The organism is Kribbella steppae (assembly GCF_004342025.1).
GTDB lineage: Bacteria > Actinomycetota > Actinomycetes > Propionibacteriales > Kribbellaceae > Kribbella > Kribbella steppae.
Genome location: NZ_SLWN01000007.1, coordinates 169274 through 224382, shown reverse-complemented (window position 1 = coordinate 224382; position 55109 = coordinate 169274). Strand labels below are relative to the sequence as shown.

The 55109-nt window shown below is 68.3% G+C and carries 59 protein-coding genes (2 of these 59 running past the window's edge); 37 read left to right on the top strand and 22 right to left on the bottom strand.

Features of this window, described 5'->3' with window-relative positions:
- Nucleotides 1-589, top strand: partial view of a PIG-L deacetylase family protein gene (locus EV652_RS21535; protein WP_132210983.1) — the 3' portion only. The gene continues 131 nt to the left of window position 1, outside the view; the window shows 589 of its 720 coding nt (coding positions 132-720); its start codon lies beyond the left edge, outside the window; its stop codon occupies nucleotides 587-589.
- A gap of 253 nt (nucleotides 590-842) precedes the next feature.
- Here the strand turns inward: EV652_RS21535 and EV652_RS21530 are convergent, their stop codons facing one another.
- The 4 genes from EV652_RS21530 to gnd form a co-directional block, all read right to left on the bottom strand.
- Complete coding sequence (locus EV652_RS21530) at nucleotides 843-1253, bottom strand: hypothetical protein (protein WP_132210982.1); 411 nt, start codon at nucleotides 1251-1253, stop codon at nucleotides 843-845.
- A 307-nt stretch (nucleotides 1254-1560) separates the two neighbouring features.
- Nucleotides 1561-2097: a DUF6817 domain-containing protein gene (locus EV652_RS21525; RefSeq protein ID WP_132210981.1), complete on the bottom strand. Its 537-nt coding sequence runs from the start codon at nucleotides 2095-2097 to the stop codon at nucleotides 1561-1563.
- Between the two features lie 430 nt (nucleotides 2098-2527).
- Complete coding sequence (locus EV652_RS21520; RefSeq protein ID WP_132210980.1) at nucleotides 2528-2977, bottom strand: DUF6319 family protein; 450 nt, start codon at nucleotides 2975-2977, stop codon at nucleotides 2528-2530.
- 255 nt (nucleotides 2978-3232) lie between these two features.
- Complete coding sequence (gnd, locus tag EV652_RS21515; RefSeq protein WP_132210979.1) at nucleotides 3233-4672, bottom strand: NADP-dependent phosphogluconate dehydrogenase; 1440 nt, start codon at nucleotides 4670-4672, stop codon at nucleotides 3233-3235.
- Between the two features lie 240 nt (nucleotides 4673-4912).
- Between gnd and EV652_RS21510 the strand changes: the two genes are divergently transcribed.
- The 5 genes from EV652_RS21510 (at nucleotide 4913) to EV652_RS21490 (ending at nucleotide 12180) form a co-directional block, all read left to right on the top strand.
- The gene (locus tag EV652_RS21510; RefSeq protein ID WP_132210978.1) at nucleotides 4913-8149 is read left to right on the top strand and encodes a DUF2961 domain-containing protein; all 3237 of its coding nucleotides are present in this window, start codon (nucleotides 4913-4915) and stop codon (nucleotides 8147-8149) included.
- Complete coding sequence (locus tag EV652_RS21505) at nucleotides 8146-9792, top strand: glycoside hydrolase family protein (protein WP_132210977.1); 1647 nt, start codon at nucleotides 8146-8148, stop codon at nucleotides 9790-9792. The genes EV652_RS21510 and EV652_RS21505 overlap by 4 nt, the downstream gene beginning before the upstream one ends.
- Before the next feature lie 9 nt (nucleotides 9793-9801).
- Nucleotides 9802-10338, top strand: a complete 537-nt coding sequence (locus EV652_RS21500; RefSeq protein ID WP_242001902.1) for an isochorismatase family protein — start codon at nucleotides 9802-9804, stop codon at nucleotides 10336-10338.
- Nucleotides 10339-10486: 148 nt separating this feature from the next.
- Complete coding sequence (locus EV652_RS21495; protein ID WP_132210976.1) at nucleotides 10487-11794, top strand: cytochrome P450; 1308 nt, start codon at nucleotides 10487-10489, stop codon at nucleotides 11792-11794.
- Nucleotides 11794-12180 carry a VOC family protein gene (locus EV652_RS21490; RefSeq protein WP_132210975.1) on the top strand — a complete coding sequence of 129 codons (387 nt, stop codon included), beginning with the start codon at nucleotides 11794-11796 and terminating at the stop codon, nucleotides 12178-12180. Before EV652_RS21495 ends, EV652_RS21490 begins: the two co-directional genes overlap by 1 nt.
- A 49-nt stretch (nucleotides 12181-12229) precedes the next feature.
- On the opposite strand, the gene EV652_RS21485 is transcribed toward EV652_RS21490, so the two are convergent.
- The 4 genes from EV652_RS21485 to tyrS form a co-directional block, all read right to left on the bottom strand.
- Entirely contained in the window at nucleotides 12230-13054 is an 825-nt protein-coding gene (locus EV652_RS21485) for an NAD(P)H-binding protein (RefSeq protein WP_132210974.1), read from the bottom strand.
- On the bottom strand, nucleotides 13051-14352 hold the full coding sequence (locus EV652_RS21480) for a phosphotransferase (RefSeq protein WP_132210973.1): 1302 nt from the start codon (nucleotides 14350-14352) through the stop codon (nucleotides 13051-13053). Before EV652_RS21480 ends, EV652_RS21485 begins: the two co-directional genes overlap by 4 nt.
- 69 nt (nucleotides 14353-14421) lie before the next feature.
- Nucleotides 14422-15423, bottom strand: coding sequence for a type IV toxin-antitoxin system AbiEi family antitoxin domain-containing protein (locus tag EV652_RS21475; RefSeq protein ID WP_132210972.1), 1002 nt, complete (start codon nucleotides 15421-15423; stop codon nucleotides 14422-14424).
- Nucleotides 15424-15556: 133 nt separating this feature from the next.
- Complete coding sequence (gene tyrS / locus EV652_RS21470) at nucleotides 15557-16759, bottom strand: tyrosine--tRNA ligase (protein ID WP_132210971.1); 1203 nt, start codon at nucleotides 16757-16759, stop codon at nucleotides 15557-15559.
- Between the two features lie 222 nt (nucleotides 16760-16981).
- Here tyrS and idi point away from each other — a divergent pair, with 222 nt between their 5' ends.
- Nucleotides 16982-17542, top strand: coding sequence for an isopentenyl-diphosphate Delta-isomerase (gene idi / locus EV652_RS21465; RefSeq protein ID WP_132210970.1), 561 nt, complete (start codon nucleotides 16982-16984; stop codon nucleotides 17540-17542).
- On the opposite strand, the gene EV652_RS21460 is transcribed toward idi, so the two are convergent.
- Nucleotides 17537-17863, bottom strand: a complete 327-nt coding sequence (locus EV652_RS21460; protein ID WP_132210969.1) for a hypothetical protein — start codon at nucleotides 17861-17863, stop codon at nucleotides 17537-17539. The genes idi and EV652_RS21460 overlap by 6 nt on opposite strands.
- Before the next feature lie 190 nt (nucleotides 17864-18053).
- On the opposite strand from EV652_RS21460, the gene EV652_RS21455 reads away from it, so the two are divergent.
- A complete protein-coding gene (locus EV652_RS21455; RefSeq protein WP_242001901.1) occupies nucleotides 18054-18968 on the top strand; it encodes a GNAT family N-acetyltransferase in 915 nt (304 codons plus the stop codon).
- On the opposite strand, the gene EV652_RS21450 is transcribed toward EV652_RS21455, so the two are convergent.
- Entirely contained in the window at nucleotides 18933-19925 is a 993-nt protein-coding gene (locus tag EV652_RS21450; RefSeq protein ID WP_132210968.1) for a 2-dehydropantoate 2-reductase, read from the bottom strand. The two genes, EV652_RS21455 and EV652_RS21450, sit on opposite strands and share 36 nt — an antisense overlap.
- Nucleotides 19922-20404, bottom strand: a complete 483-nt coding sequence (locus EV652_RS21445; RefSeq protein WP_132210967.1) for a MarR family winged helix-turn-helix transcriptional regulator — start codon at nucleotides 20402-20404, stop codon at nucleotides 19922-19924. The genes EV652_RS21450 and EV652_RS21445 overlap by 4 nt, the downstream gene beginning before the upstream one ends.
- A gap of 90 nt (nucleotides 20405-20494) precedes the next feature.
- Here EV652_RS21445 and EV652_RS45830 point away from each other — a divergent pair, with 90 nt between their 5' ends.
- The gene (locus EV652_RS45830) at nucleotides 20495-20623 is read left to right on the top strand and encodes a hypothetical protein (RefSeq protein ID WP_255512615.1); all 129 of its coding nucleotides are present in this window, start codon (nucleotides 20495-20497) and stop codon (nucleotides 20621-20623) included.
- A 15-nt stretch (nucleotides 20624-20638) separates the two neighbouring features.
- Here EV652_RS45830 and EV652_RS21440 read toward each other — a convergent pair whose 3' ends face one another.
- Both EV652_RS21440 and EV652_RS21435 read right to left on the bottom strand, forming a co-directional pair.
- Nucleotides 20639-22048 carry a sensor histidine kinase gene (locus tag EV652_RS21440; RefSeq protein ID WP_132210966.1) on the bottom strand — a complete coding sequence of 470 codons (1410 nt, stop codon included), beginning with the start codon at nucleotides 22046-22048 and terminating at the stop codon, nucleotides 20639-20641.
- Nucleotides 22049-22051: 3 nt separating this feature from the next.
- The gene (locus EV652_RS21435; protein ID WP_132210965.1) at nucleotides 22052-22735 is read right to left on the bottom strand and encodes a response regulator; all 684 of its coding nucleotides are present in this window, start codon (nucleotides 22733-22735) and stop codon (nucleotides 22052-22054) included.
- A gap of 166 nt (nucleotides 22736-22901) precedes the next feature.
- Here EV652_RS21435 and EV652_RS21430 point away from each other — a divergent pair, with 166 nt between their 5' ends.
- Together EV652_RS21430 and EV652_RS21425 are read left to right on the top strand one after the other, a co-directional pair.
- Complete coding sequence (locus EV652_RS21430; RefSeq protein WP_132210964.1) at nucleotides 22902-24695, top strand: ABC transporter substrate-binding protein; 1794 nt, start codon at nucleotides 22902-22904, stop codon at nucleotides 24693-24695.
- A 22-nt stretch (nucleotides 24696-24717) separates the two neighbouring features.
- Complete coding sequence (locus EV652_RS21425; RefSeq protein WP_242001900.1) at nucleotides 24718-25683, top strand: ABC transporter ATP-binding protein; 966 nt, start codon at nucleotides 24718-24720, stop codon at nucleotides 25681-25683.
- A gap of 38 nt (nucleotides 25684-25721) precedes the next feature.
- On the opposite strand, the gene EV652_RS21420 is transcribed toward EV652_RS21425, so the two are convergent.
- Nucleotides 25722-26915 (bottom strand): RNA-guided endonuclease InsQ/TnpB family protein, encoded by a 1194-nt coding sequence (locus EV652_RS21420; protein WP_132210962.1) that lies wholly within the window; start codon nucleotides 26913-26915, stop codon nucleotides 25722-25724.
- A 107-nt stretch (nucleotides 26916-27022) separates the two neighbouring features.
- On the opposite strand from EV652_RS21420, the gene EV652_RS21415 reads away from it, so the two are divergent.
- The 7 genes from EV652_RS21415 (at nucleotide 27023) to EV652_RS21385 (ending at nucleotide 34345) form a co-directional block, all read left to right on the top strand.
- Nucleotides 27023-28036: an ABC transporter ATP-binding protein gene (locus EV652_RS21415; RefSeq protein ID WP_132210961.1), complete on the top strand. Its 1014-nt coding sequence runs from the start codon at nucleotides 27023-27025 to the stop codon at nucleotides 28034-28036.
- Nucleotides 28037-28136: 100 nt separating this feature from the next.
- Nucleotides 28137-29063 carry an ABC transporter permease gene (locus EV652_RS21410; protein WP_132210960.1) on the top strand — a complete coding sequence of 309 codons (927 nt, stop codon included), beginning with the start codon at nucleotides 28137-28139 and terminating at the stop codon, nucleotides 29061-29063.
- A gap of 67 nt (nucleotides 29064-29130) precedes the next feature.
- Complete coding sequence (locus EV652_RS21405; protein WP_132210959.1) at nucleotides 29131-30090, top strand: ABC transporter permease; 960 nt, start codon at nucleotides 29131-29133, stop codon at nucleotides 30088-30090.
- Between the two features lie 196 nt (nucleotides 30091-30286).
- Nucleotides 30287-31885 (top strand): ABC-F family ATP-binding cassette domain-containing protein, encoded by a 1599-nt coding sequence (locus tag EV652_RS21400; protein WP_132210958.1) that lies wholly within the window; start codon nucleotides 30287-30289, stop codon nucleotides 31883-31885.
- A 177-nt stretch (nucleotides 31886-32062) separates the two neighbouring features.
- Nucleotides 32063-32551 carry a hypothetical protein gene (locus EV652_RS21395; RefSeq protein ID WP_132210957.1) on the top strand — a complete coding sequence of 163 codons (489 nt, stop codon included), beginning with the start codon at nucleotides 32063-32065 and terminating at the stop codon, nucleotides 32549-32551.
- 7 nt (nucleotides 32552-32558) lie between these two features.
- Nucleotides 32559-33716: a sensor histidine kinase gene (locus EV652_RS21390; RefSeq protein ID WP_199238322.1), complete on the top strand. Its 1158-nt coding sequence runs from the start codon at nucleotides 32559-32561 to the stop codon at nucleotides 33714-33716.
- Nucleotides 33713-34345, top strand: coding sequence for a response regulator (locus tag EV652_RS21385; RefSeq protein ID WP_132210956.1), 633 nt, complete (start codon nucleotides 33713-33715; stop codon nucleotides 34343-34345). Before EV652_RS21390 ends, EV652_RS21385 begins: the two co-directional genes overlap by 4 nt.
- Here EV652_RS21385 and EV652_RS21380 read toward each other — a convergent pair.
- Nucleotides 34324-34839, bottom strand: a complete 516-nt coding sequence (locus EV652_RS21380; RefSeq protein ID WP_132210955.1) for a DinB family protein — start codon at nucleotides 34837-34839, stop codon at nucleotides 34324-34326. The two genes, EV652_RS21385 and EV652_RS21380, sit on opposite strands and share 22 nt — an antisense overlap.
- Before the next feature lie 175 nt (nucleotides 34840-35014).
- On the opposite strand from EV652_RS21380, the gene EV652_RS21375 reads away from it, so the two are divergent.
- Nucleotides 35015-35428: an ArsR/SmtB family transcription factor gene (locus tag EV652_RS21375; protein WP_132210954.1), complete on the top strand. Its 414-nt coding sequence runs from the start codon at nucleotides 35015-35017 to the stop codon at nucleotides 35426-35428.
- On the top strand, nucleotides 35425-36411 hold the full coding sequence (locus EV652_RS21370; protein WP_132210953.1) for a cation diffusion facilitator family transporter: 987 nt from the start codon (nucleotides 35425-35427) through the stop codon (nucleotides 36409-36411). The genes EV652_RS21375 and EV652_RS21370 overlap by 4 nt, the downstream gene beginning before the upstream one ends.
- Here the strand turns inward: EV652_RS21370 and EV652_RS21365 are convergent.
- Nucleotides 36365-36877 carry a GNAT family N-acetyltransferase gene (locus tag EV652_RS21365; protein WP_242001899.1) on the bottom strand — a complete coding sequence of 171 codons (513 nt, stop codon included), beginning with the start codon at nucleotides 36875-36877 and terminating at the stop codon, nucleotides 36365-36367. The two genes, EV652_RS21370 and EV652_RS21365, sit on opposite strands and share 47 nt — an antisense overlap.
- Before the next feature lie 77 nt (nucleotides 36878-36954).
- Between EV652_RS21365 and EV652_RS21360 the strand changes: the two genes are divergently transcribed.
- The 4 genes from EV652_RS21360 to EV652_RS21345 all read left to right on the top strand — a co-directional run bounded on the left by EV652_RS21360 (nucleotide 36955) and on the right by EV652_RS21345 (nucleotide 39807).
- Nucleotides 36955-37242: a DUF1905 domain-containing protein gene (locus tag EV652_RS21360; RefSeq protein ID WP_132210952.1), complete on the top strand. Its 288-nt coding sequence runs from the start codon at nucleotides 36955-36957 to the stop codon at nucleotides 37240-37242.
- A 256-nt stretch (nucleotides 37243-37498) separates the two neighbouring features.
- Nucleotides 37499-37789: a hypothetical protein gene (locus EV652_RS21355; protein WP_132210951.1), complete on the top strand. Its 291-nt coding sequence runs from the start codon at nucleotides 37499-37501 to the stop codon at nucleotides 37787-37789.
- 41 nt (nucleotides 37790-37830) lie between these two features.
- Complete coding sequence (locus tag EV652_RS21350; RefSeq protein WP_132210950.1) at nucleotides 37831-38988, top strand: epoxide hydrolase family protein; 1158 nt, start codon at nucleotides 37831-37833, stop codon at nucleotides 38986-38988.
- Between the two features lie 192 nt (nucleotides 38989-39180).
- A complete protein-coding gene (locus EV652_RS21345; RefSeq protein WP_132210949.1) occupies nucleotides 39181-39807 on the top strand; it encodes a DUF2461 domain-containing protein in 627 nt (208 codons plus the stop codon).
- 2 nt (nucleotides 39808-39809) lie between these two features.
- Here EV652_RS21345 and EV652_RS21340 read toward each other — a convergent pair whose 3' ends face one another.
- Entirely contained in the window at nucleotides 39810-40682 is an 873-nt protein-coding gene (locus EV652_RS21340; RefSeq protein ID WP_132210948.1) for a Sco1979 family transcriptional regulator, read from the bottom strand.
- Nucleotides 40683-41132: 450 nt separating this feature from the next.
- Between EV652_RS21340 and EV652_RS21335 the strand changes: the two genes are divergently transcribed.
- Nucleotides 41133-41324, top strand: a complete 192-nt coding sequence (locus tag EV652_RS21335; RefSeq protein WP_132210947.1) for a hypothetical protein — start codon at nucleotides 41133-41135, stop codon at nucleotides 41322-41324.
- Nucleotides 41325-41353: 29 nt separating this feature from the next.
- Entirely contained in the window at nucleotides 41354-41539 is a 186-nt protein-coding gene (locus tag EV652_RS21330) for a hypothetical protein (RefSeq protein WP_132210946.1), read from the top strand.
- Nucleotides 41540-41765: 226 nt separating this feature from the next.
- Here the strand turns inward: EV652_RS21330 and EV652_RS21325 are convergent, their stop codons facing one another.
- A complete protein-coding gene (locus tag EV652_RS21325; RefSeq protein ID WP_132210945.1) occupies nucleotides 41766-41999 on the bottom strand; it encodes a DUF397 domain-containing protein in 234 nt (77 codons plus the stop codon).
- Between the two features lie 539 nt (nucleotides 42000-42538).
- Here EV652_RS21325 and EV652_RS21320 point away from each other — a divergent pair.
- Complete coding sequence (locus EV652_RS21320; RefSeq protein WP_132210944.1) at nucleotides 42539-43366, top strand: SAM-dependent methyltransferase; 828 nt, start codon at nucleotides 42539-42541, stop codon at nucleotides 43364-43366.
- Nucleotides 43367-43417: 51 nt separating this feature from the next.
- Here the strand turns inward: EV652_RS21320 and EV652_RS21315 are convergent, their stop codons facing one another.
- Entirely contained in the window at nucleotides 43418-44905 is a 1488-nt protein-coding gene (locus EV652_RS21315; RefSeq protein WP_132210943.1) for an FAD-dependent oxidoreductase, read from the bottom strand.
- Between the two features lie 48 nt (nucleotides 44906-44953).
- Complete coding sequence (locus EV652_RS21310; RefSeq protein ID WP_132210942.1) at nucleotides 44954-45388, bottom strand: SRPBCC family protein; 435 nt, start codon at nucleotides 45386-45388, stop codon at nucleotides 44954-44956.
- A 129-nt stretch (nucleotides 45389-45517) separates the two neighbouring features.
- Here EV652_RS21310 and EV652_RS21305 point away from each other — a divergent pair, with 129 nt between their 5' ends.
- From EV652_RS21305 to EV652_RS21285, 5 genes are all read left to right on the top strand, one after another.
- Nucleotides 45518-45994, top strand: a complete 477-nt coding sequence (locus EV652_RS21305) for an Hsp20/alpha crystallin family protein (protein WP_132210941.1) — start codon at nucleotides 45518-45520, stop codon at nucleotides 45992-45994.
- A gap of 14 nt (nucleotides 45995-46008) precedes the next feature.
- Nucleotides 46009-46668 carry a hypothetical protein gene (locus EV652_RS21300; RefSeq protein WP_199238321.1) on the top strand — a complete coding sequence of 220 codons (660 nt, stop codon included), beginning with the start codon at nucleotides 46009-46011 and terminating at the stop codon, nucleotides 46666-46668.
- Nucleotides 46669-46684: 16 nt separating this feature from the next.
- Nucleotides 46685-47071, top strand: coding sequence for a VOC family protein (locus tag EV652_RS21295; protein WP_132210940.1), 387 nt, complete (start codon nucleotides 46685-46687; stop codon nucleotides 47069-47071).
- A gap of 96 nt (nucleotides 47072-47167) precedes the next feature.
- The gene (locus EV652_RS21290; protein WP_132210939.1) at nucleotides 47168-47989 is read left to right on the top strand and encodes a sigma-70 family RNA polymerase sigma factor; all 822 of its coding nucleotides are present in this window, start codon (nucleotides 47168-47170) and stop codon (nucleotides 47987-47989) included.
- Between the two features lie 133 nt (nucleotides 47990-48122).
- The gene (locus EV652_RS21285) at nucleotides 48123-48899 is read left to right on the top strand and encodes a hypothetical protein (protein ID WP_132210938.1); all 777 of its coding nucleotides are present in this window, start codon (nucleotides 48123-48125) and stop codon (nucleotides 48897-48899) included.
- Here EV652_RS21285 and EV652_RS21280 read toward each other — a convergent pair.
- A complete protein-coding gene (locus EV652_RS21280; protein WP_132210937.1) occupies nucleotides 48896-50350 on the bottom strand; it encodes an alpha/beta hydrolase in 1455 nt (484 codons plus the stop codon). The genes EV652_RS21285 and EV652_RS21280 overlap by 4 nt on opposite strands.
- A 116-nt stretch (nucleotides 50351-50466) precedes the next feature.
- Here EV652_RS21280 and EV652_RS21275 point away from each other — a divergent pair, with 116 nt between their 5' ends.
- The 5 genes from EV652_RS21275 (at nucleotide 50467) to EV652_RS21255 (ending at nucleotide 54700) form a co-directional block, all read left to right on the top strand.
- A complete protein-coding gene (locus EV652_RS21275; RefSeq protein WP_242001898.1) occupies nucleotides 50467-51576 on the top strand; it encodes an NAD(P)/FAD-dependent oxidoreductase in 1110 nt (369 codons plus the stop codon).
- 90 nt (nucleotides 51577-51666) lie between these two features.
- The gene (locus tag EV652_RS21270; protein ID WP_132210936.1) at nucleotides 51667-52080 is read left to right on the top strand and encodes a hypothetical protein; all 414 of its coding nucleotides are present in this window, start codon (nucleotides 51667-51669) and stop codon (nucleotides 52078-52080) included.
- Nucleotides 52077-52445 (top strand): YciI family protein, encoded by a 369-nt coding sequence (locus EV652_RS21265; protein WP_132210935.1) that lies wholly within the window; start codon nucleotides 52077-52079, stop codon nucleotides 52443-52445. The genes EV652_RS21270 and EV652_RS21265 overlap by 4 nt, the downstream gene beginning before the upstream one ends.
- Entirely contained in the window at nucleotides 52442-53626 is a 1185-nt protein-coding gene (locus EV652_RS21260; protein WP_132210934.1) for an RNA polymerase sigma factor, read from the top strand. The genes EV652_RS21265 and EV652_RS21260 overlap by 4 nt, the downstream gene beginning before the upstream one ends.
- A 12-nt stretch (nucleotides 53627-53638) precedes the next feature.
- Nucleotides 53639-54700 (top strand): NAD(P)-dependent oxidoreductase, encoded by a 1062-nt coding sequence (locus EV652_RS21255; RefSeq protein WP_132210933.1) that lies wholly within the window; start codon nucleotides 53639-53641, stop codon nucleotides 54698-54700.
- Here EV652_RS21255 and EV652_RS21250 read toward each other — a convergent pair.
- Nucleotides 54693-55109, bottom strand: the final stretch of a protein-coding gene (locus EV652_RS21250; RefSeq protein WP_132210932.1) for a GbsR/MarR family transcriptional regulator. 492 nt of this gene lie beyond the right edge of the window; the window shows 417 of its 909 coding nt (coding positions 493-909); its start codon lies off the right edge, out of view; it ends in the stop codon at nucleotides 54693-54695. The genes EV652_RS21255 and EV652_RS21250 overlap by 8 nt on opposite strands.

The following is a 55109-nucleotide window of genomic DNA, read 5'->3' as shown; positions in this document are numbered from 1 at the left end:
CGTCTACTGCCTGCTCACCTCGGGCGAGGCGGGGATCGACGGAGTCGCGCCGGACGAGTGTGGACCGCTGCGTGAGGCCGAGCAGATCGAGTCCTCGCGGATCGTGGGTGTGTCGGCCGTCGAGTTCCTCGGGCAGCCGGACGGCACCATCGAGTACGGCGTCGCGCTCCGCCGCGTGCTCACCGCGGTGATCCGTCGTCATCAGCCCGAGATCGTGATCACCAACAACTTCCGCGACACCTGGGACGGCGACGTACTGCTCAACCAGGCCGATCACATGAACACCGGCCGCGCCACCCTCGATGCGGTCCGCGACGCGGCCAACCGCTGGATCTTCCCCGACGCCGGCGAGCGCTGGAGCGGCGTACGCCAGGTCTGGGCCTCCGGCTCACCCAACTCCCGCCACGCCGTCGACACCACTGAAACGTTCGACGTCGGCGTCGAGTCCCTCCGCGCCCACAAGGCCTACATCGAAGGCCTCAACTGGCCGGACTTCGACCCCGCCGAGTTCCTCGAAGGCATCTCCCGCACCTCCGGCACCCGCCTAGGCACCAAATACGCCGCCCCCTTCGAAGTCTTCACCCCCTGACACCCGTCCACCCACAACCATCAAGCCCGGGTCTCAACCCCAACCCAACAACCCGCCGAGCCCCGGCTGACGGCCGTCCCGCCAACGCACCCGCCGAGCACGCCTCACGACCGCCCCAACAACCAACAACCGCCGAGCCTCGGGGACGGCTGGCGGCCGATCACGCCGAGTCGTGGATTTCTCTGCAGAAATCGCTGAGGTGCAGCCGAAATCCACGACTGAGCGGTGGCTCACTTGGCAACTTGTGGGGCGTCTAGTCCTTGGGGAGGTCGAGGGCGGCGTTGAGGTGGGGCGGGTTGGGGGTTGGGCGGCGTGGTTCGCGGTCGCCGGAGGGGTCACCTGGCGGCGGCTGCGGGGTCTGCCAGGAACGCACCAACGTCCTGCCCTTGCGGGAGAGGCGGTGGAGGTCGATCTGCTGGACCTGGCTCGCCGGAATGCCGAGTTGCGCAAGACTGCGGTTCGCCATCGTGCAGGCGTCATCGTGCTTGCGCGGCGAGAGCTTGTGCTGCAGGACGACGGCGATCGTGCCGTCGGGAAGGTCTTCGACCCGCTGGAAGCGCATCCCCTTGTCGAGGGAATGAGACTTGAGCGCGAGCGTGATGTAGTCGGTGTCGGACAGTCGTCGGTCAGTCTTAGCGCGAGCAACCACTTCGTACCGGGCCATGTACCGATCATGCGTCGCCACTCGATCGTTTTCCAGGAAACCGGATTCGATGACGTCCTTCGAGTACGGCGACATCGCAGTCGCACGGCTATCGCTTGGAGTCGCGCGCCTATCGGCTGCAGTCGCACGGCTATCCGTTGGAGTCGCGCACCTGTCAGATGCAACGGCGCGGCTGTCGGTTGGAACGGTGCGGCTGTCGGTTGGAACGGTGCGGCCACCGGCTATCGGCCCTCGGCCTCAGCCGTCGCCTGCTGGTCGAGCGGGTGCGGCTGCTGGTGGAGGTCACCTACCGATCGCGCGGCAGCGGCTAGAGCTGGAGGGCTCGGTTGGCGTCGGCGAGGACAGCAGGGGAGGCGAGGGACTGCCAGCGGGGGACCTGGTCCTGGAGGAACGGGCGGAGCTTGGGGGTCAGGGCGGGTGCGTGGTCCAGGACGTCGAGTTCGTTGACGATGGTGAGGTCGACGAAGTCGCGGAGGTCGGCGCCGGACAGCTCCTCGGACGTGCCGGTGAAGCGGTCGGTGACGGTGTGGTGCTCGGCGAGGTCGCGCCAGGTGGTTTCGCGTTCGCAGGAGCCGTACCGGTAGACGAGCAGTTCGGCCTCGGGACCGATCACGGCTTCCAGGACGGGGCGTTCCTGCTGCCAGTCGAACAGGTGGGTGGGGAACCCGTCGGTTCCGTACGCCGCGTGCGCGAGGCCGGCCAGGACCACGGTGTCGGAGGCGCCGAGAGTGGTCAGGCGCTTGGCGACGCGGTGGAGGTGGACGTACAGGCTCCCGCCCGCGTGCTCGAGCTCGTCGGCGCCCCGCACCAGCAGCAGCGATCCCATGTCCTGAAAAGCGCTCATCTGACCCCTTCATCCGGAGTGGCCAGGGCCCAGCAGGAACGGCCCAGGCAATCACGGTAAGGCTTCACTGACCCCCTCGCCCAGACATCCGGCGCGGCGGGTTCGTCACATTTCTCTGCGCTCGGGACATGTGCGGCTGCGAGTCCTGTGTGGGGGTAGCAGTCGATCAGTCGGCGCAGGGCGGCTGATCGCGGTCTGGGGTGGGTGCTGCCGCGGCCGCCACTGTCTCTGTGGGTAGCTGCCGTTTGGTGCTTCCCACCCTCGTGCGGGAGGAGCGCACGGAATCCGTCGCAGCGAACGGGTGGAAAGCACCAAACGCCAGCAGTTGTGAAGCAGGCCGGCACCCCAGGACGGGCCGGCGAGCAGATCCGGGTCGGCGGTGGGCAGCGCGGTCGTGAGGTGGCGACCGTCGAGCCCGCCGGGCGCGGGGTCAGTCGGCGAGGTCTGCCAGGGCCTTGCGGGCGGCTTCGAGCTCGGCTTCCAGGGCGGCTACCTTGGCGGCCTGCTGTTCGCGGGCGGCTTCGATGACCTCGTCGATCGGGGTGGAGAGGTCTTCGTGGAGTTCCTTGGCGGCGCGGGAGACGGCGGCCGCCGCGACGGCGAGGTTGCGGGCCAGGTAGGTGCTGCCCTGCTTCAGCTCGGCGTGCCACTCGCCGTCCGCGGTGCCGGTGACGGTCAGCGTCAGCTCGAGGGTCTTGGTTTTCTTGCCGGCCGCCTTCTTGGCCGGGGCCTTCTTCGGCTTCTCGGTCTCGGCGGCGGGCGCGTCCGTGACCGGCGCGGCGTCGGGTGCCGCGGTCGGGGCGGCGTCCGTCGGGGTCTTGGTGTCGGGAGTGTCGGCGACGTCCGACGGCGCTTCTACTGCCAGAGTGTCTACAGTCATCGTTGCGGCGATCTCCTTCTGAACATCGCCCGCCGTGAGCGGGCTGGCGCTGAGAGTCTATTAGAACATATGTTCGACACTCAGGCCAATTCAGCCCCACCTGCAACAATCTTCACCCCAGAACCCGCATCCCCGCCGAGCCCTCCCCGCGCGAGGGCAGGCGTGCTGTGTGTCGGGTGATGCGGCCAGCACGCGCCGTGGGTCGGAGTGTCACGGGCCGGACCCGGGTGGGGTCCGGCCCGGCTGGGGTCTAGCTCAGGACTGGGTTTCGGAGCGGTCGCCGGACCACTCGAGGTGGAAGGTGCCTTCGCGGTCGGTCCGGCGGTAGGTGTGTGCGCCGAACAGATCGCGCAGACCCTGGATCAGAGCGGCCGGCAGCCGCTCAGCCCGCAGGCCGTCGTAGTACGAGAGCGATGCCGAGAACCCAGGCGCCGGTACGCCGACCGAAGCCGCAGTAGCGACCACCCGCCGCCAAGCCTCCTGCCCACCCGCAATGGCTTCCTTGAAGTACTCGTCCACGAGCAGCGAAGGCAGATCCGCGTCCCGGTCGTACGCCTCCTTGATGCGGTCGAGGAAGCGCGCCCGGATGATGCACCCGCCACGCCAGATCGTCGCCATCGCGCCGAGGTCGATGTTCCAGTCGTACTGCTCGCTCGCCGCCCGGATCGCGTCGAACCCCTGTGCGTACGCGACCAGCTTCGACGCGTACAGCGCGTGCCGCACGTCCTCGATGAACGCGTCCCGGTCCACATCCGCCTTCGCCTCGGCCGGCCCGGGCAACACGCCGGCCGCAGCGGACCGCCGTACGACGTCACCCGAGAGGGACCGGGCGAACACGGCCTCGGCCATGCCGCTCACCGGGATGCCAAGGTCGAGGGCGGACTGTACGGTCCACCGGCCGGTGCCCTTCTGCTCGGCTTGGTCCAGTACGACGTCCACGAACGGACCGCCGGTGGTCGGGTCGACCTGGCTGAGCACCTCCGCGGTGATCTCGATCAGGAACGACTCGAGGTCGCCGGTGTTCCACTCCCGGAACACGTCGGCCAGCTCGGCCGGCGACAGACCGAGCACGTGCCGGAGCAGGTCGTACGCCTCGGCGATCAGCTGCATGTCGGCGTACTCGATGCCGTTGTGCAGCATCTTCACGAAGTGGCCGGCGCCGTCCGGGCCGACGTGCACGCAGCAGGGTTCGCCGTTCACCTGGGCGGCGATCTTGGTCAGCATCGGCTCGAGTGCGGCGTACGACTCCGGCGAGCCGCCCGGCATGATGCTCGGACCGTTCAGCGCGCCCTCCTCGCCGCCGGACACGCCGCTGCCGACGAAGTGCAGGCCCTTCTCGCGCAGCGCGGTCTCCCGGCGCCGGGTGTCGGCGAAGTGTGCGTTGCCGGCGTCGACGACGATGTCGCCCTCGTCCAGCAGCGGCACCAGTTCGTCGATCACCGCGTCGGTCGGCTCGCCGGCCTTGACCATGATGATGATCTTCCGCGGCTGTTCCAGCGCCTCGACCAGCGCGGGCAGATCGGCAGCGGGGGTGAACTCGCCCTCGTGGCCGAACTCCTTGATCAGGGCGTCCGTCCGGGCCTGCGACCGGTTGTGGACGGCGACACGGAACCCGTTGCGCGCCAGGTTCCGGGCCAGGTTGCGGCCCATCACCGCGAGGCCGGTGACGGCGATCTGGGCTGGAGCAGAACTCATCGAATCTCCCGCTGGTCAGTGTGGTGTCGGGTCCCAGTCTGTCGCGCGCAGCAACTGTGCGGACCAGCGGGGCCAATCGGCGGACGCACTGTGCGCACGCTCGCGCGAATTAACAGATCGTGCGCACGAAGTAAACGGTTCCGAGCTCTTCTCAAGCACAGTGCAACGATGGTAAACATCTGAGAAATCGATTTCCCACACCGTGAAAGTTCCCCGTACTGCGAAGTCGGAAGGCCGCCCATGTTCCGTCGTGTCGCCGCGCTGGCTGTCAGCGCCTTGCTCGTCCTCCCCGTTGCGAACGCCGCCCCAGCCTCCGGTACGACGTCCGCCTCCGGTACGACGTCCGCCTCCGGTACGCCGTCCGCCTCCGGTACGACGTCAACCGCAGGGACCAACGCCAACGGTCCGGTCGGCTGGGACGTGTACCGGGACCTCGACCGGTTGCCCGAGCTGCAGACCGGCGTACGGACCAAGCAGTTCTCCAGCTTCGGCCGGGACGGCACGAACAACGACGGCTTCGACGGCAAGTACTCCTGCCTGCGGACGAGCGCCGCCGGTTGTGTCATCGCCGAGGACGAGGGCGCCGGCGAGGTCGGCACGATCTGGTTCACCCGGGACGAAGGCAACGTCACCAAGACGGGCACGATCACGATCGAGCTCGACGGCAAGCAGGTGATCCACACGTCCCTGCAGGACCTGGTCGACGGCAAGCTCGGCGCGCCGTTCGTCTTCCCGCTGGTCGCGAATGCCAAGGAGACCAGCGGCGGCGTCTACATCCGGGTGCCGATGCCGTACCAGCGCTCGATGCGCATCACCACCCAGAGCAACCCGTACTTCTACCACGTCGGCTACCGCGAGTTCCCGGACGCGAACGGCATCAGCACGTTCGATCCGGCCGACAAGGCCGAGGACGTCGTCGCCCTGCTCAAGGCGTCCGGCACCAAGGACCCCAAGCCGGCCCAGCCCGGTGCGCAGACCAAGGCCACCGACCTGAACGTTGCCCCCGGCAAGCGCATCACCCTGGCCGACGCCCAGGGGCCGGGTGAGGTCAGCGCGCTCAGGCTCAAACTGCCCGAGATCGTCGGCCTGGATCTCCAGTCCGTCGCCGACGACGGCCGGGCGTTCACCGGCAGCAGCAAGTTCACGATGACAATCGACCCGGCCAATACCGGGGTGAAGCTGATCCGCCGGATGGACCTGCGGATCGGCAACCAGCGGGCGAAGGTGCTGGTCGATGGCGCCGAGGCCGGCGAGTGGGCTCCGCTGAAGGCGGAAGGCGCGCAGTGGCACGACCAGGTGGTCGATCTACCGGCCGAACTTACTGCCGGTAAGTCGCAGATCACCGTCACCAACGAGTTCATCTCCTCCGACCTCGACTTCAACGAGTTCACCTACTGGGCCGACTCGATCGTCGGCGGTACGGCGAAGCGCACCGACACCCTCGATCTCGGACCGAACCACCTCGCCGACGAGCAGGCCCACGGCTACGTCATCACCCAGCAGGTCTGGAGCGGCACGCACGCGATGGCCTACGCCGCGACCGAGGAGGACGCCGCCCGGGTCAAGCCGTCCGACTCGTTGCTGGCCGGCGTCCGCGTCCAGGTGACGATCGACGGCCAGAAGCGGGTCGACGCCCCGATCGGTGAGTTCTTCGGCTCCGGCCTCGGCGAGAACCCGGTCCGCTCGCTCTTCTTCGCAATAGACCCCGACGGCTGGTACTCCGCCTGGTGGCCGATGCCGTACGTCGGTCGCGCCACGGTCACCCTGGTGAACGAATCGTCGTACCGGCTGACCGGTAAGGCCGAGGTCACCACGGCCCGCGATGCGCGCAACGGCGCCGACCTGCTGACCGGGAAGACCGGGTACTTCAGCGCGATCTCGGCGCGCGGCGAGACCACGCAGGGCAGTGACTGGACGTTCGCGGACGTCACCGGGCGTGGGAAGTTCGTCGGCGTCTCCCAGACGATGGAAGGTTTGCTTGCCGACGGCAACACTCGCGGCTACCTCGAGGGTGACGAGCGGGTGTCCGTCGACGGCGAGCGCACCCCGGCCATCCACGGCACCGGTACGGAGGACTACTACGAGTCGGGCTGGTACTTCAATGCCGGCACCTACTCGACCCCGTTCCACGGCAACTCGGCGCACGAGGTCAAGGCCGGGTTCTGCACGTACGAGTGCGACGGCGCGTGGCGGTTGCACATCACCGACTCGATCGGGTTCCAGAACCACCTCGACTTCAGCATCGAGCACGGCCAGCAGGACGACCACCCGGCGATCTACGGCTCGACCGCGTTCCTCTACACCGCAGCGAAGTTCGGTGCCCGCGAGACCGACCGGATCGACACCGGCTCGGCCACGAGCCTCCAGCAGCACGGGTACGTCGACAGCGGCGCGCAGACCTACGACGTGACGTCGGTGTACGAAGGTGAACACGACGACACGATCCTGACCGACCAGGTTCGGGCGACCGCACAACCGATCCGCTTCAGCGCAACCATCGACCCGGTCAACCGCGGTGTGACGTTGCGCCGGACGAGCGATCAGAACACGGCCGGTCAATCGGTCAAGGTGATTGTCAACGGCAAGGACGCCGGCACCTGGTTGCAGCCACTCGGCAACGATCAGCAGCGCTGGCTGGACGACAACTACCAGTTGCCCCCAGCACTCACTCTCGGCCGCACCAAGCTCGACATCGAACTCCGGCCGACCGGACCCAGTTGGACAGCAGCGGCGTACGTCGTGCAGTCCCTCGTCCTCCCGTACGACGACAAGCGGGCGCCCGGTGTGGTCACCGGAGTGAAGGCCACCGAGCGGGCCGACAATGCGATCAACCTGTCGTGGTCGGACGCCGGTGACGACAGCGGGATCGCGAAGTACAACGTCTACGGCGCGAAGGCCGGCGGCACCGAGAAACTGGTCGGCAGCAGCCCGTTGCCCGGCTTCGTGCACCGTGGTCTCGGGCTGAACGAGACCTGGTCCTACCGCGTCGCCGCCGTCGACCTGGCCGGTCACGTCGGCGGCAAGTCGGCGGCCGTGCAGGCGTCGACTGGCAACACGATGCGGATCGAGGGTGAGGCGATGTTGCCGCCCGTCTCGTCGACGGTGGCGGTCGACCCGCAGGGCAACTGCTGTGGCGTCAGTTGGTCCAACGGTGCCCAGGCCTGGATCCACGGCACCAAGGCCGGGGACAAGGTTGTGCTCGGGTTCACCGTGCCGTCGACCGGCTCCTACGACGTGTCGACCGTGCTGACGAAGGCTGCCGACTATGGGATTGTCGACATTCAGATCGACGACCAAGCGCCGGTCAGCTTCGACGGCTACGTGGCATCCGGGGTCAGCACGCAGGAGCTCGACCTCGGCACGGCGCAACTCACGGCGGGCACTCACCAGCTCACCATCACTCTCACCGGCAAGAATCCAGCTGCGACCGGCTATCTCGTCGGAATCGACCTCCTCGACCTGGTGCTCAACTCATGATCCGCAAACTCCTCGCCGCACTGGCCGGCCTTGCTGTCCTCGCCACCCCTCTGCAGGCCGTCGCGTCGCCCGGGCAGGTCCGGATCACGCCGTACGTCCAGGTCGACAAGGTGGTTGCCGCCGGCACGTTCGCCAAGGTCTACGACCCGGGTGTGGGGGAGACCGAGCCGTGGTACTACAACGACCACACACTGGTGCAGGACCGGGCCACCGGCACCTGGCACGTGTACGCGATCACGCACGCGGAGCCGGCCAACCCGCTCGACGAGAAGAGCTTCGGCCACGCGACCGCGCCGACGCCGAACGGTCCGTGGACGAAGCAGCCGCCGGCGCTGATCGCCGATCCGGCCGCGGGTGAGAGCCACATCTGGGCGCCGTACGTGCTGTACGACGCCGGCACCTACTACATGTACTACGCCGGCGGCACCTCCGACCACACGGCGTACCGGATGCATCTGGCGACGTCGACCGATCTCGTGCACTGGACCCGGGATGCGGCGGCCAATCCGCTGTTCACCGACGGCTTCGACGGGCGTGACCCGACGGTGCAAAAGGTCGGCGACCAGTGGGTGATGTACTACACGGCCAACTCGACGCCTGCCGGCGGCAACCACATCGTTGCCTACCGCACCAGTACCGACCTGAGGCACTGGAGCGACCGTCGGACGGCGTTCCAGCATCCGGCGACCGGCACATTCGGCGGTCCGACCGAGTCGCCGTTCGTCGTCCAGCGCGGCACCGACTGGTACCTGTTCGTCTGCTGCGACGGTGGTTACGAGTCGACCAGGGTGTACAAGAGCAAGGATCCGCTGAACTTCACCATTGATCAGCTGGTCGGGACGATCCCAGCGCATGCGGCCGAGGTCGTGCAGGACGGTCAGGACTGGTACGTCACCGGAGCCGGGTGGGGCAAGGGTGGTCTGTTCATCGCACCGCTCGACTTCGCCAAGGTGCAGGTGACGAAGGGGCGCGTCGTCAGTACCGCGCACTACCGGGCGACGATCGAGACCAGCCCGCGGGCGGTTCTCACCGGTCTGGAGATCGACCCGGCCGGCGGGCGTGCCTATCGGCCGGCCTTGGACTCGACCGGACGCTCCACGGCGCCGTACCTGGCGGTCGGGAACTTCGGCGCCACCGACCTCAGCGGCCCTGCCGCCCGGGTGGATGCCGGCCGATCGTCGTTGACCTTGCGCGGTATCTCCTTCGGCGACGAGCCGGTCACGGCGGACTGGTCGTTCGACTTCGGCCCGACCACGTTCGACACCCGCCTCGACTGGACCGTGCACGGTGCGACGAACGCACCGGTCTGGGAGGTCGCCCTGAACGTCGACTCGGCGTTGGCCGACCAAGGCGATCCGGGCGGTTTCGGGCGGAACGGCGATGTCGCGGGCTTGCCACGGTGGTCGATGGCGACAGGCCAGGGCCTCAGTGTCGTGACGGCGTACCGGGAGGGCTCGGCCTGGTCCGCGGACAACCACTGGTACGACCCGTCGACCGGCGCGGTCGCCTGGCAACCTCTCTGGCAACCGGGCGGGCGGCCGCTCCCACCAGGGTCGTACGACGGTGGCAGTTGGCGGCTCGGTTTCTCCGGGACCGAGCGGGACGTCACCTTCGCCGAAAGCCTGGCGGCCGGCCTGAACTAGGCTCGGCGTGTGACCACGCTCAATCTGGAACCCCGTCATACCGCACTGGTCCTGATCGACCTGATGCCGCGGATCGTGGCGCTCGAGACAGCGCCACTGACCGGGCCCGAGGTGCTCGAGCGGTGTGTGGCCCTGGCGAAGGCGACCCGGTCCGTCGGCGGGTTGGTCGTGAATGTGCGGGTGGAACGGCCCGGGGTCGAGGTGCAGCCGGACGGCAGTGGGTTCGCGCCCGGTATCGGGTCCGAGCCGGGCGACCTGGAGATCGTCAAGCGGACGATCGGCGCCTTCGGCCGGACCGGGCTGGACCACGAGTTGCAGACCCGCGGGATCGAGACCGTCGCGCTGGCCGGGATCGCGACCAACTTCGGCGTCGAGTCGACCGGGCGGGCCGCGGACGACCTCGGCTACGACACCGTCTACATCGCGGATGCGATGACCGGGCTCGACGGTCGCGCGCACGAGTTCGCCGTGTCGGCCATCTTCCCCAGGCTCGGCACAGTCTGCTCCGGCACCGAGTACGTCGCCGCCCTGAGCCCCGCCACCTGAGTACCTCCACCTGAATCTCTCCACCTGAGCCCATCCAGCTGAACCGAGCTCGTGGCGGCGTACCCACGTGAGCCAGTCCACCTGAGCGGACGTGCACCTGCCTTCCAGCCGCCGGTTTGTCGCCTGACCCGTCGGGCACCGGGCGACCATGCTCCCCACCGCGACGTTCCCTGACGCCGCCCGGGCGACCCGCGACGTGTTGCTACCAGTGGTTGCGCAAGGCGCGATCCTGCGCCGGCCGGCCGCATCCAGAGCAGCCGAGTTGCTGCACGCCGACGACCGCGCGCTCCGGCGGGTGCGAGCCCTGCGCCGGAGGTACGGCGAGGGGCCGCTGCTGATCCGGCTCCCGGGCCGGACCATCGCATTGGTCCTGGACCCCGACCACGTCCATCGCATCCTCCGCGAAACACCTGAACCGTTCTCGGCAGCGACCAGCGACAAGGTCGGCGCCTTGGAACATTTCCAGCCGCACGCAGTCCTCGCCACCGACCCGCCGCTGCGCGCACCACGCCGCGAGGTCAACGAGGAAGCCCTCGACTCCCATCGCCCCGTCCACCGCCACGCCGAGTCGATGATCGAGGCCGTCATCGCGGAGCTTCACCTCGAAGGCACTTTCGGCTGGACCGACTTCCGCGAGGTCTGGTCCCGGATCGTCCGCCGCATCGTGCTCGGCGACAAGGCCCGCGACGACACCGAGCTCACCGCGTTGCTCGACGTACTGCGCTCGAACGCCAACTGGGCCGCAGTGCATCCACGCAACCGGAACGCCCAGGAACGTCTCGACCTGAAGCTCGGCGAGTACGTCGAGAACGCCGCACCTGGGAGCCTCGCCGAATCGCTCATGCACAGCACCATCAAGCGGGACAGCCGCATCGTCGAACCCGGTGGTGGACTCGATCCGGCCGGTCAGGTGCCGCACTGGCTGTTCGCCTTCGACGGTGCCGGGATCGCGCTCTGGCGTCTCCTCGCCGTCCTCGCAACCCGACCGGACGCCGCCGACCGGATCGCCACGGAAGAATCGGCGCTGCGCGCGTACGCCGGTGCTGCCGCGCAGGAGTCGGTCCGGTTGTGGCCGACGACTCTCGTCGTACTGCGGGAAGGCCGGACCGAGACCCGATGGGCAGACGGTGCCGCGCCGGCCGGGACCGAGTTCGCGATCGTGAGTTCGGTGTTCCACCGCGACGACGAAGTACTGGATTTCGCGAACGACTTCGTTCCGGAGATCTGGCTGGACGGCCGCTCGGACGGCCCGTGGCCGCTGATCCCGTTCAGCGAAGGCCCAGCGGTCTGCCCCGGTAGGAATGTCGTATTGCTGACAATCAGCACGGCAGCCCATCACCTCGTCACCCACTACGACCTCGACCTGGATCCCCACACCCGGGCCAAGCTCACCGACGGCCCGCTCCCCACCACCTTCGACCACACCGCCCCGCGCATGGGCTTCTGGAGGAAGTGATGAAGGCCAGACCACCTGAGATCGGCGACCTGCGTCTGGCGACCATCGTCGTCAACGCGCTCGACATGGATCGGGCCGCGGACTTCTGGTCCCGCGCGCTCGGCTACGACCGGCCGGACCGGATCGGACCGACCGACCAGTTCGCACACCTGACCGATCCGGCCGGCACCGCGCCGACGGTCCTCATCCAGCGCGCGGAGCAGATCCCGTCCGACCCGGCGCCGGTGCACATCGACCTCTACACCAGCAAGCGGGACGAGCACATCGACCGGATCCTCGCCCTCGGCGCGACCCGCGTCGACGACTGGTCCTACCCCGAGGAACACTCCTTCATCGTCCTCCGCGACCCCGAGGGCAACGAGTTCTGCATGATCCAGGTCGACTGAACGTCAAGAGGATGCTGTGGCAGCCCCGGCCGGCTGCGCACCCTGACGACTAGGCGAACAGCGCGGCGTTCTCACGGGTCCAGTCCTGCAGGGTGCGTGGTGGCCGGCTCGTGATCGTCTCGACGCTGTCCTTGACCGACGTCTCGTCGATGATGCCGTCGCCGTAGAAGCTCTCGATCGCGGCGGCGTACTGCGGTGGCATCGTCGCGGCCAGTTCCTCATGCGTCTCCGTCCGGCTCATCGGGTACGCCGTCAGCGACCGGCCGATCGCTTGGCCGAGGATCTCCACCTGTTGCGGGGGAGTGAGGGCGACCGGGCCGGTGAGGCGGTGGATCGTGCCGGCGTGGTCGTCGGTGAAGGCGCGAACCGCGACATCGGCGATGTCGAGCGGATGGATCGTCGAGATCGGCACCTCAGGGAACTGCACCCGAACCACATCGCCCGCACGCAGTTGATCCAGCCAGCGCAGCGTGTTCGACATGAAGGAGTTCGGCCGGAGGAACGTCCACTCGAGACCGGATACCTTCACGGCTTCCTCGGCGGCGTGGTGGTACGCGGCGATCGCGTTCGACGTGTCCGCGCTGTCCAGCGAACTGCTCGACAACAGCACGACCTTGCGAACCCCCGCCCGTACGGCGTTGTCCAGCAACTCCTCGACCCGGTCGTATCCACTCAGCAGGAAGATCCCTGACACACCTGACAGTGCGTCGACGAAGGACTCCGGTCGATTCAGATCGCCGTACACCGCCTCGATCCCAGCCGGTAGCGGGATCTCCTTGCGCACCAGCGCTCGCGCGGCGATTCCCGAAGCAGCCAACGCCTGCACGACCGCGCCGCCCGCGTTCCCACTCGCACCCGTCACCAGAACCGTCATCCAGCCACACCCCTCTCGCGTAGACCATAAGCCTCGACGGCTGCTTGGAGCTCCGACGCTGGATCATCCTCGTGGTAGATGCGTTCGGCCGGCTCGATGTTGTCGAGGAAACGCTGGTACATGACCGCGTAGAGCAGGCGAACCAGGATGGCAGTCGGAGGCAGGGCGCGCTCGGGGTCGGCGGCCGGCACGTGGTTCTTCCAGGCAGTGGTCCAGACGTCCAGAGCGTGGGCGCGCTTGGCGGCCGGCAGCCAGCCGATCAGGCGCTGGATGTCCGTCGCCGGGTGGCCGATGAAGGTGTCGGCCCAGTCGACGATTGCCCGCGCGGTCCCGTCCGAGCGCCAGTTGCCCGGGTGGAAGTCGCCGTGAACCAAGGTGATCGGCAACCCGGCGGTGTCCAACTCGGCGACGATCGACGGGAGCTTGCTGAGCAGGTGCTCGACGTCCGATCGAAGCTGTGAGGACAGTGGCACGACCGACAGCAGCCGTTCGACCTCGGCCGTCAGTTCACCTGGCAGCAGCCGCGGCGCGGTCAGTCCGTCGACCTCGGCCGCGAGTTCACCTCGTAGCAGCCGCGGCGCGGTCAGCCCGTTGGCCTCGGCCGTCAGTTCACCTGGCAGCAGGCTCGGGGTGCTCAGTTCGTCGACCTCGGTTGCGAGTTGAGCTTGCACCGCGACCCACCGGCTCACGACGTTCTCGACCGTTGCCCGGTCCGGCTCCCAGCAGTCGTTCCCCGGTGCGTGGGCGAGTAGCGACCACCGGTTCTCCACCGACTTACCGAGTACGGTCGGCGCGAGCGTTTCGTCGTACCGCTGGACGTGCTCGATGATGTCCGCGTCCACACTGGCGAACCGGCTCGTCGCCTTGGCCCACGCACCCGGGACTCGCAGCAGGCAGGAGAGATTCCACGTCTTCACCTGCACCGGTTCGACCGGGCCGAGGAACGATCGCGCCCACTCGACGATCCGCTCAGGCCCGTCCACCTCGGCCCAGGTCGACCGGAGCGGATGCGGTGCGACGATCGCGTCCCACCCGTCGTACGGCGTCTCGTCGAGCACTCCGGATCGCGGTTCGCCCATCGCCTGCACGTGGTACACGGTCCGCCCACCGCGACCGATCTCGGCCTCGTCCGCATGCACCAGCCGCAGTACGACGGTCCGCACCCCAAGCAACTCGTCCAGCCGCCGGTTCACCTCCTCGACCTCCGACCACCAAGGCGGGCCTACCTCAAACGCCGGCGCCCGCCCCACATACCGAGCCCCCACACTCACCAGCGCCTCAACCCTCTTCGTCTCCACCCGCCAAGTCTGACCACCCACCCACCACCCGTCTCCCCGTTTTCGCCCCCTGGCCCCCGCAGCCGACAATCACCTGAATCCAGCGCCACTGGGTGGCACCGATCTTCCGGAAACCTCAACGCACCGGGCAGGACGGGCGGCAGGGCTTGGCGACCAGGGTCGGCTGCGTGCGGCGCAGTACCTGAAGAACCTGTACGGCGGCCTTGCACGGCCGCTCGTGACGTCGAACCAGCCGTACCGCAGCGTTGCCTCCGCGCGGAGCGTGGCGCGGTTGTCGCGGTCGAGATCACGCCACCGCCGCTGCGGGACGAGATGCAACCGACCGTCGAGCTCGACCACCAACTCGAAGTCGCGGTAGAAGACATCGGTGAACTCGTGGTCGATCGCACGTTGCCGGACGCCGGTCGGCAGCGCGTGCCGGCGTTCGACGTCCCGCAGATACCGGAGTTCGAGGAGCGAGTGTGACCCGGCGGCGACGTCGGCGAGGATCGGGCGCAGTGATCCGCGATGACGTAGTCGCGGACGATCGGCCAGCGCCCGCACAATGTCCGCCGCGCTGACCCGCCCGCTCTGGCACGCCTCGGCGATGACCGCCGCTGCCTGATCCACCGATGGGGCGATGCCGACGATGTCCAGTACGGCGTCCGCGGCGGTCCGCCGAGGTGGGACGACCGGAGCGAGGCGGTCTGCCCAATGTGGGTCGCGGTGGATGACGACATTCGGTCGCGGCACCACCCGTCGGCGTTCCGGAATCGTCACGTACACCGGGCGATTGCTGTCCGGCTTGAGCAGGCCGAGTTGCTCCGCGGCGGTGTAGTGGCTCCAGGCGGATTCGGGGCCGGCGTAGAGGAGGGCCGCCAGTAGTTGCTCGTCGTACCCGATGGGACCGGTGTGTGTCGCGTAGACGCCTGGGTGAACGGTTTGCCACCGCCTGCTCCGTAGCGGACGCCTGATCTGGGCCCTGGTCCAGCCGGCGGCCGGGAGTTGTGCGCGCGACACGATCTGTCCCTGGTCGTGGATCAGCGCCTGAATGCCTTCGTCCGCGAGTTGCCGCGCCCACCACCAGTCCATCCGCCCCAGCCTGACGCATCCCGCCCCCGCCCGCAGAAGCCCCTGTGGATAACGCCTTTTCGGAAGAAAGTCGCCGCTCAGCGACGACCTTCTTCCGAAAAGCCGGCTGTCCGAAGAGCGGGCGTGAGCCGGGTCAGGACAGGCGGAGGCGGTGCCAGGTGCGGGGGCCGGACTTGAGTACGACGTCAGTGGTCAGCTCCACGGTTTTGGTCGGGTCGTCGACCCGGATGCCGTTGACGGTCACCGCGCCCTGGCGGATCAGTCGGCGGAGGCTGGACTTGGTGTCGGTGGGGCGGGCGGCCTGGAGGAGGTCGAGGACGGTGGCGCCCGGCGTTCCGACCAGGACTTCCGGGATGTCGGTCGGCTGGTTGCGGTCGGTGAAGGTTCGAGTGAAGGCGTCGAGTTCGGTGCGGGCGGTGCCGGCGCCGTGGTAGCGGGTGACGACTGCTGCGGCCAGGCGGAGCTTGGCGTCGCGTGCGGGCGGACCGCCCCCTGCCGCGGCCGATCCGAGGGCGGCGACGGTGTCGAGGGGGAGTTCGGTGTAGACGCGCGCGTAGCTCTCCACCAGCGAGTCGGGGATGCTCATCAGCTTGCCGAACTTGTCCCGCGGGGTGTCCGTCAACGCGACGTAGTTCTTCAGCGACTTCGACTGTTTCGCCCGGCCATCAGTACCCGGTGTGATCGTCGTCGTGATCACCGCCTGCGGCGGCGCGCCGAGGCGTTGCTGGAAGTGCCGGCCGAGCTGCTCGTTGAACAGTTGGTCCGACCCGACGATGGTGAGATCGCTGCGCATCGCGAAGCTGTCGTACCCCTGCAGCACCGGGTACACCAGTTCGTGCACCGCGATCTCCCGCCCGGCCGCGACCCGCTCGCGGAACATGTCCCGCGCCATCAACTGGGCCTGCGTGACCTGGCCGAACAGACCCAACAGCTCCGCCACCCGCATCCCGTCGTACCACTCGGAATTGCGTCGTACCTCGAACACTGAAGGGTCGGTGCGCAGGACGATCGACACCTGCTCGACGAACGACTGCGCGTTCGCCTCGATCTCCTCCGGCGTCAACAACGGCCTGGTCTCGGAGCGCCCGGTGGGGTCGCCGACACGGGTGGTGAGGTCGCCGAGCAGGAACACGACCTGATGGCCGAGGTCCTGCAGTTGCCGCATCATCCACAGGTTGACCGCGTGCCCGAGGTGGAGATCGGGTGCGGTGCAGTCGACGCCGTACTTGATCCGCAGCGGCCGACCGGACGCGAGCCGTTCGAGGAGTTCGGCCTCGCCGACGATCGTGTCGGTGGTACGACGTAACCGGTCGACCACCGTACTCGGTTCGATCATGGGTTCCCTCTCAGGACGGGAGGCACCCCGCAGACGCCTCCGGAAAAGCAAGAAAGGCAAGAACCGGATGGTTCCTGCCTCGGAGGCTCTGGGTGGAGCGAGTTGTGGGGACTACCGAATACCGGCCCCTCCCAGAGCCGGTCGATACGCCACGAATCGCTTGATCACGGGGACAGGTTAACAGGCCGGAGCCGCTGCGGACATCGGGTTAGGCTCCAGGGTGTGACGGACGAGCGGGTAGTGCTGCTGGACCAGGCCGGTCGGGCGATCGGGACGGAGGCCAAGGCAACGGTCCACCACGCGGCGACCCCGCTGCATCTGGCGTTCTCCAGCTATGTGGTCGACGACGCCGGCCGGGTGCTGATCACGCAACGGGCGTTCGGCAAGCCGACCTGGCCCGGCGCCTGGACGAACAGTTGCTGCGGGCATCCACTTCCCGGCGAGCCGGTCGAGGCTGCGGTACGACGCCGCCTCGTCGACGAGCTCGGGATCGTCGCGGACCGGATCGACCTGGTGCTGCCCGAGTTCCGCTACCGCGCCGAGATGCCGACCGGCGTGGTCGAGAACGAGCTGTGTCCCGTCTACCGAGTCAACTGGACCGGCGAACCCACACTCAACCCCGAGGAAGTCGCGTCGTACCGCTGGATCTCCTGGCCGCTGGACTTCCCGGACTTGTCCCCGTGGTGCGTCCTCCAACTCGACGAACTCGCGAAGCTCGGTCCAAGTCCTCGCGACTGGCCGATCGCCGAGGCGGCCGACCTACCACCGGCCGCGCGGCTATGAACTGACGTCGCGCTCCAGCAGATCCGCGTGCAGGGCGACGGCGGTGGTGCTCGCGTGCCCCGCCGCGCCGATCGCGAACAGGCTGGGCACGGCTGTCGTTCCGACGGCAACGAAGCCGTCGTCAACCAAGCCGCCGTCAACGGAGCCGTTGTCCACGGTGGTGTCGCCGACTCGAGCGTTCGTCACCTCGACGCCGTACGTCGTGGCTTGCCGGCGCCCGACCGCTAGCAACTCAGCCGGTGACGGGTCGTCCACGCCGAGGTAGTTGTGTACATGCGAAGCCGTGCGATTGCGTGCGCGGTCGTCGTCGAAGAGCACCACGCGGAGCCGCGCCCGAGCAAGTGTCCGCGGCCTGCAGGCTTGCCACACTTCCTCCGCCGACCACTGCTACGTCGTATCTGTTCATGATTTGAGAGTACTTGTCTCACCAATCGAGACAAACGGGTTGCCCGGACAGCGGACCAGCCGAAAGGTCGCGCGCAGGTCGCCGCGCTTGAGGCAAGCTGAGTGAATGGGGATGATCGAGCTTCGGCAGGCCCGGACCGACGCGGATTACGGAGCCTGGCGTGACGTGCGAATCGCCGTACAACCGGACGAGCGCAGCCTGAGCGTGGCCGAGCTCCGCGAGCTGGACAAGCCCGAGCGCCTTCTACTACTGGCCGAAATCAACGGCGGGGTCGTCGGCAGTGGTTTGTCCGACCGCTCCAACGAGGCCGGCCGCGCATTCGTCGTACCCCGGGTGCGGCCGGAGGCGCGGAGGCAGGGCGTCGGCACGCGCTTGCTCATCGAGCTGGCCGAGCATGCCGTTGCCCAAGGCTACGAAGTTGCCGGCTCGATCGTGGAGGACGAAGGGTCGCTGGCGTTCGCGCAGCGGTTCGGCTTCACCGAGACCCGGCGGCAGGTCGAGCAGGTACGCCGTATCGCCGCCGAACCCTGGCCGCCCGAGCCGACGTCGTACCAAGTGGTGAGCGTTGCGGACCGGCCTGAGCTGTGGGCGAAGGCGTATGAGCAGGTCGCGCTGCCGACGCTCCCTGACATGGACGTGCCGAACCCGCTGGACGTCTCGGCTGAGGAATGGGCGACCGAGTGGATCAACGACCCGGCTGCGATGTTCCTGGCCGTCGTCGGCGATGACGTGATCGGAGTCGCCGGCCTGATGCTCGACACCGACCGGCCGGAGCGCGCCGAGGTGGCCTACACCGCCGTGCGGCGGGAATGGCGCGGCCAGGCGGTCGCGTCGACGCTCAAGAGGACGAGCATGGCCTGGGCGGCCGAGCACGGCATCACCCAGGTCTACACCTGGACCCAGCAAGGCAACGAGAACATGCGCCGCCTGAACGAACACCTCGGCTTCACGTACGGTGCCGTCGCCATCAACGTCCGCGCCAACCTACCCCTGCAGCTCCCGGAGGAGGTCCGGGCCTGACCAGGGCCGGCGATTGACCTCGGCGTCGCGGATCAACGCGACGAGCTTGGCGTTGACCGGGGCGGAGCGGTTGAGGGACTCGGCCAGGCGGACGACCTCGCCGTTGAGGTAGTCGATCTCGGTGGTACGACCGGCCTCGAGGTCTTCCCACATCGAGGTGCGGGCGAGCGGATCGATCGCGAGCATCTTGGCGGCAAGTCGTCGGAAGAGGAAGTCGGGCAGGCGCAGGATCGCCGGGAAGCGGTGCATCGGGACCGGCAGGAGTTTGGCCGGCGTGATGCCACCGGCGTCGAGAAGTTCGAGGGTCTCGGCCTGAGCAGCGGCCAGACATCGGCGATACGAACGCTGCGACAACTCGTCCCGCAAGGGCAGATCGGACAGTGCATTGATCGGATTGTTCAAGTTCAGCAGGAGTTTCGCCCACTGCACCGGCAGGATGTCGTCGTGCTGCGTCAGCGGCAGCCCGGCCTTGGCGAATGCATCGACGTACGGCGCCAGCCCAGGGTGATGCTGGATGTCGAGCGCGCCCTCCGTGCCCTGATGGAACACACCGCCACCCCGGTTCAGCACGTTGAACGGAACCATCCCCGTCACCACGACCTGCTCCGTCAGCCGCTCCCGCAGAAGTTCCCCGTTGCGTACGCCGTTCTGGAAGCTGACAACAATCGCACCAGGCTTCAGTACCTCGGCCAGCTCGTCCGCCGCACTCGCCGTAGCGGCCGACTTCACCGTCACCAGAACCAGATCCGCCTCCGCGGCCGCCCCCGGCGAGGTCTCGTACCGGACGTCGGCAACCCGAAGGTCCGCCCCGAGATAGTCCGTCAGCCGCAGCCCGTGCTCAGCCAACTCGTCCGCCATCCGCTGCCGCCCGACGAAGGTCACCGGAGACCCCGTCGCCGCCAGCCGCCCGCCGACATAGCACCCGATCCCACCCGCGCCGTACACCACGATCGTCATCGCAGGCCTCCTCGAGAATCCACCGGCTCATCCAACCGGATCCGCCCACGGTCGGGCAGTGCACCCGTCTGGCCGGTCAGTTCCTGGAGCATGGTCCACAGCTCCTCGAACCGCTCGTGACCGAGCTTCGCCTCCCACTCGTCGAGCAGGTCGGCGATGGCGTCGTGGATCTGCCGCTCCAGCTTCCGGCCGGCCGGGGTCAGTCGCACCCGCTTGGCCCGCGGATCGGCCGGATCGGCCTCGCGCACCAGGTACTCGTGCCGCTCGAGGTGGGTGACCAACTCGTGCATCGACTGCTTCGTCATCCCCGCGTGTGCGGCCAGCTCGGCCGTGTGTGACCCGTCGATCCCTCCGAACCGGAACAGCTGCAAATGGGCCCGCCGCAGCTCCGGATGCCGCGGCCCGACCTGAGCCAGTACGGCGGCCAGCGCCTGATCGAAGGCGAGACGGAGCAGACCGAAATAGCGCGGCGTTGACATGAGGGTCAGGCTACCTTACCGTCAGGGTCAGGCAACCTGACCAAGGGGAGACGATGATGACAGCCCGGCTCGAAGTTCGACGACATCGAGATGATGGCGATCGCGGGCGGGGCCGACCGAACGGAGCGGGAGTGGGCCGCGCTGGCCGAGGCGGCCGGACTCACGCCGCGGGCCGTGGTCCAGTGCGACGACCGCTTCTCGTTGCTCGAAGCAACCTAGGTCGTCCGAAGCAACCTAAGTCGTCTTGGCCGGGAGCTCGACGATGAAGCGGGCACCGCCGCCGGGGCGTTCGGTGACCTGGATGGTGCCGTGGTGCCACTGGACGTGACGGGCGACGATGGCCAGGCCGAGGCCTACGCCGCGGCTGCGGTTGCTGGTTTCACCGCGACCGAAGCGTTCGAAGATCCGGTCGCGGTCGTCCGCGGGGATACCCGGGCCCGAGTCGTCGACGGTGATGACGACGCCCAGGCCGCCGGCTTCGACGCCGACGCCTTTGCAACCGCCGGCGTGGTCCTCGGCGTTCTCGACCAGGTTCGCGATGACTCGTTCAAGCCGCCGCTTGTCCGCCTGCAAGGTCAGGCCCTCGGCCTCCGGCGCGACCGTGGTCACGTCTCGTCCGGCGGTCGCGTCCGCGGCGGCACGGACGAGATCGGCGATCCGGACGATCTCCCGGCTGCCCTGGTCACCGCCGTCGTCCCGGGAGATCTCCAGCAGGTCGATCACCAGCCGGCGGAATCGATCGAGATCGTCGCCGAGCAGTTCGACTGGTTCGCGCACCGGTCCGGGGAGCTCGGCGCGATGGTTCTGGATCAGCTGCATCGAGTTCAGCATCGTCATCAACGGCGTACGCAGCTCATGGCTCACGTCCCCCGCGAATCGCGCGTCTGCCGCCACCCGTCGTTCGAGGTTCGCCGCGGTCTGGTTGAAGGACCGCGCCAACCCACCCAGGTCCCGGTCGTTCTCCACCTGCAGTCGTGCATCCAACTGTCCGCGCGCCACCGCATCTGCCACCCGCGTCAGCGCGGCGAGCGGTCGCAGCGCCAGGGTGCTCGCGAGCCGTCCGACGGCCAGACCGATCAACGCGGCCACGAGCGCCGCCGCGACCAGCGTGAACTTCAACGTCCGCAGCGTGTTGTCCAGGCTTTCCAGCGGATGCCACTCGAAGAACGCCTCGCCGCGACGACTCATCGGTACGCCGACCGCCAGCACCTGCTGACCACCGACGGTGATGCGGCGATGCGATGTACTGCCACTGCGAACCCCGTCGATCAGGTCGGCGGGTAGGTCGGAGGGCTTCCCGGTCAGGGAGTACCACTGGTCGTCGTAGTACACCATCGAGGCGGCCGAGTCCGTGGACGGCAGGCTGTTCAGCAGCTCGATGATGCTGACGTTCGGGTTGGGGGTCGGGCTGCCGCACTCGGCCCGTTCGCGAGCCGGCCGACAGGGCTGTGGTGCGCCGAACAGGCCGTAGTGGAAGGCCGCCGCGTTGTCGGCCGTCTCCACCATCGCGGAGGACTGGCGCTGCTCGGTGAGGTACTCCGAGACCACGGTCCAGGTGACGAGCGCCAGCACCGACGACAGTCCGAGCGCGAGCAGGCCGTAGGCCATCATGACCCGCCCGCGCAGGCTGAACCGTCCTCGCACGGCTCAGCTCACCAGTCGGTAGCCCAGGCCGCGGGCCGTGACCAGATGCTTCGGGCTGGCCGGGTCGTGCTCGATCTTCAGCCGCAGCCGGCGGATGTGGACGTCGACGATCCGGCTGTCACCGAAGTACCCGTAGCCCCACACCTTGGACAGCAACTGCTCCCGGCTCAGCACCTTGCCCTCGGCGCCGGCCAGTTCGGCCAGCAGCTTGAACTCGGTCCGGGTCAACGGCAGCACCGTGTCGCCGCGCGAAACCTCGGCGCCGGCCACGTCGATCCGAAGGTCACCGACCACCAGCAGGTCCAGCTGGCGGGCGTTGGCCGGCTCGACCCGCCGCAGCAGCGCCCGGATCCGGGCCGACAACTCCTTGGCCACCAGCGGCTTGGTGACGTAGTCGTCCGCGCCTGCCTCCAGCCCGGCGACCACATCGTGACTGTCGGTCCGCGCGGTCACCATGATGACCGGTACGTCACTGGTACGGCGGATCTCGCGGCAGACCGTGAAGCCGTCGCGATCCGGCAGCATCAGGTCCAGCAGCACCACGTCCGGCGGCTCCCGGCGCAGCGCGGCGAGAGCGTCGTACCCGTTGGCAGCCTCGGCGACCTGGTACCCCTCGTCCTCCAGGGCGAGCCGCAGCACCCGCCGGATGCGCGGTTCGTCATCGACCAACAGCAGGCTGTGTGCCACCGGTCCAGTGTGGACTACCGGAGGCCCAAACGACGGTGACTTCTGTCATGACTTCGTCATCTTGGCGCGGGTGCCGGGTGACAAGGCCTTGACGGTTCTGTGACCGCGCTTCCAGGCGGCGCCGCGAGTCCTAACTTCGGCGCTATCGAGTCCTGGAGGAGGACCAATGGCCAGAAGAAGGCTGGCGGCAGTATCCCTTGCCGCCGTGGCGACGCTCATGCTCGCCGCCTGCAACAGTGGCAGCGGATCACCGTCCGGATCCGGCAGTACCGAGGCCACGCCGGTCACCGGCGGCACCCTGAACATGCTCGGGGCCGGCGATGTCGACTACATGGATCCGAACATCAGCTACTACTCGGTCGGCTACCTCAACCTGCGGATGTGGAGCAGGCAGCTGTTCACGTACCCGGCCGATCCCGGTGGCAAGAACACCAGCCCGGTCGCGGACCTCGCCACCGAGATCCCGACCGCCGCGAACGGCGGGATCAGTGCGGACGGCAAGACCTACACGATCAAGATCCGGCCCGGGGCGAAGTGGAACACCAGTCCGGCCCGCCAGGTGACGGCCGCCGACATGGTCCGCGGTGTCAAGCGGACCGCGAACCCGGTGCAGCCCTTCGGTGGCATCCCGGACTTCGCCGACCTGATCGTCGGGTACAAGGCGTTCGCGGACGGCTTCACCAAGGTGGCCAAGACCCCGGCTGCGATCCAGGCCTATATCGACACAACACCGCTGCCCGGAGTGGTCGCCAAGGACGACACCACCGTCGTCTTCACGCTGAACCAGCCGGCGTCGTACTTCGTCGACATGCTGACCCTGCCGGCGTTCTCCCCGGCCCCGGTCGAGGCGCTCAAGTACCTCCCCGGCAGCACCGAGCTGGGCAACAACTACCCGTCCGACGGCCCGTACAAGGTCGACTCGTGGGTGCCGACCAAGTCGATCACCTACTCCCGCAACGCCGACTGGGACCCGGCCACCGATCCGGTCCGCAAGGCGTACGTCGACAAGGTCGTGGTGAACGAGACGGTCACCCAGGACTCCGTCCAGCAGCAGCTGCAAACCGGCACACCGAGCGCCGACATGGAGTTCGACGTCGCGCCACCGCCGTCCCAGCTGCCCGCGCTGCAGGCCAAGAAGGACCCGAACCTGACGATCGGTGACACCGCGGGCTCCAACCCGTACGTCATCTACAACACCGTCTCGCCGAACAACAACAAGGCGCTGGAGAACCCGACGGTGCGGCAGGCGATCAGCTACGCGATCAACCGCGACCACATCCTGCAGGTGCTCGGCGGCAAGACCCTGAATCCGCCGCTGACCCACGTCCTGCCGGACGTGATCGTCGGCTCCAAGCCCAACGATCCGTACCCGTACAACCCGGACAAGGCCAAGCAGTTGCTCGCCGAGGCCGGCTTTCCCAACCTGACGCTGAAGTTCCTCTACCGGAACGCGACCGAGGGCAGCAGCAAGACCTTCCAGACGATCCAGCAGGACCTGTCCAAGGCCGGCATCACCGTCACCGGCGTACCCTCGCCGAACGCGGACTTCTACGTGAAGTACCTGCAGGTGCCGAGTGTCGCCAAGCGTGGTGTCTGGGACCTGTCACTGGCCGGCTGGGGTGCGGACTGGTACGGCAACGCGGCGCTGTCGTTCTTCAACCCACTGTTCTCCGGTGAGCCGTCGTTCCCGCCGATCGGCAGCAACTTCGGTCTCTACAACGACCCGGAGACCAACACGCTGATCAAGCAGGCGGCCGCCGCGCCGACGCAGGACGCGGCCGCCGCGCTCTGGGCAAAGGCCGACGCCAGGGTGATGGACCAAGCCGCCTTCTACCCGCTGACCAACAACAAGCAGGCGAACTACCACGCCGCACATGTCCACAACGCCGTCTACGTCCCGTCGCTGCAGAACTACGACCCGACCAATGTCTGGCTCGCCAAGGACAAGCAGGGCGGCTGAGAGGCACATGACACTGCTTGAAGTGAGGGACCTCCGGGTCTCCTTCGACACCCCGGACGGCATCGTCCGCGCTGTCCGGGGGCTGTCGTTCGACGTCGAGGCCGGGCAGACCCTGGCGGTGGTGGGCGAGTCCGGCTCGGGCAAGAGCGTCGCCACCCAGACCATCACCGGTCTGACCCGCGGCGCCCAGGTCTCCGGTACGGCGTTCTTCGACGGAACCGACCTGATCAGTGCCGATCAGGCGACACTGCGACGGTTGCGCGGGGACCAGATCGGGATGATCTTCCAGGACCCGCTGTCCAGCCTGCATCCGCACTACCGGATCGGCTGGCAGATTGTGGAGATGATCCGTGCGCATGACCGGATCATCAGCAAGTCGGCGGCCCGGCAACGGGCCGCCGACCTGCTCACCCTGGTCGGTATCCCGCGGGCGGTCGAGCGGATCGACGACTACCCGCACCAGTTCTCCGGTGGGATGCGGCAACGGGTGATGATCGCGATGGCGATGGCCCTCGACCCGGCGCTGCTGATCGCCGACGAGCCGACCACCGCGCTGGACGTGACCGTGCAGGCCCAGGTGCTGAACGTGATGCGCCGGCTGCAGGAGCAGTTCGGTACGGCGATCATCCTGATCACCCACGACCTCGGCGTGGTGGCCGAGATGGCCGACGAGGTGGTGGTGATGTACGCCGGCTCGGTGATGGAACGGGCGCCGCGTCGCGACATCTTCTACCGCAACCATCACCCTTATACCCAAGGGTTGCTGGCCTCCCTGCCGGCGCGTAGCGGTGACCGGCTGACCCCGATCCCGGGCAGTCCGCCGAGCCTGATCAGCCTGCCGGCCGGGTGCCCGTTCGCGGCCCGCTGCCCGCACGTGTTCGACAAGTGCCGCACCGAGGCGCCGCCGTTGACCGACGTCGGCGGCGACCCGCGACACCAGTCGGCCTGCTGGCTACCCCACGACGTAAGCGAGGCGATTGCGTCTTGACGTCCTCCTCGCCGTGAACGGCGAGGATTCCAGCCCAGCTACGTGGAGGTAGTGAGTTGAGGTTCACGCTTCACAGACATCCGTACAGGCTTGTCTCGGCGCGCGCTGACCGCCCGTCCGGCGGCGATGTTGATAGCGGCGTTCAGGTCGGCGTGGTCGCTGTGGCCGCAGGACTGACACCGGAACGCTTGGTTCTCGCGGTTCCCGGGTGCACAGTGCCCGCAGCGCGAACACGTCTGGCTCGTGTACGCCGCCGTGATCTTCTCGACTCGTCCGGCGGCTTTGTGTTCGAGCCGCTGGACCAGCAGTCCCCAGCCGTTGTTGAGGATGCCCCGGTTCAGGCCGGCCTTGGCGCGTCGCCGGTTCGGCAGGTAGCTGCCTGCCTTGGCGGGATCGGGCTTGGGTTTCGGCCGCCTGGTCATCTGCGGTACCCGGAGGTCTTCGACGCGGATCACGTCGAAGCGGCGCGCGAAATCGGTCGAGGTCTTCTCGACCCAGTCCTTACGTCGATCCGCGGCCCGGGCGTGCAGTTTCGCGATCGCGGCCTTGACGCGTTTCCTGCGGTTCGAGCCGCGCTGGGCTCGGGCGAGTCGCCGTTGAAGGTGCACCAGTCGCCGCCGCTCGGACTCGGACAGCCTTGGGCAGTTGAGCAGTTCCCCGGTGGACAGGGCGGCGGATACGGTCACGCCGCGGTCAACGCCGACGACCGCGCCGTTGCCGGGTGCCGGGATCGGGTCCGGTACGGCGGCGAACGCGATGTGCCAGCGCCCGACGCGGTCACGGGTGATCCGGTACGACCTGGACTCCGGCAGCGCCCGGCTCACCCGGAACCGTACCCAGCCGACCTTCGGAACCAGCACCCTCGCCCACTTGCGGCTGACCTGCTCAACCCGGCCGGCCTGAGGACCGACGATACGGAACCCTTCACGCCGTCCGGCTTTGCGCCAGGTGGGGCGGTGATGGCTGCCGGCGAAGAAGTTCCTGCGGGCTTGGTCGAAGTCCCGCAGCGCTTGCTGCTGGACGGTTTGCGACCCATCACGCAACCAGCCGAACACGGCACGCGCCTCGGTCAGTTGCCGCGCCTGCTCAACGAATCCCGGCGTCGGGCCTTTGTCGCGTGTCCACATCGACCATCGCTCAACGGCCAGGTTCCACACATATCGCGCTTGCCCACACTGAGCCAGCAGCCCAGCAGTCTGCGCCGGCGTGGGACACAGGCGGTAGCGAGACATGCCCCCGATCCAACCAGCCACCGCCGACACTTCTCCGAGCACACCGAGAGGAGGGAGTCGCGGCTCCACCCCGCCATCAATGACGGGGCCTCCCCGCGACCTATCTGATGAACGACGTGTTGCTGAAGGTGGAGGACGTCCGCAAGGTGTTCCCCACTCATTCCCGGGAGGTGGTCCGGGCGGTCGACGGCGTCTCTCTCGAGGTCCGCAAGGGCGAGACACTCGGGCTGGTCGGCGAGACCGGCTGCGGCAAATCGACCCTGGCCCGCTGCATGGCCCACCTGTACGACGTGACGTCCGGCTCGGTGTGGTTCGACGGTACCGAGATCAGCACGTTGTCCCGGAAGGCGATGCGGCCGATCCGCCGTGAGGTCCAGGTGATCTTCCAGGACCCGTACGGCTCGCTGAACCCGCGCCGGCGGGTCGGCTCGATCATCGGCGACCCGTTCAGCATCCACGGCATCGCGTCGGGCGCGGAGCGGAAGAAGAAGGTCCAGGAGCTGATGGAGCTGGTCGGGCTGAATCCCGAGCACTACAACAGGTTCCCGGCCGAGTTCTCCGGCGGGCAGCGGCAGCGGATCGGGGTCGCCCGGGCGCTGGCGCTGCGGCCGAAGCTGGTGATCTGCGACGAACCGGTGTCGGCGCTGGACGTATCGATCCAGGCGCAGATCATCAACCTGCTGGCGGATCTGCAGCGCGAGTTCGATCTGACCTACGTGTTCATCTCGCACGACCTGTCCGTGGTCCGGCACGTCAGCGACCGGATCGCGGTGATGTACCTGGGCAAGATCGCCGAGCTCGCACCGACCAGCGAGTTGTTCGGCCAGACCCGGCATCCGTACACCCGGGCGTTGCTGTCCGCGCTGCCGGTGGCGGATCCGGACACGGCCGACAGTCGCGAGCAGATCATCCTCGGTGGCGACATCCCAGCCGCGACGAACCCGCCGGAGGGGTGCAGGTTCCACACGCGGTGCCCGAAATCCCGGGCCGACTGTGCCGCGACCGAGCCGCCGCTGGCCGCCGTACTGGATGACGGCGGCGAACATCGGACGGCGTGCATCCATCCGTTGACCATCGGCGAGGACCTGTCCACCGCCGTACCCGATCTGAAGGCATCATGACTGTGCTTTTGGCCGGGCCTTCGGCGCCGGGATGGTCATGGGGCTGTGGCTCCCGACCTTCCCTCGTCGCTCCGCTCCTCAGTCCAGGTCGGGAGGCCCCATGACCGCAGCAATCGAGATGGTCGACGTCGTCGATGAGCCGAAGGCGATCGAGGGGCGTAGTCCGTTCGTGCTGGCGTTGCGGCGGTTGCGCCGCGACAAGGTGGCGATGATCTCGCTCGTCGTGATCGTGCTGATCGTGCTGATGGCGATCTTCGCGCCGGTGTTCGCCTCCATCACCGGGCATCCGCCGAACGAGCAGTACCGCGACATCGGGCTGACGCCGGACGGGTTGCCGCGCGGGCCGAACGGGACGTTCTGGCTGGGGACCGACGACCTGGGCCGCGACATCCTGGTGCGGATCGCGTACGGCGCTCGCGTGTCACTGCTGGTCGGGGTGGCCGCGACCGCGATCACGGTGGTGGTCGGCGTAGTCCTCGGTCTGGCGGCGGGGTTCCTCGGTGGACTCGTCGACACCGTGCTCGCGCGGCTGATCGACGTCGTGCTGTCGGTGCCGTTCCTGCTGGTGGCGATCGCGTTGGTGTCGGTCACCGGCCCGAGCCTGACGGTGACGGTGATGGTGATTGGGTTCTTCAGTTGGGCGTCGGTGGCCCGGATCGTGCGCGGTCAGGTGCTGTCGCTGCGGGAGCGGGAGTTCGTCGAGGCGGCCCGATCGCTGGGGGCGGGGGACTCCCGGATCATGTTCGTCGACATCCTGCCGAACGTGCTGGCACCGGTGATCGTCTACACCACGCTGCTGATCCCGGTGGTGATCGTGACCCAGGCGACGCTGTCGTTCCTCGGGCTCGGGCTGCCGCCGCCGACCGCGGACTGGGGCGGGATGATCAGCGCGTCGCAGAACTACTACACGACCGCGTGGTGGTTCATCCTCTTCCCCGGTCTGGCGCTGCTGATCACCACGCTGGCCTTCAACCTGTTCGGCGACGGGGTCCGGGACGCCTTCGACCCGCGCGCGGATCGGAGCTAGTGATGGCGCTGTTCGGCTGGGGCAACTACTGGATCGACACCTCCAACGGTGCTGCGAGGAGGCGGCGATGGTTCTTTTTCTGATCCGCCGGATCGGCCACGGGATCCTGGTTCTCTGGCTCATCACGGTGGCCGTGTTCGGGCTGTTCTTCGTTGCTCCGAGCAACGTTGCACAGACCCTGGCCGGCCGACAGGCGACGCCGGAGACGATCGCACTGGTCAAACACCGGCTCGGCCTGGACCTGCCGGTCTGGAAGCAGTACCTGCATTTCATCGAGAACGCGCTGCAGGGCAATCTCGGGTACGACTACTACCACCAGGTGCCGGTGACCACGATCATCGGGCAGGCGTTGCCGATCACGGTGTCGCTCGCGCTCGGCGCCGCCGTACTGTGGTTGCTGCTCGGGGTCTTCAACGGGGTGATCTCGGCGGTGCATCCGCGGTCGCTGGCCGATCGCGGGCTGACGCTGTTCTCGTTGTTCTTCTACTCGTTCCCGTCGTTCCTGCTCGGGTTGCTGCTGCTGTACTTCCTGTACTTCCGGCTCACGCTGGCAGGGTTCCACTGGTTCCCGGCCGGCGGGTACTCGGCGCTGAGTGCGGGGATCGGGCCGTGGGTCCAGCACCTGTTCCTGCCGTGGATCGCGCTGGCTTTGTTGCTGGCGGCCACTTACACCCGGTTGACCCGCGGTTCGATGCTCGACGTACTGAGTGAGGACTACATCCGGACGGCGCGATCGAAGGGTATCCGCGAGCGCCGCGTGATCGTCCGCCACGGTCTGCGCAGCGCGATGACGCCGGTCGTCACCCAGTTCGGTATCGACCTCGGCCAGCTGGTCGGTGGTGTCGTGGTGATCGAGACGGTCTTCAGCCTCCCCGGCTTGGGGCAGACCGCCATCACCGCCATCAACCAGCAAGACCTCCCGGTCATCATCGGCATCGTCCTGTTCGCCTCAGCTGCCGTAGTAGTCGCCAACATCCTGGTGGACATCGCCTACGCCGCCCTCGACCCCAGAGTCCGTCTGCACTGATCGCCACCTTGATTCCCGGGGGGAGGGACGCCCCGGAGCAGCACCTCCGGGGGTGGTGCTGCTCCGGGGACGGTTAATCAGTTGGCGGCTCTCCGGGGTCGTCCTACTCTGGGCGTATGGCTACTTGCCTCTGTGTCTAGCTGCGGACCCGCTTCCACACCAGAAGTGCGTCCATCTGCTATCACGGAGAGTAACCATGATCACCGTTCGCGGTGTAGATATTCGCGTCGGCGCCCACCTGCTGCTGTCCGACCTCTCGTTCCACCTCAGCCCCGGCGACCGCGTCGGGCTCGTCGGCCGTAACGGCGCCGGCAAGACCACCTTGATGAAGACCCTGGCAGGCGAGGACCGTCCGGCTTCGGGTTCCGTCACCGTGTCCGGCTCCGTCGGCTACCTGCCGCAGGACCCGCGTGCCGCCGACCCGAACCTCACCGTCACCACCCGGATCCTGTCGGCCCGCGGGCTGGACGTCGCCGTCCGCAGCCTCCGCAAGGCCGAGGCCGCGATGAGCAGTGCGGTCGGCGACGCCCAGGAGCGCGCGATGGCGGCGTACGCCCGGGCCGAGGCGCAGTTCCAGGCCGGCGGCGGTTATGCCGCCGAGGCGGAAGCGGCCCGGCTCGCGGCCGGCGTCGGTCTGCCCACCCGCGCGCTCGAGCAGCCGGTCGGCGAACTGTCCGGTGGTCAGCGGCGCCGGGTCGAGCTGGCCCGGATCCTGTTCGCGCAGCACGACACCTTGCTGCTCGACGAGCCGACCAACCACCTGGACGCCGACTCGGTGCTGTGGCTGCGTCAGTTCCTGCTCGGCTACCCGGGCGGCCTGGTGGTCATCAGCCACGACCGTGAGTTGCTCGCGGCAACGGTCAACCGGGTGTTCCACCTGGATCCGCAGCGGACCACGATCGACGTCCACAACACCGGCTGGGCGAAGTACCTCGAACAGCTGGAGCTCGACGAGCGCCGCCGTACCCGCGAACGCAACACGGCGGAGCGCAAGGCGGCGGTTCTGCATGCCCAGGCGGCGAAGATGCAAGCCGGAGCGAACACGGCCGTTGCCGCGCGCAACATGGCGCGGCGGGCGAACAAGCTGCTCGACGATCTCGAGCCCGTACGACGTGCCGCCCGGGTGGCCCGGATCCGGCTGCCCGAACCGGCGCCGTCCGGGAAGACACCGCTCAGCGCGACCGGTCTGAAGAAGGCGTACGGCGGCCTCCAGGTGCTGGACGGGGTCGACCTGGCCGTGGACCGGGGCAGTCGGGTCGTCATCCTCGGGCTGAACGGCGCCGGTAAGACCACGCTGCTCCGGCTGCTCGCCGGTCGTGAGGAGCCGGACGCCGGCAAGGTCGTGCACGGTCACGGGTTGCGGCTCGGGTACTTCGCCCAGGAGCACGACACCCTGGATCTCGCCGGCACCGTCCGGCAGAACCTGGCGTCGGTCGCGCCCGGTCTGACCGACGGCGAGGTCCGGAACGTGCTCGGCTCGTTCCTGTTCAGCGGCGACGACGCCGAGAAACCGGCCCACGTCCTGTCCGGCGGCGAGAAGACCCGCCTGGCACTCGCCGGGCTGGTCCACTCCGGCGCGAACGTCCTGCTGCTGGACGAGCCGACCAACAACCTGGACCCGGCCTCCCGCGACGAGGTTCTCGGCGCGGTCGGCAGCTACCCTGGCGCGATCGTCATGGTCACTCACGACGAGGGCGCCATCGAGGCCCTGCGCCCCGACCGGGTGCTGATCCTCCCGGACGCCACCGAGGACCTCTGGACCGACGACTACCTGGACCTCGTCTCCCTGGCCTGACCGCCCGTCCCCCTCTGGTTGGCCCACCTCCGCGCTGGTGGGTCGGCCCACCAGAGGGGTGAGGTCAACCCGCGGGTTGAGGAGCGGTTCCACCTGGGGCCGAACTGGGGGCCGACGTACCCGGGTCCGATTCCGAGGAGCGTTGAGGGCAACGAACCTCATCGGGAAGGAATCGGAATGTCGAGCGAGTTGGTCCTGGGGATCTTGGTCGGGCTGTTTGTGCTGGTGCGGGTGGTCGGGCGGCAGGTGACCGGGTCGCTGGTGACGCAGAAGTCGCTGCTGGTGATGCCGGTGATCCTGCTGATGGTCGGGCTGTTGCCGTTGCCGTCCGCGCTGCAGACCGCGTCGAACGGCGAGATCGCCTTCCTCGTGCTGGACTGCGTCGTACTGATCGGGATCGGGCTCGCCCGCGGTGCCAGCCTCCGGCTCACCCAGCGCGAGGACGGTCTGTTCCAGAAGGGCACTTCGGCGACGCTCTCGCTCTGGCTGCTCACGCTCGCGATCCGGGTCGGTGCCGCGTTCGCCGCGCCCGCGATCTGGCCGAACGGCAACCTGACCCACTCGACCGTGGCGCTGACCATCGGCCTCACCATCGCAGCGCAGAACGTGATGGTCTACCACCGGGCGGTCAGCCTGCGGATCCCGTTCGCCGTCGAGCGGGCATGATGACGGTATGACGCGTGCGCCCTGGGAACCGGTGATGCGATCGCCGGTCCCAGGTATGGCCCTCCGGCTGGTCCCCGGCCTCATCGCGGTCATCGTCTTGCTGACGGCCGGCCGGATGCCGGAGCAGCGGCGCTTCCCGTTCCCCGTCCTCGCGGCCCTCGTCGCACTCGTTGTCCTGAGCAACCTGTTCCTGTTGCGCCGGCGGCCGGCGGAGTCGATGCGCCGGGCCGCCACCATCGCGCTGCTGGTCTTCGTGGTGGCCGGCGGGCTGGCGTGGTTCGGGTTGCCGGGCAGCGCGCTGATCGTGCTCCCGTTCTGGGCCGCGCGGGTCGCGGTCCGGTACAACTTGCCCGGACGGGCCGAGTTGGCCGTTGTAGTCATGGGGATCGTCGGGGCGAGTGTGCCGATCTACCTCAACACCGACTCGATCACGGCGGCGATCGGTACGGCGTTCGGCGTGACAGCGCTCGTCCTGGCCTCGATCAACCGCCGCAACCGCGAAGAACAGCTCGAGGAGTTGGAGGTCTCGCTGGCCCGCAAGCAGGCCGCGATCGAGGAACACAGTCGCGCCGCCGCCCTGGCCGAACGCGCCCGGATCGCTCGTGACGTTCACGACGTACTCGCGCATTCCCTGGCCGGACTGTCGTTGAGTCTGCAGGGTGCGCGGCTGATGCTGGTGCGGGACGGCGCGTCGCCGGAGGCGATCGAGCAGGTGAACCGGGCGCGAGGGTTGGCGGCGGAGGGGTTGGCCGAGGCCCGGCGGGCGGTGGCCGCGTTGCGCGATGACGCGGTGCCCGACGTACGGGCGCTGGGTGATCTGGTCACGGCGTACCGGCTGGAGAGTGGTGCGCTGGCGGACTTCGAGGTGACAGGGACGGCACGGGAGTTGCCGTCGGAGGTGATGAACACGCTGTATCGCACCGTGCAGGAGGCGTTGGCGAACACCCGGAAGCACGCGCCGGGCGCACCTGTCTCGGTGTCCCTCGCCTATCGGACGGACGACGTCACGCTGACGGTCGAGGACCGGCCGGGGAGGCCGCCGGCTCGGGCCGCGGCGGGTGGTTATGGTCTTCTCGGGATGCGCGAACGGGCGGATCTCGTCGGTGGTGTGGTGGAGGCCGGGCCGACGGCTGAGGGCTGGAAGGTGCGGTTGGTGGTCGCATGAACGACGTACGCGTGGTCGTCGCGGACGATCAGACGGTCGTGCGCGACGGGCTGGTGACGCTGCTGCGGTTGCTGCCCGGGATCGACGTGGTCGCGGCGGCCTCCGACGGCGAGGAAGCCGTCCGATTGGTTGCCGAGCACAACCCGGATGTCCTGCTGGTGGATCTTCGGATGCCGCACTGCGATGGGGTGGAGGCGACTCGCCGGGTCCGCGCGGATCACCCTGACACCGAGGTCGTCGTACTCACGACGTACAGCGATGACGACTCTGTCTTGTCCGCCCTGCGCGCCGGTGCACGCGGTTATCTCACGAAGGATGCCGACGCGGAGTCGATCGGGCGGGCTCTGCAGGCGGCCGCCGCCGGGCAGTCGATCATGGACGCCGAGGTCCAACGCCGGCTCGTCGAAGCCTCCGCCAAACCTGTCGACGCCGCCCCGGCCGGTCTGACGCCGCGCGAGATCGAGGTCCTCCGCCTGATCGCCGACGGCCTCTCCAACACCGAGATCGCCCGCCGCCTGGTGGTCAGTGAAGCGACGGTCAAGACCCACATCAACCACCTCTTCGCCAAGGCCGACCTGCGCGACCGGGCCCAGGCCGTCGCCTACGCCTACCGCCTCGGCCTGGCCTGACGAATCCCGTCCAGCAACAGATCCAGGTGCCCGCGATGCTGCGCGGTCTCCTCGATCATGTGCAGGTAGATCCACCGCAGACTCACCAGCTTCGCTCCGAACGAAGCCCGAGCAGCTAGTACGTCGAGCGACTCGAGCCGCGCCACGATTGCTCGGCTGGCCGCGCACGAGCTGAGATAGAGCTCCCGCAGTTCGTCCACCGAGTTCTTCGCCGCCGAGTGGAACTCCCAGTCCGGATCCTCGGCGAACGGCGCCGACCGCCACGGCTCCGCACTCGGCGCGTCGAGCAACTTGTGGCTGAACCACAAGTCCTCCATCGCCGCCAGGTGTTTCACGATGCCGCCGATCGTCAGGTCCGTTGCCGGGAGCACACGCTCAGCCGCCTCGGTGTCCGTGAGTCCGTCGAGTGTGCGCACCACACCGGCACGGTGGAAGTCCAGGAACTGCTCGAGCATCTGTCGCTCATCGACCGCGACTTCGGGATAGCCGTCCACTCGCACAGTCTGCCGTAGACCCTGCCGAGATCGACGTGTGGAAGTACAACGGCTATGACCCTGGTGGTCAGGTCCAGCGGATGAACCGGCTCCGCTGGCTCGCCACGATCCTCTAGACACGCCCGGCTGCGACCCGTCGTTGCCAGTCGGTGAGGCGATGGCCTACCGTGGACGTATGAACAGTTCTGCAGATGTGCAGAGTGCGGCGGCGGTCGACGCTTGCAACGTGCGCCTGGTGGATCCGGAGCGCGTGGCGAGCGTCAACGCCAGGATGCCCGTCGAGGACGACATCGTCGACACCGCTGACGTGTTCAGCCTGCTCGGCGATCCGCGCCGGCTGAAGCTGCTGGTCGCGCTGCTCGACGGGGAGCTCTGCGTCTGCGATCTCGCGGCCGTCACCGGGATGAGCGAGTCGGCGACGTCACATGCACTGCGGCTGCTGCGCGCGCACCGGGTGGTCGCCGTACGGCGTGATGGCCGGATGGCGTACTACCGTCTGGACGACGCGCACGTCCGGATGCTCGTCGACCTCGCCGTGGCACACACGGAGCACACCGACGCCATTCACCCCGAGCGGGCGGACGCGTGACAGCCGAAGCGGGCCACGGACATGGCCATGGGCACGGGGTCAGCGCCGAGGCGGACCGCAAGCTGCTGAGCGGAGCGCTCGCGCTGATCGTCGGCTTCATGGCGGCCGAGGTTGTCGTCGGTATCGCGGCCGGCTCGCTGGCGTTGATCACCGATGCGGCGCACATGCTCACCGACGCGATCGCGATCGTGCTCGCCCTGATCGCGATCCGGCTGGCGGCCCGTCCGCCGGCCGGCGGGTTCACCTACGGCCTCAAGCGGGTCGAGATCCTCTCCGCGCAGGCCAACGGCATCACGTTGCTGCTGCTCGCGGTGTACTTCGTCTACGAGGCGATCGCCCGGATGATCGACCCGCCCGAGGTGAAGGGCGCGCTGGTGCTGATCACCGGTGTGGTCGGCATTGTGGTGAACCTGCTCGCCACCTGGATGATCAGCAAGGCGAACCGCAGCAGCCTGAACGTCGAGGGCGCGTACCAGCACATCCTGAACGACCTGTTCGCGTTCATCGCCACCGCGATCGCGGGTCTCGTCGTCCTGGTCACCGGCTTCGCCCGCGCCGACGCGATCGCCGCGCTCATCGTCGCCGCGCTGATGCTCAAGGCCGGCGTCTCCCTGGTCCGCGACTCCGGCCGGATCTTCCTCGAGGCCGCACCGGTCAACCTCGACCCGCAGGCCCTCGGTGCCGAGCTGTGCGCTGTCGAAGGTGTGGTCGAGGTCCACGACCTGCACGTCTGGGAGATCACCTCCGGCGAGCCGGCCGCCTCCGCCCACATCCTGGTCGCGGAAGGACTCGACTGCCACCAGATCCGGATCGAGATCGAGGCGCTACTGGCCGACCGGCACCAGCTGACCCACTCGACCCTGCAGGTCGATCACGCCACCGGTGACGAGGTCGACGCCCACTGCAGCGATGCCCACGGCACCGTGCACCGTTCCGTCACAGCCGCTGGACGAGAATCTGACCCGGCCATTCCGAATCATTGACCGGTACGGCGAACTCCGCCTCCCGGGTGAAGCCCTGCTTCTCGTAGTACCGGACCAGCGCACCGTCACCACCCGCGAAGCAGTCCACTCGCAGCAGCCCGACACCGCCGGCGCGTGCCAGCTCCCGGGCATGATCCAGCAACAGCCCGCCGATGCCCTGACCGGCCGACGCCCGATCCGTCACCAGCAGACGCACGTACAACTCCGGCTCGTCCGCGGCCGGCACGTACGGCAACGCCGTACCCACGGCGAGGGCACCCACCACTCGCCCGTCGGCCTCGGCCAGCCACAACCCGCCGTCGTCGGCGAAGCCGGTGATCTGTGCGATCCGCCGCGGATTCGTCGAATGCGGCTCGGTACCCCACTGATCGGTCCGCCCCTGAGCCACCAGCCACTCGGTCGCCCCGTCCAGCAGAGCCAGGACGTCGGGTACGGCGGAGTGGCCTGCCTGGCGGATCGTGATCACCGGTCAACAATAGATGTCGAAAACCGGTGATCGGTCTCTACCTAGTTGGTGAAGGCACCATCCGAGAGGAGCTCACCATGACCAAGAAGACCGGAAAGCTGGACAAGACGTTCACCGCACCGCTGCTCAAGAGCGACGCGAAGGGCGGCTGGACCTACCTGCAGATGCCGGGCTCGGCCGAGTACTTCGGCACCCGCGGCCTGGTCAAGGTCCGCGGCACCATGGACGGCCACCCGTTCGAGAGCTCGTTCATGGCCCTCGGCGACGGCACCCACAAGCTGCCGGTGAAGGGCGACCTCCGCACCCGGATCGGCAAGGAACCGGGTGAGGAGATCACCGTCCACCTGCAGGAGCGCCTCAGCTGAAATCAAGCCTGGCCCGCAGGTACGGGTCGGCGCCGGGCACCGGGGCTGCGCAGGGGGTGCGTGATCGGGGCCACATCGCGCTTTGAGACGATCGTCACGATCGGTCATGTCCTGAGTAAGGACTCTGTGAAGAATCAGTGCTGACGACCCGCTCGGGTGTGGAGGACTCGGCGCCGGAACGTAAGTTCGATCAGGGTGCTCAGTCGAGGTCAGGAGTGAACGAAGTGCAACGGGGCTCACGGGGCGTGCCGTCGGCATGCCCACGATCAGCGGCACCGGGATCGCCGTGACGACGCTGAACAAGATTCTCGCCATCGCCGGAGTGGTTCTGCTGCTCGGCGGGGTGCTGCTCGGCTTCCGGTCGGTCACGGCCGGCGGCACTGTCTGCGGTTCCGCTTTCCGGCCGGCCGCGGGCATCACACCGATGGCGTGCGACAGCGCGCTGAACGGGGCCGTCACGCTGGTGACCATCGTGATCAGTGCGGGCGTGCTCTGCCTGATCGCCGCGGCGGCCGTGAAGGTGGTCCGCGACAAGGTCAGCGCCTGAATTCGGGTGCGGTACGCCGGCTGCCACGTCACGCTGCTGAAGTGAGTATCGAACCGTTCCGGCTGGACGTGCCGGAGAGCGACCTGGCGGACCTGCATGCACGACTGGACCTCACCCGATGGCCGGACGAGTTGCCCGGCGTCGGCTGGGCGTACGGCGTACCGAAGGACCATCTCCAGGAACTCGTCGCGTACTGGCGTCACGACTACGACTGGCGCAAGGCCGAACAGCGGTTGAACGAGTGGCCGCAGTACACGACCACCATCGACGGCGCGAACGTGCACTTCGCCCACGTCCGTTCGCCCGAGCCGGACGCGACACCGCTGATCCTCACCCACGGCTGGCCGGGGTCGATCGTCGAGTTCACCGACGTCGCCGGACCGCTGTCCGACCCGCGCGCGTACGGCGGCGACCCGTCAGACGCCTTCCACCTGGTGATCCCGAGCATCCCGGGTTTCGCCCTGTCCGGGCCGACCCGCGAGACCGGCTGGGAGTTCATGCGCGTCGCCCGGGCCTGGTCTGAGCTGATGACCCGCTTGGGCTACGACCGGTACGGCGTACAGGGTGGCGACTGGGGTGCCGGGATCTCTCGGGAAGTCGGGCGGATCGACCCCACGCGGGTGATCGGCGCACACCTCAATCTCTTCCCCGGTGGTGGTGCAACCTCCGAGCCGACGCCGGAAGAGTTGGAGCCCCTCGACCCGGCCGAGCGGGAACGCACCTGGGCGTCGTGGCGGCGGCAGTCGGAGTGGTTGAAGGAGCGGCAGGGGTACGCCGACCTGCAGTCGACGCGACCGCAGACCGTGGCCTACGCACTCACCGATTCACCGGTCGGCCAGTTGGCGTGGATCGCCGAGAAGTTCAAGGAATGGACGGATCCCGCGAGCACCGTCGACCGCGACCTGCTGCTCACCAACGTGATGCTCTACTGGCTGACCCGAACGGCGGGATCCGCGGGACGCATCTACTACGAACGAGCGCACGCGCCGTACTGGGGCCAACCGCCCGAGCCGTCGAGCACCCCGACCGCGCTCCTGGATCTGGCTCACGACAACTTCATCCCACTGCGCCACCGCGTCGCCGAAACCGACAACATCGTCCGCTGGACCAGCCACCCGCACGGCGGCCACTTCGCCGCCCTCGAACAACCTCAGCTCCTGATCGAGGACGTCCAAGCGTTCTTCCGCAGCTTGCAGTAGGGCGGTGCGCCGGCATGCGCCAGGTTGTTGCCGGCGCACCTGCTCTGTCGGCAGACCTCAACCGGTACCCCAACGAGCCGTGACGCAATCAGGCCGAACTATCGTGGGTGGCGTGAAGGAGCGAAGCGAGTTCACCATCAAGCACAGCGTGATTCGTGCCTCATCCGCGCCCGGAGCAGAGCGAGGACGTGGATGAGCTTCACCGGCTTTCCGGCCGCGGCGCTGGATTTCTACGACGACCTCGAGATGGACAACACCAAGTCGTTCTGGACGGCCAACAAGCACATCTACGAGGAGTCGGTCCGCACCCCGATGGCCGCGTTGCTGGCGGAGCTCGAGCAGGAGTTCGGTACGGCGAAGCTGTTCCGGCCGTACCGCGATGTCCGGTTCGCCCGGGACAAGACGCCGTACAAGACGCACCAGGGTGCGTTCATCGACGTCGCGCCGTCGACCGGGTGGTACGTCCAGGTCTCCGCGCCGGGCGTCCGGGTCGCGGCCGGCTTCTACGAGGCGAGCTCGGAGCGGCTCGGCCGGGTGCGGACGGCGATCGACGACGACCGTCGCGGCAAACAGCTCGAGCGACTGCTGGCCGACCTCACCGCGGCCGGCTGGGAAGTCGGCGGCGACCGGCTGAAGACGAGCCCGCGCGGCTACGACCCTGACCATCCGCGAATCGAGCTGCTCCGGCACAAGTCCCTGACAGTCGCCAAGTCCTACGGCTTCGAGCCCGTGATCCACACCCCGGAGCTCGCCAACCTGGTCCGCGCCGACTGGCAGGCGACCAAGCCCCTAATCATCTGGCTCACCGACAACAGTTGACGTCAGTCGTCGTAGTCGCGCAGGATCCGGGAGAGGATGTCGCGCGTCTTGTTCGGCGGCGGGGCCGCGACGCACAGGGCTTCCATGGTGGCCGTGTACCGGTCGAGGTCCTCGAGCTTGTCCAGGTACAGCGCACTGGTCAGGTGCTCGATGTAGACGATGTCCGGCAGGTCCTGCTCCGGGAAACGCAGAATGCTGTACGCACCGCCGGTCGCGGCGTGACCGCCGCCGTCGAACTCCATCACCTGAAGCGTCAGGTTCGGCAGGTGGGTGGCCTCGAGCAGGTGCTCCAACTGGAGGCGCATCGCCTTCACCCCGCCAATAGGCCGGCGCAGCACCGACTCGTCGACGACGGCCCACAGCCGCACCGGGTCGGGTCGGCGGAGGATCTCCTGCCGGTTCACCCGCAGCGCGACGCGACGCTCGACCTCTTCGGCCGGGATCAGGCCACGACCAAGCTGTACGACGGCGCGCACGTACTCCGGCGTCTGCAGCAGACCCGGGACGAACTGCAGCTCATAGGTACGGATCAGCTGGGCGGCGGACTCGAGGTCCAGATAAGAGTGGAACCAGCTGGGCAGTACGTCGCCGAAGCGGTGCCACCAGCCGGGGTTGTTCGCGTCGCGGGCCAGCGCCAGCAGCCGGTCGCGCTCCTCGCCGTCGTCGAGACCGTAGAGAGTGAGGAGGTCGCTGACGTCGCGCTCCTTGAAGCCGACACGGCCGAGTTCCATCCGGCTGACCTTGGACTCCGACGAACGGATCTCCCAGCCTGCGTCGGAGCGGCTGATCCCCGCCGCGTCCCGCATCCTCCGCAGGTGCGCTCCGAGGATGATCCGAAGCGCAGTCGGCCCGCTCTGCGCGCCCGACTCAGTCACACCCACCTCCCACGGCCCCCAGCAGCTCAGATCAGCGGAGACATCGCCCGCAGGGAGACATCATCGCATGAACGAGCGGCAATCTGCCGAAGTTCTTACATTAGGCGCGCACAGCCAGATCGCCGGTGACGGAGTGTAGTGCCGAACGCGTCACGGACAGTGGTTTTGTCAAGACAAAGTTGCCGCCAAGATCGCCGCCGAACACCGTTCGACAGGCCGCGAGGAGGCCGTCCGCAGGCGGAAAACGAGGTTTTCGGGTCACGAACTGAAAAACGTGCGGATGCACGTGCATCGGGCGCTTGCATTCGCAGCGTGCCGACGCCATGATTGATTCATGCACAGAAGGTGAGCTGAATCTCGCGAATCGTGACATCGCGTGATCCGGCAGGCCGGTCCTACAGACCGCTGGTGGCGCAACCGCCGGCATGACTGGTTGGGGAACCCGAGTCGATGAAAGACCACGACAGTGAGGCAGCCGAGCACCCCGCCTACGTGAGCGGACGCGCGCCCGACGAGCTGACCGAGCGGGAGATCCAGGAACTGGTTGCGCGTTGCCCTGAGCAACAGCGCTGGGCCTTCGAGGGCTGGTTGCGTGGCGTCCGTCACCTCGACGGCGACCCGATCGTGAGCTTGGCCCCATGACCACCGACAGAGCAGCAGGAGGCCGAAAAATGGTGCGGATCTGGCTGGGAGACCACCTGATCGCCGAGTATGTTGCCGAGCCCGACCGTGCCTCGCGGTACCAGCGGGTGATGACCCCGAAGTTCACCGGATTGCGAATCACCGTTGACAATTCGGCCGGCGGCACGGCGTCGGAGCTGCCGAGTGAACAGCTCTGGCCGCTCACCGTCCAGTAGTCCGCGCCCGCCCCGAGTAACACCAAGGCCGACCCTCGCCGGAGGGTCGGCCTTCGTCGTTCTCGTGCACCCGGTACGGCGCTCGATCGGTCGCGTCGGCGACCGCGGCTGAGCCCGCGGCGTATCGCAGTACAAAGCGGCGTAGCGCCGTACCGAAGCGCCGCAGACAGGAAGAGGCCCCTTCGTCACTCGCCTGGCGAAGGGGCCTCTTGCTTTCCGGTTTTGGTCAGACGAGGTACTCGAACTCCCCGTCGTGAACGCCGCCGAGGAACGCCTCGATCTCGGCCTTGGTGAACACCAGGGCTGGGCCGTCGGTGTGACGCGAGTTCCGCATCGCCACGCCGCCGCCCGGAAGCTTCGCTACCTCTACGCAGTTGCCGTTCGGCCCACTCCGCTGACTCTTCCGCCAGATCAGCCCGCTCATCGCGTCGCCGGGCATGCCGTTGTAGACAGCAGTCATCAGCTGCACCTTCCGTACGTCTTTGGCATATGCACGTGCATTTGGCCTTGCATTTGCATCGTACACGGTTGGCGCCGATGTGTCCGCCCCGTTACGCCGCGTGGCCGAACACGCCGTGTAGGCCCCTCCGTGGTCGCCGCTCGTGACCGTTTTCGGCCGGTACGGCGGCCAAAGCCGCCGATCGGCCGTCGGGAGGCAGCACGCGGTGGCAGGAGGGAGGCGGCGGCCAGGTAGTAGAGAGGCAGGGTGAGGCGGTAGAGAGGCAAGGGAGAGGCAGCGCCGAGGCTGTACTACTAGGGCGCCGGCAGGACTGGTGGTGATTGGGCGGCCGGCCGCTAGGGAAGGGTGTCGGTGGAGTTCCTGCAAGCGACTGATTTGTCAGAACCTTCGGGTGATCCGAAAAGGCTTCTCTGCTTGACGAATCAGGCAATCCGGCCGAGTTTGGGACCAACACACGCGCCGGTGCGAACCAGTGCTCCAACAGGTCCACAACTGCCCTAGTCTTACTTCCAAGATTCCCCGACACGAAGGCTGCGCCGATGGCGACTTCCGACGCTCCGGATCCCAATCCGGAGTTCGACACTTCCCAACCGACCATCGCTCGCGTCTACGACGCCCTGCTTGGTGGCAAGGACAACTTCGCCGCCGATCGGGAAGGCGCGGCGCTCTACCTGAAGTACGTCCCGGATGCCGGTCGCTGCGCGATCGAGAACCGGGAGGCCCTGGTCAAGGGTGTGCACTACCTGGCCCGCAGGGCCGGGATCGACCAGTTCCTCGACATCGGCAGCGGTCTGCCGACGCAGAAGAACACCCACGAGGCGGCGCAGGAGATCAACCCGAACGCCAAGGTCGCGTACGTCGACAACGACCCGATCGTGCTGGCGCACGGCCGGGCGCTGCTGGCGACCAACAACAGCACCATCGTGGTGACGTCGGACCTGCGCCGGCCGCAGGAGATCCTCGACAACGAGGAGATCAAGAACCACCTGGACTTCAGCCGTCCGATCGCGTTGATGATCGTCGGGATCCACATGCACTTCCACGACGACGAGAAGCCGGACGAGTGGGTCCGGACGCTGATGGACGCGCTCGTCCCCGGCAGCTACCTGTTCATCACCGACTTCGTCGACACCGGTGAGCCGCTGCAGAAGGGGATGGAGCGGGCCGGTCTGGAGAGCCTCGGCAACGGGTGGATCCGGACCCCGGAGCGGATCGAGCAGCACTTCCTCGGCATGCCGCTCGTCCCGCCCGGCCTGGACTTCCTGGCCCGCTGGTTCCCGGAGGACCCCGACGCCGACATCCCGGCGGTCGAGGACCTGCAGCCGTACCAGCGGATCCTGATGGCGGGTCTCGCCAAGAAGGTCTGACCGCGATCTCGAAGGCGCGCGTCCCACTCCGGGGCGCGCGCCTTTCGCATGTCAGCGCGGGGTGTCGAGTGGTTTCGTGGTCGGGCCGTCGAGGACCGCGCCGGTGGAGGTGAAGCGGGAGCCGTGGCAGTTGCAGTCCCAGGTGGTGTCGGCCTGGTTCCACTGCAGCGGACAGCCGAGATGGGTGCAGACCGGGCGGACGGTGTGGAGTTCGCCGTCGTGGTCGCGGTAGCCGCCGACGGTCCTGCCGTCGTCGAGGGTGAGCAGGCCGCCTTGCCCGATCTCGAGGTGGTCGAGTCCGCCCTTCAGCCGGTCCAGATGACCGGTCGCGAACTCCTTGCCGACGTGGAGGTTGTCCTTCACCAGTTTCGCCACGGCGTGGACGTCGCCGATGCGGCCGGCGTCGTACAGGCCGGTCGAGGGGTTGCCGCGGTCGAGGATCAGGTCCCGGAGGATGCCGGCGGCGACCGTTCCGTTGGTCAGTCCCCACTTGTGCATTCCGGTGGCGACCAGCATCGGCGTCCCCGGCGCCTTGCCGACGAAGGGGAGCAGGTCGGGCGTGCCGTAGTCGTGGGCAGACCAGCGGTACTCCGGTACGGCGTCGAAGCCCCACGCGGATCCGACCCAGTCGACCAGACCCTGGTACGTCGACTCGGCGTCGCTCTCATCGTTGCTGCCGACAACGATCAGCCCGTTCGGGCCGCCGCCGGGCCACGGACGGGTGGACCGCACCGGTGAGTCGACGGAGATCGCCATACCGGGCGGTGCTTCGACCGGCAGCCGGACGGCGATCCCGGAAGATCGGCTCGGCCGGGTCCGGGCGAAGTACCCGCCGGTGAGTCCGATCGGTAGCAGGGTGGCGATGACGGCGTGGTTGGCGCGGACCAGTGGGCCTTGGGTGGTGACTGCCTGGATGTCGTGGTCGGTGTTGAGCTCGTCCACCCGGCTGTTCTCGAAGATCCGGCCGCCGGCCTGGGCGAACGCGGTCGCGAGGCCGGCGAGGTAGCGGGCCGGATGCAGTTGGAGCTGATCGTCGAAGCGAACGGCCTCGGCGACCTTCACCGGCAGGCCGAGTTCTTCCGGGTCCACGAAGTGGGCCGGGAGTCCGAAGGCGGCCGCGACATCGGCTTCGCGACGCAGCGGTGAGTCGGGTACGGCCGAGTAGAGGAAAGCCGGCGTACGGGCGAGTTCGCAGTCGATGCCGAGGCGGTTCACCAGGTCGGCGACCTCCTCGACAGCGGCCTGGTTCGCGGTCGCGTACTGGCCGGCCTTGCCGGGACCGTGCCGATCGAGCAGGTTCGCGTAGATCGCGCTGTGCTGCGAGGTGACCTTGCCGGTGGTGTTGCCGCTCGTCCGACGACCGACGCGACCGGCTTCCAGCAGTACGACGCTCGCCCCCTCCTGCTGGAGGTACAGCGCGGTGGTCAGTCCGATCACGCCACCGCCGACCACTACCACGTCGGCGTGCTTGTCAGCGCGGATCCCGTCGTACTCCGGGATCGTCGCGGTCGCCAGCCACACGGAACCTTGCGTCGTCATGCGAATCCGGTACCCGCGCAGCCCGATCTCAGTGGTGCCGTTCCAGTCTCAGTGATGCCGTTCGGCCAGCAGAGCCAGGCGCCGGAGGGTCTCGTGGTTGCGGACCCGCAGGATCGGGTCGATCAGGCTGTGCGGGATGGCGGCCGCGGGTCCCTTGACGGCCTCCTCCCGCATCACCAGGTGGCAGTCGCCGTCGCGGTCGGTAGCGACGAACTCGACCTGACCCTCGCCGGTCGGCCAGGCGCGGACGCGGAGTTGCAGGAAACGCAACGGTTCGTACTGCAGGACCGTCGTGCTGTCGTCGATGACCAGGGGCCAGATTCCGACCGAGTGGTGCAGGCTGTGCCCCGGCTGCGGGAACCCCTCCTCGACATCGCGCACCCGGGATGCCCCGGCCACCCAGGCGCCGTAGGTCCAGCCATCCGTCAGGATCGCGAAGACGTCGGCCACCGGGGCCCGGATCAACCACTCGTTTTCCGCCATGTCCTGCCAGTACCCAGGCGCGATGCCCTGTCAACGAGGTGATGACGTACCTCTTGTCAACGGACCGATGACATGCTATTTCTAGGAGTGCGTGTTGACAGCGAACGACGAACCTGGAGGTGGGAAACGATGTTGATGCGCACTGACCCGTTCCGGGAGCTCGACCGGCTGGCCCAGCAGTTGACCGGCGCGGTGACGCCGGGAACGTGGTCGCGGCCGAGCCCGATGCCGATGGACGCCTACCGGTCGGGTGACGAGTACGTGATCGTGTTCGATCTGCCCGGGGTGAGCCCGGACGCGATCGACCTCGACATCGAGCGCAATGTGCTGACCGTGAAAGCGGAGCGCCGGCCGGCGGCGCTGGGCGAGGGCGTCGAGATGCAGGTGGCGGAACGGCCGCTCGGGGTGTTCTCGCGGCAACTGTTCCTCGGTGACACTCTCGACGCCGAGCGGATCGGCGCGTCGTACGAGAACGGCGTCCTGACCCTGAAGATCCCGGTCGCCGCGCAGGCCAAGCCGCGCAAGATCGCCATCGCCGAGGGTGAGTCCGGCAGCCGGACGGTAGCCGGTGAGACGGTCGGCGACAGCAAACAGATCGACGCCTGACACCAGGAGGTCAGATGCCGCAGCCCGATGTCGCTGGTCGCACTCCGGCGGCGGCTCTCGAACACCTGGTGGATGTGCTGGGGAGGTTGCCCTCCGCTCCGAACGTGCCCGGGGCGGAGGACCCTCCCCTCGAGGGCGAAGTCACCGGCGAGCAAGTGCTGGAAGCGCTGGTTCTGGTGCGCGAGTTGCGGGAGCGACTGAGCGGCTGGGAGCCGCGGTTGATCGAGGCGGCCCGGGCGGCGGGTATCAGCTGGATCCAACTGGCACCTGCGCTCGGAGTCACCAGTCGACAGGCAGCTGAGCGCCGCTACCTCCGGCTCAGCCCGCACGCGTCCCAACCGGAGCTGAACGGCGAGCAACGCGTGCAGGCCGCGCGAGACCAGCGGGCCGGTGACCGTGCGGTCGCCGTCTGGGCCCGGGACAACGCGGCCGACCTTCGCCGGCTGGCCGGGCAGGTCGCGGCGCTGGACGGACTGGCCGGTCAGGCCCAGGCCAGTGTCGACGCCGTACACGATGCCCTCGGCAACAACGACTCGGCCGCACTGCTCGGGCCACTCGCCGCGGCGGGCGAGCAGCTGACCGAGAATCACCCCGCCCTGGCCGACCGGATCTCCGAGGTCGGCGCCCGCACCGATGCGGCGCGCCGATCCGGCCAGGACCGCCATCACCGCTGATTGGGGAGGCTGACTGATGAAACTGCTGTTCGAACTTCGCCCGGTCGACCACCTGGACGCGAGCGTGGACTACTACCGCGAGCTCGGGCTGGAGCCGATCGCCTGGCCGAGTGACGACACCGCGTTGCTCGGGGCGCGCGGTCACGGCCCGACCATCGCCCTGGTCCGGGATCCCGCCGAGGGTGCCCTCGGGACCGGCGGCGTGTACGACGTCGGCGACATCGACACCTTCTTCGAGGACCATCGCGAGCTCGACTGGCTGCTGAGTCCGGCGGACAGTCCGCTCGGCCGGTACGCCGTCTTCGCCGACCGCACCGGAACCGCGATCCGGCTCCTCGACCCCGCGCCCGGCGACGCGGTCGAGCCGGCCGGAACCGTAGAACGCACGTTGGCTCGCGCCTAGCGCATGATTACCGCTGCGTTGGGTACTGACTCGACGCAGGCATGACCGTGGTCCAGATACGTGCCACGCCGTGACGGACAGTCGCGAGGTCATACCATGGTTACCAGCACGATCGAGCAGGTTCCTGTTCATTGTTCGACCGCGGCCGATCGGGCCGCGAGGGAAGCAGCCACCCGCAGGTTGATGGAGCGCCGGGCTGCCAGCACCGACGAAGCCGAGCGGCAACAGCTGCTCGAAGAGGTGGTCGAGCTCAACATCGAGATGGCCAGGGGGATCGCGCGCCGGTTTCGCGGCCGCGGCGCCGAGGCCGACGACCTCGAGCAGGTCGCGTATCTGGGGCTGCTGAAGGCCGCTCACCACTACCGGCTCGACGCCGAAACGCCGTTCATCGGCTTCGCCATCCCGACCATCCGGGGCGAGGTGAAACGCTACTTCCGCGACTGCGCGTGGACCGTCCGGATCCCTCGCCGGCTGCAGGAGATGCAGGGCACCATCGCCACCAAGCTGCCGCTGCTCGAGCAGCAGCTGAACCGCGAGCCGACCCCGGCCGAGATCGCCGAGCATCTGGGCGTCGAGGTCGCCGAGGTCGAGCAGGCGCTGGCCGCGAAGGGCTGCTTCAACGTGCTGTCCCTCGACCGGCCGTCGGATGCCGACGCCGAGCTGACGCTGGCCGATGTCGTCGCCGACGTCGAGGACGGCAGCATCGACCAACTGGAGACGGTGGAGATGCTGCAGCCGGTGCTCGAGGAGCTCGGCCCGCGCGAGCGGCGCATCCTGGAGCTACGGTTCGTCGAGGGCTGGACCCAGTCCGAGATCGGCCGTGACATCGGCGTCAGCCAGATGCAGGTCTCCCGCGTCCTCCGCAAGATCCTGGACGATCTCCGCGCCAAACTCGCTCCTCTCCCCACCGCCGCCTAGGGCCCGCGGCCCGGGTGGCCACCACCCCACCCGGGCCCGGCTGGCTCTCGTTGCCCGGTCAACCCGCGACTCGCGCACGACCGGTTGTCACTCTCGGTGCGGGGTACCTGCACAATTGGGGGAGAGCGAGGGGATGAGTTCGGTGGTTCTGGCGTTCCGGATGATCAGGACGGTACCCGCGGACGCGGTTGCCATCGTGCGGTCGTATCCGCCGATGGTGGTGTGTTTCGCGGCCGCGTTGACCGGGACCGCCCTTGTCTTCGACGTGTTCTACCTGGCGGCCAGCCCCGGACTCACGCTGGCGCTCGTGTACACCGTGCCGGTGCTGGCCGGTCTGATCGCCGGCTTGGTCGCAGCGGCCGACGACGTCGGGTTGGAGCGCGCGGTGCTGCTCCGCACGGTCGGCGTGGCAGTTGCCTTCGGCATCACCAATGCGGTGGTGGTCGCGATGATCGCCGCGATGCGCCGGACCGATCCGTCGAACTGGTCGGCCGGCGGTCAGGCGGTCCTGTTCGCCGGTTTCACGGTCTTGGCGGTCGCGGTGGGGATCGTTGCCTGTCGCAAGCTGATCGACGCGCTCGGCCTCGAGCTCCGGACCAAGCTTCCGCGTCGGCGGGTCCATGTCCCGGTCGCCGCGGCGGCGGTGGCGGCACCCGCGCTGCGGGTGAGCAAGGAGTCGGCCGCCCGCGCCAAGCCCGCTCCGGTCCAGGCGCCACCGCCACCACCACCGGACGACGAGGAGACGATCCACATCTTCGTTCCGCCGCCGCCGAAGATCGTGGATCTCGACGAGGCTCGTCCGGTCACCGCGTGGTCCGAGTCCACCGGCCATGCCGACCGGCTGGCTCCCCGTCCGCGCCGTACGACGTCTCGTCGTGCGAACAAGCCGGGGAAGCGTCCGGGCACCTAGCAGGTCAGGTCGGTGGCAGGAAGCCGGCCGCTCACCAGGTAGGACACCACTCGGTTGTCGACGCAGTCGTTGCCGTACTCACCGAAGATGCCGTGTTTGCGGGCGTTCTGCAGCGTCAGCAGGCGGGCCTTGGTCAAGCCCTTCTGCAGTTGCGCCGCATTCGCGTAGATCGCCCGGGGGTCGCCGTCGGCGGCGACGATGAGAGCGGGTTGCGCGTTCGCGATCCGGGTCAGCGGTTCCTGCGGCCGCACCGGCCAGAAGGCGCAGGGCGAGAGCATCCGGGTGAGCGAACCGAAGTACGGCTCCTCGCGCCGGTGCTGCTGGATGTCGCGCCAGTACACGTGCGGATCGCGCGGCACCGCACGGTCGCCGCATGCGATCGCCGTCATCCCACTCACCTGTTGCGACAGCGCCGGCGTCAGCAAGCCGTCGAGGAACCCGCCGAGCTCGGGGCCCGGCTCGACCGGCCCGTTGGTGGCCTTCAGCAACGTCTGCACGAAGCCTGTGTAGACAGCCCGGGCCGGATCACGGTCGTCCGCCAGTGGTCCGAACAACACGATCGGCAGCGACGCGTCGTCGACTGTGTGCTCGCCGATCCGCAGTCCCTGGCCCGCCGCCACCTGATAGATCCGCTGTACCTTCGCGAGCACCTGCGAGGTCGTCGTACCCAACTGGTATGTCGAGTTCCGCGTGGCCGCCCAGGACGCCCAGTCGCGGAGCGCGGCCTCGTTCGCCGGCCCCATTGCCCGGAGGAGTTGCGGCCCGTACGTCGCCGGATCCATCGGCCCGTCCAGGACCACTCGGTCTGTGCGGCCCGGGAACATCTGGAGGTAGACGGCGCCGAGATAGGTGCCGTAGGAGTAGCCGAGGTACGAGATCTTGTGCTCGCCGAGTGCGATCCGGACCTGATCGATGTCCCGGGCGGTGTTCCGCGTGTTGACGTACTGCAGCACCGATCCCGCGTTGTCCCGACACCGAGCGGCGATATCGGCCTGCAACCGAGTGGCACGCAGGAACGACGCCCTGTCGCTGCCGCCGGACCATGGCCAGCCCGCGACCGGCAGCTTGCAGTCCACCGGCGTACTGCGGCCGACGAACCGTGGATCCAGCCCGATCAGGTCGTACCGCGACCCGGCCTCCTTCATCGCGACCCGCAGCCGCAACGGCATGCTCAGCCCAGGCCCGCCCGGTCCGCCGTCGTTGAGCACCATCGTGCCGATCCGATCCCCGGTCGCCTTCAGCCGCGACATCGCGATGGTGATCTTCGGCCCGTCCGGACGGCTGTAGTCCAGCGGCACCTTCAGCTCACCGCACTCCGCCCCGGCACGATCCAGCTCGGCACCCTCGGCGTCGGCCGCGTTGAGCTGACAGTGGTGCCATCGAATGGTGGGCGGCTCTTCCGTGGCAGCCGTCGTACCTGACAGCAGCGCCAACACCAGTAGCAGTTTCATCGATCCTCCTCGAAGTCACTGCTGACGCTATGGATTCGCACGCCCGGCCACCCTGCCCCTGGCGCCCGGCCTGAGGTCGCGTGCGCGCTACCGCCGTCTCGACGACACTGGACGTTGTGTGGGATCTGGTGGTGATCGGGGCCGGGCCGGCTGGAGCTTCCGCGGCGCTCGGCGCGCTGGCGGTGGACCCCACCCTGTCGGTGCTGCTGCTGGATCGGCACGGCTTCCCCCGGGACAAGGCGTGCGGGGACGGGATCGCACCGCATGTGTTCGATCTGCTGGCCGAGGTCGGCGTCACCGGGATTGTCGACGATTGGACACCGGTACGACGATTCGCGCTGACCCGCGGTGAGGTCGGGGTCGACCGCGACATGGCCCGCCCGAACTGGGTGGTGCCGCGGACCGTTTTCGACCAGCGCCTCGCCGAGGCCGCTCAGGCAGCCGGTGCCGACCTCGTCCGCCGACGTGTCCGCGGCATCCAGGTCGCGGACAGGTCCATCACCGTGGACGGCGAGCTCGAGGCCCGGTTCGTCGTCGGCGCGGATGGCGCGCATTCCGTCGTACGGCGGGATCTCGGGGTGAAGGCGGGTCCGGTGGCGCTCGCGATCCGTGGATATGCGCCGACACCGCCAGGGCGGGCCGCGAGTCAGGTGATCGCGTACGGCCCGGGGCGGCAGCCGTCGTACGCGTGGTCCTTCGATCGCGGCGACGGCTGGTCGAACGTCGGGTACGGCGAACAGCTCACGACCGGCCGCCCGACGAGGGCGGATCTGCTGGCGAACCTCGAGGCGCTGCTGCCGGGAGCGACCGATGGCGGGACGTCCTGGTGGGGTCATCACCTGCCGTTGTCGAGCTGGTTCTGGCGTCCGCAGCCGGGTCCGGTGATGCTGGCCGGTGACGCGGCCGGGCTGATCAACCCGATGACCGGTGAGGGCATCTACTACGCCGTCGCGACGGGTCTACTAGCCGGCCGCGCGGTCGCCGCCGCTCTGCACAAGGACAGTGCTGACGCCGGTACGTCGTACCGCCGTCAGACCAACCGGCTGCTCGGCCAGCACCTCCGGCACACCGCGCTCACCGCACAGCTCACCCGCTCCGGCCCCGTCCTCGACGCCGGCATCCGCGCGGCCGCGGCTGACCAGGCGATCTTCGACGATCTGGTCGAGCTGGGCCTGGCCGACGGTCTGATCACCCGGCGCCTCCTCCGAGGCCTGGTGAACTCGTAGAAAAGTTCTCCGGACGATGTCGAAACGGTCCCAGGAGCTTCGAGGTAGCGGTGCAAGCAGGTGAAACCGACTACTGAAGGGACCGGAACGATGAGCGACGAACTGAAGGAACTGGACCGTCTGGTGGGGGATTGGGAGATCTCCGGCGGTGCGACCGGTACGACGACCTACGAGTGGATGGACGGTGGTTACTTCCTGCTCCAGCGCGGGCTGCTCGAACAGCACGGGCACCAGGTGCGCTTCACCGAGATCATCGGCCGTGAGCACAAGTTCGGTGAGGAGCCGGGCGCCGACCTCATCTCCCGGGTGTACGACGCGGAGGGCAACACGCTCGACTACGTCTACGAGATCGAGGGCGACGTGCTGACGATCTGGGGCGGGTTCAAGGGCGCGCCGGCGTACTTCCGCGGCACGTTCAGCGCGGACGGCGACCGGTTGGACGGCGACTGGGTCTACCCTGGCGGCGGCGGTTACCAGGCAACAATGGTGCGGAGGGCCTCATGAAGTATCTGCTGCTCGCCTACACCGGCCAGGACGGTTGGGACGCGGTCGACGTGACGAGCGAGGAGTTCCTCGCCGCGTGCAAGTTCTACGAGGACCTGGCCACCGAGCTCACCACGTCCGGTGAGCTGCTGACCACCGAAGGACTGGCCCATCCGGCCTTGTCCCGCACGGTCCGCAGGGGACCGGACGGTCCGGTAGCCAGTGAGGGACCGTTCGCGGAGTCCAAAGAGGTACTGGCCAGCTTCGCGATCGTGGATGTCGACAGTCACGACCGGGCGATGTCCATCGCCACCCGCATCACCGACGCGGTCGGCGACCCGGTCGAGATCCGCCCGATCATGGAAGGTCCGCCCGAGCAGTCATGACGGAGCGCCTCTGGCGGGATCTCACCCCTCAGGTGCTGGGTGCGCTGGTCCGGCGGTACGGGCACTTCGAGTTGTGTGAGGACGCGGTGCAGGAGGCGCTGCTGGTCGCCGCGGAGCAGTGGCCGAAGGACGGCATCCCGGTCGAGCCGAGGAGTTGGCTCATCCGGGTTGCCTCCCGGCGGCTGATCGACATCCTCCGGAACGAGGAGGCGCGCCGGCACCGGGAGGACGCCGTACGGACTCCGGATGTGGCTCCGGAGCCGGCGACGGCCGCGGACGATTCGCTCACCCTGCTGTTCCTCTGCTGTCACCCCGAGCTGTCCACGGCCTCGCAGATCGCGCTCACGCTGCGCGCGGTCGGCGGTCTGACCACGACCGAGATCGCCGGTGCGTTGCTGACGCCCGAGCCGACCATGGGCCAGCGCATCAGCCGGGCCAAGCAGAAGGTTCGCGGTACGCCGTTCCGGCTGCCGGCGGAGTACGACGAGCGGCTGGCCGCCGTACTGCAGGTGCTGTACCTGATCTTCAACGAGGGCTACACCGGTACGGCGGGGGAGCGGCTCGAGCGGGTCGAGCTTGCGGACGAGGCGATCAGGCTGACCCGGATGCTGCACGCACTGCTGCCGGACGACGGTGAGGTCGCCGGCCTGCTCGCGCTGATGCTGCTCACGGACGCGCGGCGCGCGGCACGGACGACCGTGGACGGTCGACTCGTGCCGCTCGACGAGCAGGACCGCACCCAATGGGATCAGGCCGCCATCGCCGAAGGGACCGAGCTGATCACCCGGGCGATGTCGACGACCAAGCTGGGCCCGTACCAGCTCCAGGCGGCGATCGCCGCCGTCCACAGCGAGGCGACCACGGCGGCGGACACCGACTGGCGGCAGATCCTCGGCCTCTACAACCTGCTCGAAGCCCACCTCGACAGCCCGGTCGTCACCCTCAACCGCGCAGTCGCGACCGCCAAGGTCCATGGTCCGTCCGCCGGTCTGGCCTTGCTCGACACCTTGCGGGACGACGAACGCGTCACCCGGTCGCATCGCTATCCAGCCGTACGGGCGCACCTCCTGGAACTCCAAGGGGACGTCGCCGCAGCCGCGGAGCTCTACCTCGAGGCGGCCAAGCTCACCACCAACACCCCTGAGCAGCGCTACCTCAGGAATCGCGCGCGCCGCCTGTGACATCGTGGGTGGGTGGAGCTTCCGAAGACGGCATGGCAAGGGGTTGAGCTCGAGCAGCGGCTTGCTTGGGCGCGGCGGTGGATGCAACGGACCGCCGCGGCTGCCGAGCGACTGCCGGACCTTTCAGCCGTGCGGCTGGCCGTCACCGCGCACATCGACCTGAAGTCGGCGCTGTTCCTCCAGGCGTACCGGGAGGCCGGGGCTGCGGTCATCCTGCATCCGGCCGACCAGGCGACGACGCGGGACGACGTACGTCGACTGGTCGAGACTTGGGGGATCGAGGTCACCACGCCGGCCGCCTGTGTCGAGTGGGGTCCGACGCACACCGTCGAGATGGGTGGCGACGTGGTGGTCGAGGCGGCAGCGCGTGGGTACGGCGGCGTGGTCGCGGGTATCGAGATGACGCGGACCGGGATCAACCGGGTCGCCGGGCTGGCGTTGACCCATCCGGTGTTCGACCTGGACGGCGTACCGGTGAAGAACCAGCTGCACAACCGGTTCACGGTCGGCTCGAGTACCTGGCACACAGTCCTCGCCCGCACCCAGCTCTCCTTGCACGGCCTCGCCGTATTGGTCGTCGGGTACGGCGAAGTCGGCGGAGGCCTGGCCCGTACGGCGCGCAGCCTCGGCGCGATCGTGCAGGTCGCCGAGCTGGATCCGGGTCGCGCGCTGATCGCGTCGTACGACGGGTTCGAGGTGGTGGACCGGATCGGCGACCGGGCCGATATCGTCGTCACCGCGACCGGCCGGACCGGGACCGTCTCGGCTGAGGTGATCGCCGGTTTGAAGGACGGGTGCCTGCTGGTCAACGCCGGTCACTCGGCCGAGGAGATCGACCTCGATGCCCTGGGCAATGGTCAGGACGTGGTGCCGGCGGTGACGAGTCATCGGGTCGGTGGACGCGAGATCCTGCTGTTCGCCGGTGGACATGTGGCCAACCTGGCGGCGGGCGACGGCGACAGTCTGAACGCCTTCGACATCACCGCCGCACTGATCGTCGACTCGGCCGGCTGGCTGGTAGCCCACGGCAACGAGTTTCCGCCCGGCATGCATCCGTACCCGGGGCCTAGCTGAGTCTGGCGAGTTGGTCTGGGGTGAGACGGGTCGGCGTCGGGATCGCGGTGTAGGTGTCAGACGTCGGCTGATGGAGGACGACCGGGTCGGTGTACTCGACGTACTTCGTCGCGTTGGCGAGGGCGTCCGTGATGCGGGCGGGCGGCCAGTCGAGGGCGGTGGCGAGCTCGTCGGCGGTGAGCGGGCGGGCCGCATGCAGGAGCGCGGCGAGGGTGGTGAAGGCGTCGTCGATGACCTCGAAGGCGGGACCGCCGGCCATGTCCTCGCCGAGGCGGTGGAAGAAGTCGGCCATCGTGGTCAGGCGCGCCCCCGCCGGGGTGTCCGGGCCGAGCAGGGCCGCGCCTTCGGTCGCGGTCTCGGCCCAGTTGAGGTTGGTGCGGGCGCTCACCTTCCACGCCTGCGTCCAGAC

What these genes read in the sequence shown, in the direction of transcription:
- EV652_RS21530 (WP_132210982.1), bottom strand. Translation starts at nt 1,253, where the DNA reads ATGGCCCGGTACGAAGTGGTTGCTCGCGCTAAGACTGACCGACGACTG.
- EV652_RS21525 (WP_132210981.1), bottom strand. Translation starts at nt 2,097, where the DNA reads ATGAGCGCTTTTCAGGACATGGGATCGCTGCTGCTGGTGCGGGGCGCC.
- EV652_RS21520 (WP_132210980.1), bottom strand. Translation starts at nt 2,977, where the DNA reads ATGACTGTAGACACTCTGGCAGTAGAAGCGCCGTCGGACGTCGCCGAC.
- gnd (WP_132210979.1), bottom strand. Translation starts at nt 4,672, where the DNA reads ATGAGTTCTGCTCCAGCCCAGATCGCCGTCACCGGCCTCGCGGTGATG.
- EV652_RS21510 (WP_132210978.1), top strand. Translation starts at nt 4,913, where the DNA reads ATGTTCCGTCGTGTCGCCGCGCTGGCTGTCAGCGCCTTGCTCGTCCTC.
- EV652_RS21505 (WP_132210977.1), top strand. Translation starts at nt 8,146, where the DNA reads ATGATCCGCAAACTCCTCGCCGCACTGGCCGGCCTTGCTGTCCTCGCC.
- EV652_RS21495 (WP_132210976.1), top strand. Translation starts at nt 10,487, where the DNA reads ATGCTCCCCACCGCGACGTTCCCTGACGCCGCCCGGGCGACCCGCGAC.
- EV652_RS21490 (WP_132210975.1), top strand. Translation starts at nt 11,794, where the DNA reads ATGAAGGCCAGACCACCTGAGATCGGCGACCTGCGTCTGGCGACCATC.
- EV652_RS21485 (WP_132210974.1), bottom strand. Translation starts at nt 13,054, where the DNA reads ATGACGGTTCTGGTGACGGGTGCGAGTGGGAACGCGGGCGGCGCGGTC.
- EV652_RS21475 (WP_132210972.1), bottom strand. Translation starts at nt 15,423, where the DNA reads ATGGACTGGTGGTGGGCGCGGCAACTCGCGGACGAAGGCATTCAGGCG.
- tyrS (WP_132210971.1), bottom strand. Translation starts at nt 16,759, where the DNA reads ATGATCGAACCGAGTACGGTGGTCGACCGGTTACGTCGTACCACCGAC.
- EV652_RS21455 (WP_242001901.1), top strand. Translation starts at nt 18,054, where the DNA reads ATGGGGATGATCGAGCTTCGGCAGGCCCGGACCGACGCGGATTACGGA.
- EV652_RS21450 (WP_132210968.1), bottom strand. Translation starts at nt 19,925, where the DNA reads ATGACGATCGTGGTGTACGGCGCGGGTGGGATCGGGTGCTATGTCGGC.
- EV652_RS21445 (WP_132210967.1), bottom strand. Translation starts at nt 20,404, where the DNA reads ATGTCAACGCCGCGCTATTTCGGTCTGCTCCGTCTCGCCTTCGATCAG.
- EV652_RS45830 (WP_255512615.1), top strand. Translation starts at nt 20,495, where the DNA reads ATGATGGCGATCGCGGGCGGGGCCGACCGAACGGAGCGGGAGTGGGCC.
- EV652_RS21430 (WP_132210964.1), top strand. Translation starts at nt 22,902, where the DNA reads ATGGCCAGAAGAAGGCTGGCGGCAGTATCCCTTGCCGCCGTGGCGACG.
- EV652_RS21420 (WP_132210962.1), bottom strand. Translation starts at nt 26,915, where the DNA reads ATGTCTCGCTACCGCCTGTGTCCCACGCCGGCGCAGACTGCTGGGCTG.
- EV652_RS21415 (WP_132210961.1), top strand. Translation starts at nt 27,023, where the DNA reads ATGAACGACGTGTTGCTGAAGGTGGAGGACGTCCGCAAGGTGTTCCCC.
- EV652_RS21410 (WP_132210960.1), top strand. Translation starts at nt 28,137, where the DNA reads ATGACCGCAGCAATCGAGATGGTCGACGTCGTCGATGAGCCGAAGGCG.
- EV652_RS21405 (WP_132210959.1), top strand. Translation starts at nt 29,131, where the DNA reads ATGGTTCTTTTTCTGATCCGCCGGATCGGCCACGGGATCCTGGTTCTC.
- EV652_RS21400 (WP_132210958.1), top strand. Translation starts at nt 30,287, where the DNA reads ATGATCACCGTTCGCGGTGTAGATATTCGCGTCGGCGCCCACCTGCTG.
- EV652_RS21395 (WP_132210957.1), top strand. Translation starts at nt 32,063, where the DNA reads ATGTCGAGCGAGTTGGTCCTGGGGATCTTGGTCGGGCTGTTTGTGCTG.
- EV652_RS21390 (WP_199238322.1), top strand. Translation starts at nt 32,559, where the DNA reads ATGACGCGTGCGCCCTGGGAACCGGTGATGCGATCGCCGGTCCCAGGT.
- EV652_RS21385 (WP_132210956.1), top strand. Translation starts at nt 33,713, where the DNA reads ATGAACGACGTACGCGTGGTCGTCGCGGACGATCAGACGGTCGTGCGC.
- EV652_RS21375 (WP_132210954.1), top strand. Translation starts at nt 35,015, where the DNA reads ATGAACAGTTCTGCAGATGTGCAGAGTGCGGCGGCGGTCGACGCTTGC.
- EV652_RS21360 (WP_132210952.1), top strand. Translation starts at nt 36,955, where the DNA reads ATGACCAAGAAGACCGGAAAGCTGGACAAGACGTTCACCGCACCGCTG.
- EV652_RS21355 (WP_132210951.1), top strand. Translation starts at nt 37,499, where the DNA reads ATGCCCACGATCAGCGGCACCGGGATCGCCGTGACGACGCTGAACAAG.
- EV652_RS21345 (WP_132210949.1), top strand. Translation starts at nt 39,181, where the DNA reads ATGAGCTTCACCGGCTTTCCGGCCGCGGCGCTGGATTTCTACGACGAC.
- EV652_RS21335 (WP_132210947.1), top strand. Translation starts at nt 41,133, where the DNA reads ATGAAAGACCACGACAGTGAGGCAGCCGAGCACCCCGCCTACGTGAGC.
- EV652_RS21330 (WP_132210946.1), top strand. Translation starts at nt 41,354, where the DNA reads ATGGTGCGGATCTGGCTGGGAGACCACCTGATCGCCGAGTATGTTGCC.
- EV652_RS21325 (WP_132210945.1), bottom strand. Translation starts at nt 41,999, where the DNA reads ATGACTGCTGTCTACAACGGCATGCCCGGCGACGCGATGAGCGGGCTG.
- EV652_RS21320 (WP_132210944.1), top strand. Translation starts at nt 42,539, where the DNA reads ATGGCGACTTCCGACGCTCCGGATCCCAATCCGGAGTTCGACACTTCC.
- EV652_RS21315 (WP_132210943.1), bottom strand. Translation starts at nt 44,905, where the DNA reads ATGACGACGCAAGGTTCCGTGTGGCTGGCGACCGCGACGATCCCGGAG.
- EV652_RS21310 (WP_132210942.1), bottom strand. Translation starts at nt 45,388, where the DNA reads ATGGCGGAAAACGAGTGGTTGATCCGGGCCCCGGTGGCCGACGTCTTC.
- EV652_RS21305 (WP_132210941.1), top strand. Translation starts at nt 45,518, where the DNA reads ATGTTGATGCGCACTGACCCGTTCCGGGAGCTCGACCGGCTGGCCCAG.
- EV652_RS21300 (WP_199238321.1), top strand. Translation starts at nt 46,009, where the DNA reads ATGCCGCAGCCCGATGTCGCTGGTCGCACTCCGGCGGCGGCTCTCGAA.
- EV652_RS21295 (WP_132210940.1), top strand. Translation starts at nt 46,685, where the DNA reads ATGAAACTGCTGTTCGAACTTCGCCCGGTCGACCACCTGGACGCGAGC.
- EV652_RS21290 (WP_132210939.1), top strand. Translation starts at nt 47,168, where the DNA reads ATGGTTACCAGCACGATCGAGCAGGTTCCTGTTCATTGTTCGACCGCG.
- EV652_RS21285 (WP_132210938.1), top strand. Translation starts at nt 48,123, where the DNA reads ATGAGTTCGGTGGTTCTGGCGTTCCGGATGATCAGGACGGTACCCGCG.
- EV652_RS21280 (WP_132210937.1), bottom strand. Translation starts at nt 50,350, where the DNA reads ATGAAACTGCTACTGGTGTTGGCGCTGCTGTCAGGTACGACGGCTGCC.
- EV652_RS21270 (WP_132210936.1), top strand. Translation starts at nt 51,667, where the DNA reads ATGAGCGACGAACTGAAGGAACTGGACCGTCTGGTGGGGGATTGGGAG.
- EV652_RS21265 (WP_132210935.1), top strand. Translation starts at nt 52,077, where the DNA reads ATGAAGTATCTGCTGCTCGCCTACACCGGCCAGGACGGTTGGGACGCG.
- EV652_RS21260 (WP_132210934.1), top strand. Translation starts at nt 52,442, where the DNA reads ATGACGGAGCGCCTCTGGCGGGATCTCACCCCTCAGGTGCTGGGTGCG.